The following is a 57,671-nucleotide window of genomic DNA, read 5'->3' on the forward strand; positions in this document are numbered from 1 at the left end:
CCACAGCTCTCATTGGTACACTTCAACCTGTTTATTGCGAACCACTTAGGTTCAGAATCACGATAACGCTGGATTCTTAGGACCTTATCCCTGTATTTCAGACCACTCTTACATTCCGGACAGATACATTCTTCTTCACTTTCAATAAAAAACACCCAATTTCTCATTGAAAGTTTTTGTATATTTTGATACGCTTACCATGGTTTTAAACCATGGATTCCGAAGGGATTGTCGCTTGCTAGGGGACCTCCTTTCGGAATCTTCCTTTCTACAGACTGATTGACAGTATATCAATCAATCCAGCGACAATCAAAGGTATCAACTAAAAGTCATTCAGAGAGGGTGCTAACACCAATCTGTCTGTCCGTGCCGAACCAAATATATCTTCATTACACATAAGTCCTTAAATACAGCCTTTTGAACGTTTCATCATATTATCGGTAGGATTCATACCAATCCCAAATGGCAAAAAACTCCTCGCTTCTGCCATGATATTCAGGATAAAAATACTTCGCCAGTCTGTCATAAGCCAGAGCGGCGGCATACAGACGATCAGCAATCATGTTGAAGGTCATGTCATTATGCTTATAAGGATTCTTTTCTAGTTCCTTTACATACTCTAATTCCTCTGAATATCCGTATCTATGATAACTTGTTCCGTACCTAAGATCTCTCATTACCATCTGCATTACCAGTGTGTCATTCAGGTTCATATTTGCCAGATGACTGCTGATCAGATGATCTTTACGGTACAATTTGCCCAGCGCCTGAATCTGAATAAACCAGAAGCGATTGATATTGTCTAAAGGCCAGTTTTCGTTCTCCTCTTCCGGTGTATAAGGCTCTAAAACAACGGGATTCCCTTCCTCATATTCAAACTCGAATCCGAAATCATACCGCATTCCGCTTTTAAAAATGATCCTGTACATTTTGTTGATCGGGATAAACATCCAGCCGAGAGCTGTATCTTTTGATACCCCAAATCGATCTATTCTTTTCATATAGTCCTCAGGCGTAACGAACCCATTTTGTGGAAGATGCACTTTCACTGACAGATCGATATCACTGTAAATGTCATGAAATCCTGCCTCAAATGCCTGTTTGCCGGCTGTGTCCAGCGTCTTTCGAGTAATGACAATATCCCTCACTGCAGCACTTTTTACTTCTGGGTGCTTAATTATTTCTACCAAATATTGCAGGAACGATTCTTCCATTTTATCTTTCGTCAGATTAATTAACATGCAATGCTTCCTCTACTTGTTTTCATTCATCAATCTGTCATAGTTGCCCACATACTCTGCATCTTGATCAAATAAATCTATTTCCTGTTTTGTTAATATTGCAGCTCATTTTTTCATGTGAAGCCTGATATGCACTTTTTGATATCCGATCTTTTTGTAAAACTCATTGCCCCCGCCTGTCAGGATTTCGGCGCCGAGTTCACGCATCACCTCATCGTGCCGTGACAATGCCGCTGCCGCAAGTCCTTTGTGCTGATGAGAAGGAACCGTGCACAGAGGTTCCATATATGCCAGACGGTTTTCCGGAACCCACCACATGCCTGAGAAACATACATATTCTTCGTTCTCATCGGCAATGATGACCGTGTAGTCATATGTTGCATGGGGCGAGGGTGATATTGTTGCACAAAGAACATTCTGATACAGTTCGTGCGGGCTTAAGCCTCCGTTTTTCGTCGGAATATCCCAGTCTTTGAATTCACCGAACTCTTCGCTGTTGAATCCATCCCAAAGGCACTTGGCGCTTTTTAAAGGGTCAGAATTCTTCGCATCCACAAAATGATATCCTTCCGGCAGTTTGTAATCCAATTTTCCCTCCCGAAGATCAAATATTCTGTCAGTCTCTTCGTACTCCACGCGGTAACCGCGCTTTTTTGCTTCTTCAATAAGAGCCGTCTGGCCGCTCGAGAAGATCAGTTCCCGAGTCTCCTCAAACTTCGGATATGCCGTCTCGGCATATTCGATCATCTCCGCCGCAAGAAATTCATATCCCGGTCTTAACACAAAATAGGTTGATGTTACAGGCTGTTCATAGAATACAAAAGCCACCGGAAGACTTCCGTCCATCCAGAACCGGTTTAATCTGAGGTAATCCTTATCAAGCCAGGAGCTTATGATCGCATACTCGAAAAACGGAGCAGCTTGCCCGTTGGTCTCCTCGTGATCGTAAACATCTGTCATGAGTTTCCATGCCAGATTTATGTCTGTTAATATTTGAAACTGCTTTGTTTTAAGATCCTTCATTATTATTTCCATCCTTCATCGGTCTTTTCCTGTTGCTGCTCTATCCACTGTACGAAAGCTGTCTTATCACTGCTGTTATATCCTGCCTTTTCATAGAAATGCAGAGTCTCCGGCTTCTTTGATCCGGTAAGGAGCATCATTTTATAGCAATTCTCCTGCTTCGCGATCTGCTTTGCGTAAGCCAGACACTCTCCTGCGTAACCTTTTCCTCTGTGATCAGCATGCGTTACTACATTCTCAATAAAAGCATACGGTCTTACGCTTCTTGTAAGATTCGGTATGATCACGCATACACAGGAGGATACAATCTGACCATCAATTTCATTCACGATCAGATGATGATTGGGATCTTCAAGAATCTGTTCCCATGTTTCCTCTAAGTGCTTATCATGCTCCGGAATACTGTCTTCATGTAAAAACAGATACAGTTCAAGCAATGAATCCAAATTCTCATTTACGACTTCTCGTAAATAATTCATGCCGATCCCTTCTCCGAATCTTTTATCCTGTAGTATTCAAGATAATATTATGAACAGGTCGCTGAGATACATTAACCAATCGTGCACAGCTTGCCACACAGAACATAGCCTATCTTCTCATAGCATGCATAAGTATCCATAAGTCGTTTTATCTTGATCCTCATTTCCTTCTGCTCTCCCTGTGAAAAAAGAAACCAAAATTGATCCGGACCTCCCTCCGTCCTATGTCATTATTTGTATAACAGCATGTGTCAAATCCGATCAATTCAAATCCCTGATGAAGGTAAAACCCGATGGCATTTGTATTGCATGACTGAGTTTCCAGAATGATAGCTCGACGATTCTGTTTTACGGCAATTTCTTTTGCCTTATCCATAAGTCTTTTGCCGAGCCCCTTTCCCTGCAGTTCATCACACACCCACAGTTCTGTTACCATCAGTCTGTTGGACCACTCCTCGGGACAAACCTCGATACAGGCCAGCAGCTCACCTGCATCGCTTACAACTCCGTAGCCTTCTGCTTTTTCCCAATGATCCTGATACAGAGAATCCGGAAAATCATATTCCTCAGGTGTATGTATTATTTGCTGTTCGGAGGGTTTCCGCATGATCTTAACCGTACATCCCTCCCTGTCAAGAGGGGCTATTTCAATATCATAGAAACTATCGCTCCTGGTAACAATCGGAATGGTGGTGCCTTTCCACTTGTCCTTCGGTAAAGCAACTATCTTAATATCGTTACTCATCTATCACTTTTCTGTCCTTTCTTCCATTCATCACGAGTAATCAAACAAGTATACTCTCCTGATATTTCCCCCGTTCGCGGGTATGTACGGATGCCTTTATCATCGATACACTTCATTCCGATCTTGCGCATCACTGCAAATGAGGCCGCATTATTGATGTCACACTGTGCATACACCTTATCTATTTCCAGATTTTCAAAAGCAAATCCAAGGACCGCGGCGGCAGCCTCTGAAGCATATCCTTTCTTTCTGTATTTCTTATTAATGATCCATCCGAGAGTAGCGTAAGATCTGTCTTCACTATGTCCAAGATCACAATCACAGCCCCCGATGATCTTTCCGTCCAATAGAATCACAAATTCATAATTTGTCTGTTCCTTCGAATTCCATTCCTCTGCATTCTTTTTGACAAAATCAGCGGTTTCTTCAAATGTGTCTTTTGGCAGCCAAAACATCATTGTAATATCTTTATCACCGGCATATTCATGTACCTCTTTTTCATCACCTATACGAATCGATCTGAGTATCAAACGTTTTGTTTTTATTTCCATTTCATTTCCCTTATTCTTGCCCTTACCGGGATTCCTTTTGTGCATCTTTGATCCTGTAATAGTCTTCTGCATCTATACCGATCTGTACATGTTCCTTTGCATTCCTTACCCGCTCAAGTAGCGTTGCGACCTCCACGGAACGCGTGCGAGGAAACAGGACAACAAGCTGTAGATGCCGCTCCATCGTTACAACAGCATCTTATTCGACGGGATATGTTTGTTCGATCCAGGCATGCCATGCGTCAAATGCGCTCTGAAAGTCTGTTCCGAAGGCCTCCTCAAAGCTTTTCTGTTCAAAGCAAAAGAGACTGACCTCTTCAAAGCCATAAGCGTCATCCAGTCAGGCCAGGAAAGATGCCGACATAAAAGCGCTTAATTCCGTATCTCCAGGTTCGTTGGTTTTATTTCGAGTAAAAACTGACTCCGACGTGACTGGCGCACTCTCGCAATAACTTCCCCAGTGGGTCAACCCTTTTTCAAAGCAGACTCTGGCACAGGCGTCATAGACAATTCGAAAATCCGTAGCGCTCATCTGCGCCGAATCAATACAAACTAATCGTAGTACTTGATTCCAAAATAATCCATGTAAGCCTTAAATCTGTCCTGACAAGTTAGAACCGTATCAGTAAGATAGCCTTTTTCATGGTTCCACTCCTTTAGCCCTCTATAATAATACTCCTTAATATCATCTTCTATTATAAATGGAGTTATACCATTTCTTAGACATTCCTTAAACATGATAAGTCTGCCAACACGTCCGTTGCCATCCTGAAATGGATGTATCCTCTCGAATCTACAATGAAAATCAATTATCTCTTCCAGCGTCTTTTCCTTGGTACTGTTATACGACTTTAGGAGTTTTTTTATTTCACTAGCAACATCAGCTGGATGCGCTGTAGCCATTCCACCTACTTCATTTTCCAATCTCTTATAATCACCAACAGCAAACCAAGTCTTACGGCTATCAGATGTTCCGGATTTAAGGACAAGATGAAGCTGTTTTATAAAAGCTTCACTAAGTGCATATCCAGCCTGTTCAATAACAAGATCTATGCATCTAAAGTGATTAACCGTCTCAACAATATCATCCACGTTCACAGTATCTTCTTCTACTCCTATAGTATTTGTTTCAAAGATATATCTTGTCTGATCGTGGGTAAGCCTACTTCCTTCGATGTGATTCGAGTTGTATGTAAGTTCAATCTGAACCTTATGATATATTCCACCAGGAATCCCTGCTTCTTTTTCCATCTTCAGACGTGGTAATATATCTGTTGGAATCTTGCCTTTACGAGTCTTTCGCTCAGGTTTCTCGGCATCATCAGGTATCATCCATACTCCCTTATCTATTACAGCACCGGGAACTCGTCCTGACTGGCAATAATTCCTGACACTTCGTTCTGATACCTTCCACTTTTTTGCCGCAGTTAAAACATCAATATATCCCATGTTTAAGCCCTTTCAAGAACTTTTTCAGTAACATTATTATATCACAATCGGCAATTTATTGTTGGTTTTTTAACTCAGTTATTGTTGTTTTATTTTGCCGATTGATAACCAGAATATACCCATACCAACAAAACCTGTGCTAGCATGGGTATCTATACTTATTATTAGGTGCAGACTTGATTGTAATAAGCGTCAGCAGATTAATTACCTGCCTGTCTGAGATTCCAAAGCATCAAGATGATAAAAATCTCAACTTTGTCTACAGTCTGACGGGGCAGCCATCAGCTGCCCCGCCATCAGGTTTACTGGTTTTCCCTCCAATTCGCATACAGTACAAGTTTTTTCCCTTTTTGGAGCAAAGAACTTACAACCTGCTTATCGGTGTATCTGTCTCCGGTACCATTAGGATTTGTACTCCAGAAATCGAATGTATAGCCCGATCTTTTGAATGTGTTGGCCGAAAGTTTTCCAACGGAGCCGGTCACATACTGGTTAGCCATTTTGCCGGTTCCGCCATTGGCATTAAATACAATAGTATATGCCATCCTGCTCTTAACTATCTTAAACGTAGCCGTTTTGGTACCGCCGTATTCACCGAGGCCGTGGAAAACTGCCTTTGCGGTTCCTACACGATTATTCTTTGAGTATGAGACGATCTCATAATCGTCCGTACCCAGAGTTACCCCGTTAAGGACTATCTTAATGTCTGCAGGAGACAGTATCACCGCCTCGTTGATAAACATCTGATCAGCTATCTTGATGCTTGACTTGGATATATCCTTACCCCTGGCGATAACCCTGTATTCAACCGATACGGAACCGAAGTACGAATTAATACCGTTTGCGGTCACTCTTATACAGGTGCCGTCCCGAACGATATCGGTCTTGTCGACCTGATCATCGGCCTGTACTTTCACTTCGGTTCTTACACCGTCTACGACCCGGGTAACCCAGGCTGCATTCACATACTCATATACTAGTGTCTTGTCATAGTCTGTACCGGCTTTAAGCTTCTTGCCGCCGTCCTTAAGTACAGGTGTTACCATGGCGGCTTTTGCCTTGTTTTTAACAATGACATCCCCGGCTGTTATTGATACATTACCGATATCCGCGGGTGTAATATCGAAGTTGACGGCTGCAAGACTCAGCTTAAAGTTCCCAAGTCCTGTGATCACGATAGAAGGTTTCTTAGCCCTTTCGTATTTGGGATCACCCGCAATATACAGTGACTTGTTGTTCTTATATGAAACCTTATAGTCTTTACCCTTCTCAAGCTCATTATCTTTGGTTCTGTAATAGACCTTAACCGCGGGTTTTGCACCGTTTTTGGAATAAGCAGCCTCTTCATCATACTCAATATAGAAGTTCGAAGCACCTGATCCCTCATCGGCATCATTGATAACAGCTTTGCTTAAGTCTCTCTTAACGATCTTAAATGTCTTCTTCGCGGTTCCGTAACATTTTCCAATGCCTTTGACAGTTACTGTTGCGGTACCGGCATTTTTGTTTTTGCTGTATGAGATCGTATAATCCGTGTTCTTGACAAGGATGGTCGGTGCTGCCTTTTTGCTCGCCTTGTAAGTAACGGTCATGTCTGCAGGGTCATCGTCATCAACCTCTCCGCCGGGCTTGATTTCCGTACCGTCATAGGTATATTTGGAAGGTATAGTTACCGTGGCCTTGGCTACATTGATGCCAGTGATCTTGAACGTAACGGTCTTCGTTCCGATATAGCTTCCCTTGCCCACAAGCGTGATCTTCTTTGTCCCGATGGAAACAAGATCCTCGTCCCAGATCACCTCATAATCCTCTGCCGCAACAGGTTTATTCTTCAGTGATACCGTAAATTCGGGTCTGATCTCCGCACCGGTGTACGTCTGGTCCTTGATCCTGCTGACAGACACACTGCTCATAAGAATCTCGTCGGAAGCTGCTATGGTATACTCGATCTCCCTCTCTCCGGTATAGTTCCCGGTACCCTTAACTGTTACAACATATGTACCCGGAGCCTTGATGCCCTTGTTCTTCTCGCCATTTTCATTTGTCCAGGACAGAGTATAGTCCGTATTCAGTTTCAGGGCTTTACCGTTTTTCTTAAGTACAGCCTTGGGAGTCTGGGCCTTCCTGTTATACTTCACGTAAACATCAGACACGGCAAATTCGCCCTCATTGATATCGCGTGGCAGGATTTCGAATGTCTGGGTGATCTTGTTTTGGAAGCTTCCCATACCGGTCACTATAACAGTGGCAGTACCCGCATTCTTGTTAGCCTTGTAAGTAACCGTATAATCCGTTCCCTTCCTGAGCAGGTCATTTCCGAAATAAACCTCCGGTTCCGGTTTGATCTGCGCCCCGGTGAACCCATAGGATTCTTCTATTCCCTCAACCCGGAAGTACTTATCTGCATAGACCGCCGTTACCTCCGTATCGCCCGTGACCGTGACCTCCACACCGGGCTCATAAGTCTGATCCCCGATCTGCCATGCTGTAAAATACTGTCCTTTCGGAGCCGTAAATCCGCAATCCGGAAGCAAGATCGTCGCCTCGCCGCTGAGCGATGCCGTCACATGATCGTCGTCCATGGTACCTGTGCCGTCACCGGGATTATAAGATATGGTATAGATCAGTTCTTCCAGGATGCTCAGCGTACCTTTAGTTACGGACTCACATGTATAATTTGCATTGGAAAGCCTGTCCTCATCACTGATCGAAATCTCATACTCTCCTACAGTTTCGCCCGCCTGCCTTGTAAAGTCAGTTTGTGCAATCTCAAATCCGGGAGTTGTCTCCCCATCAGCCAGTCCGGTATAGGTAACGGTAAACTCCGGATCCTCAGTGTTGACAAGTTTTCGTTTGTCATCGATACGCACTGAATACGGCTTGGGAGCAATGCCGGTGGCAGCTTTGCCTACAAGGATCGCCGTATCTGCATTTTGACCTGCGAGTTTAAACCATACGGCATAGTATCCGCCGTCCTTTGCGGCGGGAACGCTTTCGGAGAATTCCGCATTTTCGGGAAGAGTGATCTCTAACACTTCATCCTCGGACTCCGGTTCTTCCTCCTCGAGCTTCACAAAAGCATATTCCAGCGTGGCCGCAGAATCCACGACAGATCCCGGAATAATAAGATCCTGCAGTTGTCCGGTATAAACAAGGCCGTTCTTGTATTCCGGCATTGGTTCGATCCGTGATCCCCAAACCGGTATTACAACGGTATCATCCGTAACCGTGATCGGATCTCCCGCAGCCTTCGTTACTGCCTCCGCTTCGCCGATCCGAACGGACCACTTCTTAAATCTCAGATAAACATTAGGAGCCGCATGATCGCAGTCCGGAAGTTCATATTCCTCCCCGGTCTCCACATAATCAGCCGCAAACTCACTGCCGCCGGTTTGTGAAACAAAGGAAATCTTGCGGTTTCTGGGAATTACAGTCTCTTCCGCCGTGATCTCATGTTCACACGCTTCATCAGAGAACAGTTTTTCGCAGCGGATGCATTCCCAGTATTCGATATTGCCGTTATCCTCATTTGTCTGATCTGTTTTGAGATGATGGTTCAGCGCATGCGCATCATTGGCCGGTAAGGCTTCCGTGCGGGTATCAGTATAAGTCTGTCCTTCAAATACTGCCGTTGCAGTGTATGTCCTTACTCCCTCCGTGGTACAGTTCGGTACGGTCGTGATTTCACTGCTCACCTCTGCTTCAACCGTCTCGATCTCTCCTCCGGAATCACATACCAGAGCTAAAGCCGCATCGCTCAGATCATCACTCCAGTACCACTGCAATTCGACAAATTCGTGTGCTTCCTTCGCTGTATAGACTGCCGTGTAGGTCACATCTTCGGTCAGTGGAGGCAGTTCCGCTTCCGTATATGTGTTTTCCCCGTCACTCCATCCGGCGAAGAATCTGTGTCCTACCTCGTCAGAAAGATCTGCGGGTCTTGCTCCGTTATAGGAGGGAATCTTTCCCTCTGTTACATTCTCATCCGTCTCAACAGTCTCGCCGCCGACAACCCAATTGACCGTATACTTATTACGATTGATTATATGGTCGTCAATAAATGACTCTTCCCCGAACTCGACATAGGCAATATAAGCGCGCACATCGTCGTCCTCACCGTATATGATCACGGCATCTTTGGTCTCTTTATGATTACAGCGGCTGTTCGTACAGGTAAAAGTTGCAGTCGCACTGCTGTAATCATCTGCCCATTCCCATTCAGGTTCTTCACCATAAGTGTGCTCATCGGTGAAGTTGTAGGTCTTGGAATGTGCATTAAATACATCGGTGCTCGTCGCATGTTTAAGATTGAAAATGTATTTCAAACTTGATGAACTTCTATTATCAACTGTTCCCTCATAATCCAGATCCATCTCAATGGTATCATTGCCAGCACTTGTAGTAAAAGCGTTGATTCCTATAGTTTGCAATCTGGATGTATTACCGGTCAATCTGCTGACAGGTAAATGTTGAAAAGCGCAATCGCGAATTTTAATGATATTCTCATTTAAAACGATACTAAAAGGTGTATTTTGAGACGTTTCAAACATCTCCACGTGAGCGTCCCCTAACGCAACGACCTTTTTCCCGTTATACGTTTTTGGAAATACAAGTTCCGTAAGCTCATCGGTAGGACCGGTATAGTAAAGGATTCGGTAGGTATCCGCTTCCCCATTAGTATATCCGGCATCGTCGTATCTGAAATCGAAGTACGAAAGCTCCAGCGAATCAAGCTCGTCTCCTTTTGTACCGTCTTCGTTAACGGCATAATATTTCCCATCCTCTTCAAAATGTTCCACTGTTCCGAGGATATAGGCTCCGTTTTCGTCAATATACGGTTCAACACGTGAGTATAAGTTCCCCTCAGAAAAGATCACGGTAACGGTAACATTGCCCGCAGGCATTGAGAAGGAGCCATTTTCCACTGTTATGGTGTTGCCGTTTTCATCATTGACCTGGTACTGGTCAACCTTGTAGCCCTCATTCGCCGTCGCAGAGATATTTACCGGATCACCGTACTGCGCAGTATAAGCACTTAATTCCACCGTTCCGTTTTCGGGTTCACTGCAGGTGATCGTATAATCACTCTTCTGGAAATGGGCATATACAGTAACATCATTTTCCGGCATGACAAAGGTATAGTCAGGCGTAACTACCATTTCATAGGAATTCAGTCTCTTGACAGAAAGCGTGTCAAGTTCATAGCCCGGATCCGGCAGTATCTCTATACTGATCACATCACCGGCTCCGGCCCTGGTCATGCCACGGACAGTTCCGTGATCATCTCCGTGGTAAGTGACATAGTAATTATTCATCTTGAAGACCGCTGTCACAGTAACATCACAGCCGGGCATTGTAAACGTCAAGCCGGAATGTTCCAGTTCATTCCCTTCCGAATCCGTAATGGTGATGGAATCAAGCCTGCATCCCGGATTGATGGTCGAATTAAGGGAAACGATGTCATCCTTGCAAGCCGAGTCGGGGCCTGTCAGACTGCCGGGGCCTGTAACGTCATATGTGATATTGTAGTCAACGCCCTTAAATACAGCCGTAACGGTAACATCGCTGTTTGGCATCGTAAACTTCCCGGCTGTAACGGGCAACTCGTTACCCCCGTTATCCCTGACTATAAAGTGATCGAGTACATAGTGCTCATCAGGAACAGCATTCAGCTCCACAGTACCGGAGACTGAATTGGCACGAACGCCGTAGATCCGGCCATGTTCAGGCTGCTCATAAGTGATTGTTTTTGCATTATGTGGATAATGCGCAGGGCCGCTTATGCCTCCCCGATTATTATGGAGTCCCAGTGACTGCTCTCCCCAATAACCATTTGGAGGCCAATAGCCGGAATTTAATCTTTTGGTGCAAAGCCCCTGACCGTCCCTTATCTTCAATCTGGTCTTAATAACATCATCACTGTTCTCGGGGAAAAACATATCGTAACAACGGAAGAAATCGTCACTGTTCGTATAACCGACAACAGCATATCCGTCCATGAAAATATTCAGTTGGTAAGTAATCCTGAACTGTCCGCCCAGGACGTTGAATTCATCTTTGGCAACACAGTTGGCGATCTGGATGATTCCTCCGAGCGAGTTAAATCTGCCGGCAGTCAGAGTATCCATCGTGATCCTGCCGCCATGTAGATTTACAATCTCCGCACACATATGTCCGTACATATTCAGAGCGCCGGTCTTCCCGTTTTGCCAATATGTATTGAAGGCAAAACTGTCCGGATTCAGAGACGCGTAATCTATCGAGATACGGGAACACTTATTGGGTATTGTGAAACTGTATGATTGTGTAAAGCTAATAGTGGTCCCATCGGAAAGGATCAAATGAATGTCACCGGCAAGAAATACCGGATGATCATAGGTAATGTCACCTGTCGTATAATACCAGCCGTCAAAGAGTTCCGTTTCCGAGCCGTCAAGTGCTATGGCTTCCGTCGTATATTCCAGACCGTATTCATCAATATAGCTGACTTCATCTTTCCCCGGAGCCGGGCGGACACCGATCCACACACTTTCTCCGGGCATGGTAAATGACCAGGTACCGTTCCCGTTATCAGTCACACCCGCAGATGAGCCGTTCACCAGGAATTCGTATCCCGGGATATCAGATCCCAACGTAACAACAGTTCCTTCCGGAGCATAGCCCGTACCGTTACATTCCACCACGTTTCCATAACGCTTAAACATGCTGGTTGCATATGTAACATCGGGAACACCCGCAAAACCGATCTTCTCCGGATCATAAAAGATACGGTATGCTTTGACAGGACCTCCCTCACATCCGTCGCCGGGAGACTCTGTATAATAACAGCAGCCTTTGAACCCCCCGGGGATTGATTTGCTGTTAAATGGTCTGGAATCCGGATTGTCATCCAGCACATCATAAGGCGCAAAGAGACAATCTTCAAACCTCTGCTGTTCTCCGGAACCTCCGCCGACGAATCCGGCAATCTTTTTTCCGGAATCACAATAGATACTTCCGTCGAAAACACAGCCTGTAAAAGGGCTTTCCCATTTATATGTCGTATTGCTGTATCCGACGAAACCGCCGCAGCTGTCGTCATTTCCGTCAAAGTAAATATCCGTGCTTACGCGAACATTGTTGAACATCGTGAACATATTGTGATCACGCGCGACCAGTCCTGAGCAGTAACCGCCACCGGAACCATGAATGATCCTGCCGGTCACATGGAGATTCCGGATCTCTGCATGATCGGTATAGAGAAAAGGAGCAAGATACCCCTCTATACCGGGTGTATCGTAATATACATTCAGGGTATGTCCGCCACCGTCAAATCTGCCGCGAAACAGGTAATAACCCCAGCTGTCAAAGTTCCCGGAGATATTGTCACCGAAGAATCTGGTGACGAAAATGTCATTCATAAGCAGGAAGCTCTTTTCGTCGGTATTGATCCTCCGGCACATATCACAGAACATGTTCCAGTGATCTTCCGTATAGATAAGATAACGTCCATTTTCGTCAAAGCGCCAGATATCGGAGAGATTCTCCCCGCAGATACACTTATCTTCCGTTTCAGCCCAATGTCTTCCGGTGCCACATGCATGACATCTGTCACAGCTCCAATTATGATTCTCAGCATCACCTTTAGTGTACGTCTTATCCTCATGCTCGCAGGGAACCACCTGAACGTAACGGTTGCTTAATAATGCTGCATTCCTGGCAGCATCGGTCTGCTGACTGATAAAGGTCATATCTTCAAAAGACGGGCCGGTCTGGACCGCTATTGTATCGGTATACTCGAAGATACTATCATCCGTATTGTCATTCAGGAATTCTTCCTCACCATGGCCAAATGCTGCAGGTGCATCCGGTCCTCCCTCGGCCTTAAGCACTCCGCCCTCGATAGTAACGAAATCGATTCCGCTACAACCCGGTGCTCCGCCAATCGCAGCTGCTCCGCCACCACCTTTGGCATAAACCGTTCCGCCTGTCATATAGAAAGAACTCAATGATCTGAAGCCGCCGTAGCCGCCTCCGATACCGGGCCCCTGATACCCGCCGCTTGCATATACGTCGCCTCCATAGATTGAGACCGAGCCGTACCATCCGCCTGTACCGTTACCAAGAGCTGCAGCGCCATGGCTTCCGTAGGCTTTCACCACTCCGCCATAGATTCTGATCGTTCCTCCGTGTCCTCCAGCACCGGTACCGATCCCGGCACCGCCATAGCCAGAGCTGTTGTTTCGACCATATGCTGTAACCTCGCCGGCATAGCAATAAAAGCCGCGCAGAGATCCTCTGTTGCCGCCTCCTATTCCTGCTGCCTGTCTTCCGCCCCTGGCTGTTAACTTAACTCCGTGTACATTCAGTCTTCCGCCGGCACGCCCGTTATTTCCGCCAATACCTGCAACATCCTCCGCCAGATTCATTCCTGCCTCAAGCTCTCCGGTGCCTTCAGTCTGTCCGTAAACAGAGAGAATCTCTTCCTCATCGAGGTTTATTCCTGTACGGGCAAGCAAATACTCACCATCCTTGATGATCAGGTTTACATTGTTCCCGGTCACCTTAATGCGATTAAGCGTGCTGACACTCTGCGAAACCACCCACCATCCGTTCGTGATCTCAATGGTGTTTTCCGTTATCTCCTGATAGTCTGTGATCGTCTTCTCCGTTGCCACGCCTTTATTATCATATTCAAGGTATGTTACCGGGGGATTCTGCGTCTCTGCTTGAACTTTTGTTCCACCCAGTAGCAGCATTCCCAAAACAAGAAATGCTCCGGTAATCAATCGAGGCGCTGTCTTTTTGAGTCTTTTCATAGGTTCCCTCCTGTTTTGGATTTCCATTCATGATAAAAGGCGTGTCAATATGTATATCGTCATTTGTTCCGGATTTCATAACTCATGCAGATCAGGGAAGCATTATATGGAAGTTCATATATCCCATCCCTCGCTTCCCTCAATGCAGTGGACCACCGGGAGGTTCCGCCCCTCCTGGGTGCTCAGGTAGCCTTCCTGATGGGTATCCCTCGTATAGATGACTTTGCCGTCAAATATGCTGATCTTCTTCGCGACATTGCCAACGATCCCGGCTGAATTAGCCCCGTAACTACGGGGCAACAAAAAGCGCTTACCTTTGATTTTTCGATTTAGCACTCTGTTTACCCGCCATATTCAGATCACTCTCATACGCACCACCGCCTTTCCTGCTCCGGAGAAAAAGAAAAGAGCCACCAATGCTTTTTCGCATCAGTAGCTCTTACTGTTGGTTCCGTATGATATTATGATGGTTATTTCTTGCCCTGTTCCTTCTCTGCATCCTTGATTCTGTAGTAGTCTTCCATCTTCAGATTCAAGTGCACATATGAGTCAGGTTTTCGGTTGCTCAAGAGGCACACAGTCTCGATTTGCGAACCATTGTCCAAACTAATCTTCATATCTTTTGAAATGATTGGAAGTTTGAATTCAATGGACTTAAGCCACTGTCCGTTTGCTTGCTCTTCTTCGTAAATCTCAACCTTTTCAATGAACTGTGTCAGGAACTCTCTGCGTTCCGCCTCATTCATCGGCTCATACATTTTATCGAAAAAGATTAGCGCTTTGTAGATATTATCTCCACAAACCTTTTCAGCAAGTATCGATCTTTTCTTAGCTTTAGCTTCTACTAAAGCGTTTTCTGTCTCTTCGATTTTATCATAAGTCTTACTAAGGCGGTCCTCTAAATCTGCTTTCCTTCTCTTGTAATGCTTATCTTCATAATCCAAGTTGTCCAAATCTGAAAGTATGGCATCTTTGTTCAAGTAACTCTGGCGTAGCGTCTTTTCCTGAGCAGATATTTCCTGATCAAGCGCTGTTGTATCAACTTCCATATTGATTTTTTCACGCATCATCCCGGCAAACTTCTTATTACTCACAAGTTTTCGCAGGACTTCAACTACAGCTCCATCGAGCTTTATTTCAGATACCTGTTTTCTATAATCACATTTATGCCCTCTGGTCAGATTGCGGTGCTTACAGCCATAGTAAAAATAATCACTGTACTTCGTGCCATCTTCTCTATGCTTAATACTTTTATTCCCATACATGCCTGCACCACAGACAGGGCACCTTAATATACCTGATAAAAGATGAGTTTTCTCACCTTTAGAAGAATTTACTTTTTCATATTTTTTAGCCTGAGCTGCTACTTTTATCTGTGCCTGCTCCCATACTTCTTCTGATACTAAAGCCTCATGAAGCCCATCTACAAGCAGGTAATCATCCTTATAAACCTGACGATAATCATTTCTTGTTCCATGAACCTTTTCTGTTCTTCTCCTGCCATAAGCAATCTTTCCGCAATAAACAGGATTCTGTATAATACGTCGGATAAGCGAAGCATCAAAAAGCGGATTCTTTCCATTTTGCCGTGCAATCTTATGAATCCCATGGTTTTCCAAATATTTTGCGATTCCGTTTGACCCCATATCTGTATTTACATATTGGTCAAAGATTGTTCTGATAGCTACAGCTTCCTCTTCATTTATTTCAAGCTTTCCATCAACCAAGGCATATCCATAAGGAGCAAAGCCGCCATTCCACTTACCTTCTCTAGCCTTTTGCATACGGCCTTCCATAGTCTGTACACGTATGTTTTCACGCTCAATCTCAGCGACTGCCGACAGTACAGAAATCATAAGCCTTCCTGCTTCTTTTGATGAATCAATTCCATCCTCTACACAGATCAAATTCACGCCAAAATCCTGCATAATCTGAAGTGAATTGAGAACATCAGCCGCATTTCTGCCAAATCTGGAAAGCTTAAATACAAGAACAAAAGAGACATCATCTTTTCCTGATTTAATATCTTCCATCATGTTGTTAAAAGCAACACGCCCCTCAATAGATTTCCCAGACTTACCTGCATCTTCATATTCACCGACTACCTCATATTCATTAAACGCACAGAATGCTTTCATCCTTGACCTCTGTGCATCCAAGGAATATCCATCTATCTGCATTGATGTGGAAACACGGGTATATAGATATACTTTTGCTTTTTCTTTCCCCAATAATATCATCTCCTTTAAATACTTTTATCTGGAAGTTTTAACAAAGCATCAACAACCGGACGAATCATTTGTACCGATTCCACCTTGTTAATAGCACAGAGTTTTCGTCCTGCATCCTTACTGGATGCTCCACAATGGTATGCTTGCTCTGTTGATAATCCATAATCGAGTACAATAAGCCTATCATGACAATCAGGATTTGGCTTAATTCGAAGCGGTGGATATTGGTTTAGAAAATCATTAACCACTGAAGTTGTAAGAAAGCCTCGCTTGCCGTGTCCATTTTCTGTAAAAAGAATAACCTCAACCCCTGGATTTTTCTGCGATAATAACTGTAAAGACTTCGTATTCATATAATCATCAACAACATAAATTGATTTTACTGCCTGCTGATAGATATCTATGTATGCTGCATCCGCTTCAAACTTCTGACCTTTATAGATTATAAAATTCTTAAAATCCTTATCTGAAACAAAATTCTCATTCAAGGTATCAATGCTCTTCTGAATATCTTCAATTGCCTTATCCGTTTTCTTCTGATGATCAATTGCTCCTGCCATTTGCACTGAAAGCTCCGAAACTTTAGCAGTGACCATGCTCATTTCAGACTGGGTAACGAACTGCTGATTCTGTCGGATGTAATGACGCATTTCCTTAAAAGCACGCATAATGAAAATACTCTGTTGCTCTGCTAATTCTCCTCTAAGAACAGTAGCAAGCATATATATTCCCTGCTCAGTAAAAGCATACGGAAGTTTTCTTTTACCGCCCCAACTTGAAGTCGCATTTTGCGACTTCAAGTTCTCTTGGGATGAAGTCGCAAAATGCGACTTCACCAAATCAACTTCATCCATTGTTAATTGAAACATAAAATCCTCTGGGAATCTGTTTATATTTCGTTTAACCTGCTCATTTAATCTTTTAACCTCATATCCATATATTGAAGCCAAATCATAATCCAGCATCACCTGCTGTCCGCGAATCGTATATACACAGTTTCTAATAGACTCAACCGTGAGTAATTCTGTTGTATCTCCCATAAACACTATCTTCCTTTACTACCAATGATTGTTAGTATCTTGAAATCACAAAATGTTACTTCAAGATACGTCCGTCGAAAGTCGTAAATTGCAACCTAAAAAAATTCACATGTCCTCTAAGCTCTCTATCTTCTTCAGAGCCTCCATATAAGCCATAAGTCTCTTCTGCTGTTCCTCCTTAAGGTTATGATAATCCTCAATCATCTGAACATCCCCAGGGGTAAACTTGCTCTCAGGTCTGGTCTCTGCAATTTCTTCCTCGTCCTCAATTCCTTTTCCTGTTAGAAGCTGCTCAGGAGTAATCTGCAAGACATTACATATATCCATTATTTTGTCCACGGTTGGGTTTGTCTTTCTCTTCTTCCATTCACTTATGGTACTGGTCGAGATCCCAACTTGCTTTGCAAACTCCGCCTGTGTCATGTTCCGTTCTTTCAAAACTTTTATAATTCTTTCGCTAATTATCATGAGTGATACCTCACTTTAAAATTCACTTATATAATATTCACATCAGTGAATTCATGGTATCACATCTTATCCTGATCTTCAATCCATTATTTCGTTTTTGGGTGATGGTATCTCATGTACGCTTTGTAAGATTCGTATATATATCTTTTTTGAAGATAAACATCCGGATCCGGTAATGAGTCAAAATCAATCTCATCGGCATACTTCGCTATCATATTTCCGATAAAGTTTGCCAGTGAACTCCATTCATCTCTGTCTTTGATTACCACCTTATTCTTCACAGAAGCCCCACCTCCTCTTACATCATTTTTATGCCTTTCACAAATTGGCAAGCAGTGCATCGGTGTACACCTGATGCGATTTTGCTTGTTGGGGAGTATACCCCAATCCCCCTGATTGCCGATTTTCATCGGCAAGCTACGCCTGCAAAGCAGGCTGAAAACAAAATCAATAAATGTCCAAATATTTGTTGAAAGTCTTTTCTACCTTCTTCAAAACTCGTTCATGATTCTCCTTCATATCAGAAATAGTTTTGCTATCTACAGTGCCACATGAATTGGCAACTTTTGCAATCTGGTTGATATTGTTACTGTCAATTTTCATGAGCTTGATGATTTCTAATAACTCGCTGAAATCAATGTGAATGTAATACCCATCGACTGCCATCTTTCTGATATAGGCGCTCATGTTTTTGACTCCTATCTGGTTCATCCTGTCATGAATCATCTGTAATTGATCTTCCGGAATCTTGATATGAATTTGTTTGTCACATGGAACGTATCCCTGATTTAACAACATTTGCTTTTCACCTCCTCTCGTGATTTGTAGTCTTTGTTCATGAGCTAATTATCCAAGATTTAGAAACCAAACTCCGTATATCCAAGAGGTAGGAAAAATATTCTTAATAAAAAAATTTCCACGATTATGGAATTCACCTTTTATAGCAAATGTACTTTCTGCTATGATTGACATATGAAAGGAAAATAAGAAGCGTATTGGGGGAAATAGAACATTGAAGTGCAAGTTATCAATCCAGGAAAAGTTAAAAGACTTACGAATAGAAAAAGGTCTGTCACTGCAAGAACTGGCAGAACAGACCGGAATCTCCAGAGCATCTCTGGGAAATTATGAAACTGATGATTACAAAGAAATTACACACAAGGCTATTGTCACCCTTGCAAATTTTTATGGAGTAACATCTGATTATTTGTTAAGACTAACCGAGAACCGCGAGCAACACAGATTCCCAGTTGATGACTTAGGATTAGATGATGAAACTGTAGAGATATTAAAAAGCGGCAAGCTGAATGCTCGCCTAATTTGCGAAATGATAAAGCATCCTGAGTTCACCAATTTTCTCACAGACATGGAAATCTATGTTGATAATCTTGCCGGAATGCAATTTAGAAACATCAACAAACTGATTGAGCAGACAAGAGTCCGTCTCCAAACCAAGGGTGTCTCTGATGAAGATCACTACATGAAAACTTTAGAGACAGCTTCTATTTCAGAAGATAATTACTTTAACAACCTTCTTGGAAATGATATCGTAAAAATCGCAAAAGATTTAAGAGATTCACATGTTAAAGATTCAGAGACCGGTGATGTAACTACTCCTGTTGACGATATACTCGACTCATTTGAAGAGCTAAAGACTGCCGATAATGCAACGCAAGCTCAGATGATAATGTACAGCAAACTTTTCAAAATAAACTTTACCAAGATGGATCCCTATGAGTTTAAAACCTTTACCGATATCCTTCAGAGATATTCAGATCTTTGTAAACCTGTAAAAGGAAATGGACGTGGTAAAAAGAAAAAATAATACAATCCAAGAGATTATCTAGGATTGTATTATTATAAAAAGTAATGGAAAAGACATGTGTAGAACTCATTCTACAATCAGGTTTTTATCGCCATACCATAACATCTGAAATATCATGCCTTGGTCGTTCACATGGCTTTTCATCAGCATAACCAACAGAAACAGCTCCCACTAACTGTCCTTCTTCGCCTATGTATTCAATTAAATCATTATAGGCAAAACATGTATTTGCAATCCATAATGTTCCAAGTCCAATCTCTGTTGCTTTCAATAACATGTTTTCAATAGATGCTCCTAATGACAAGGTGTCACATATTTCTGCTATCCTTTCATCTGGTTCTATATCTTCGAATGGAGATTTACCGTTTGTATTTATAACAATTATCAAAACTGGTGCTTCTCGCATAATCCTCAACGTGTTATACGCATCTGCAAGTCCTCCAGCCGACTTGGGAAGTAAAGCATGTGCTTCGGATTCTTCATCAAGTCCATGCTCCATTACATCCAAAAGTTGCTTTTTTGCTTTATCAGAGTATATAAGATATTTCCATGGCTGCCTATTCTTTGCCGAAGGTGCTTTGATTGCAGCTTCAATGAGTTTTGTTATCTGTTCTTTAGATATTTCCTGTGCCTTATATTTTCTAATGCTTCGCCTTTCAATAATACTATCCATCATGCCTCCATCATCTAGTTATTTTGTATTTTAGCCTTATATATGAGTCTTCCAGTTTTTCACAATCTATAAGTTTCATAACACCGAGCTTATTTAACTCATCAACCGACGTTATTGATTCCCCATCAATCAATGTTGAGATATCCTTTCCTCCCACAAGAACTGGTGCAACAACGATATCAACATAATCAAACAACTTATTTCGTAAAAAAATCCCATTCATGGTTCCACCACTTTGAATAGTAATTCTTTCACAGCCATATTGATTCTTCAATTCTTCAAGAGCCTTTTCAAGTATGAATTCCTCTTGAAAAATAATTCCCAGATTTTCAGCCTCAACCTTAAATGCCGGATGATTCTTATTAGTGGTTATCAAAACGAATTGCTTAGACAGCTCACAAAAATACTTTATTCCATGTTCTGTCAAATGTGAGTTATCAATAAGAACAAAGGATACTGGTGTTTTTGATGGCATCGGTTTATCATTAACACCAAGCTTTGCTTGAACCCTTCCTGTGTTTAGCGACCATAAATCAGTTGTCTGTTCTATCTCATAGTATTGATGAAGCCCTTCTTTTAGTCCATCTATTCCAGGAAAATTCTGGTCTACATCCAGTTCATCCGATGCCCCAGTGCTAATTTTGCCATCAACTGACATCAGCATAAATAATGTTGTAATTGGTCTGTTCATTCTACTAATTCCCCTTTCTCTTAAATTTTTCTTAACGGAATCCAGATATAGGTTTCCTTATCTTTGGGGTTATCAGTAGATGAACCATATACTTCAATATTATATTTCCCTGCCAGCTCATATCCTTTTAAAGATGGTAACCATTCAGACCAAATTCTTGTATTAAGATTCTGCAAATCGTTCGTTGATTGTCCTTTGCAAACAAATTGCGCCCAAATACTTTCAGGAATCTGATAAGTTTCGCATTCTTCAGGAATGTCATTCCCAGGTTCATATAAATCAGCAATCCAATAGTCTGAATCTTTTCCACCAACATCAACGCAAATTCCAAATGTTCCTTTAACTGGACAATTCGCTCCCATTTCTTTATATTCATCCCAGAACTTTGGTATATCCTGATAACTTGTATCAGAATTGAAACGTCTTCTAATGCCAAAAATAGTAAAAGAGCTCTTCTCAACAATTCGATAATCTAACATAGTTCCACCTTCCATCGTAATCTTGATATGGAGTGGGGCAAAAGATTTTAGAGATGCACCTGCTTCCCGTGCCTGAGATGGAGTAATTCCATGAAATTTTTGGAAAGTCTTTGCAAAACTATCCGGTGAATCATAACAATATCTGTTAGCTATATCGATTACTTTCACATCTTCTCTGCTAAGATCCTGCGCAGCTAAAGTCATCCTTCGTGCACGAATATATTCACCGACAGTCATTCCGCACAAAGCGCCAAATATGCGCTGATAATAGGATGGTGAAAGAACAGCAATACTTGCAATATCTTCAATATCCAATTCCCTCGTCAGATTCTTTTCAATGAAATCGATTGATTCCTGAATTCCTTCAATCTTTCCTTGCATCTTTTTCACTCCCTTCGCTCACTGTAATGCAAGTATATCATTCCATGAAAATAAATCCCGACATTTTGTGCTTTCTTTGACCGGTATCTTTTTCATCAAATCAATATCTTATCTTTTACTTAATCATCTGAAAATGCCTCATAGCATCTTCTATAGCCTTTACCTTTTCTTCCGGACATCCCGGCTGTCTGCTATTCTCAGATTTTGGCTTATTATAGTTTTCACGCTCTATAATCCCATGCTTCTGTTTCACCTGAGCAATATTCAGATTCGTTACATGAAATCCGTAGTGTTCCTGAACCCATTCTTCAATTTCTTTATACGTAGCCTTCGCCTCAGCACTTGTAAGTTCCAGTTCATCCATATCAAGCTTAACATTGACATGATGCTTTGCTTCATGAAGTTTGGACAATAAACATACCGTCTCAACATGTACTGTTCCGGGGAACTGATTGACAGCACAGGCTCTGTCCACCTTGTAGCCTGCATCCAGGAAGATATCCAGGTCTCTGGCCAGACTGGTAGGCTTGCAGGATACATAGACCATGTGTTTTACACCGTAGGAGAGGATCTTCTTTAGTGCCTTGGGATGTATACCATCCCTGGGCGGATCCAGGATGATCACATCCGGTTTCTCTTCTATTTCGTCCAGCACTTTTAGTACATCTCCAGCTATAAACTCGCAGTTATCAATCTTGTTGCGTTTGGCATTGACCTTTGCTGCTTCCACAGCCTCTTCTACAATCTCTACGCCTATGACCTTGTCAGCGACAGGTGACATGAGCTGACTGATAGTGCCGGTGCCGCAGTATAGATCATAGAGGATATGTGCCTTTAAATTTATCGCAGCATCAGTTGCCTCATCTGTCTGGCCGTTATCTGTTAAGGATGCGCCTTCCTTTTCATTTTGCATACCTATCCTGATGTAATCCCTTACCGTATCATATATGATCTCCGCACTCAAGGAATTAGTCTGGAAGAAAGAGAAAGGACTTATAGTAAATTTAAGTCCCATGAGTTCTTCTTCAAAGAACTGACTACCATACAGCACTTCAGTACCCTGATCTATTACGGCATCAGACAATGAATCATTAGTCGTATGAAGGATACCGCTGATGCTTCCTTTAAGCTCAAGCTTTAACAGCATATCTTTGAAGGGCGTAAGATCATGCTCTTCCTGAGATGTGGTGATAAGGTCCACCAATATCTGACCAGTCCGTCTGGCTTTTCTCACCAGCAGGTGTCTCAGGTATCCTTTCTGCTGCATGGTATGATAGAAAGTAATGCGCTCTTTGCTGTCACCAGATGCCACGACTTCAGACATAGGCATATACATAGGGGCAAAATAATCAAGGGTCGCCTCCAGGATAGTCCTGTAGTCCTCATCAACTATGCAGCACTCAGGTACAGATACAATATCGTGCATGCTGCCTCTCTTATGCATGCCCAGTGCCAGAGGCCCATCCTTGTACTCATCTCCAAAAGAGAATTCCATTTTATTTCTATACTCAAATCTCTCGGGGCTCTTCTTGATACCATCCCAAATGACATCATCACCCTGTCTCTTAAAGACATCCCTGAGCAGATCTCTGACCTGCGCCTCTTTGAGCTCCTGCTCAGCATCATAGGACAAAGTCAGATAATGACAGCTCCCGCATATGCCATAATATGGGCAGGGGCTCTTCTCCTCTCCCGGAGCTTTCTCTATGACTTCCAGCAGTCTTCCTTCTGCTCTGTCTCCTCTGGCTTTGGTGACAACAGCCCTTACCTTCTGGCCGGGCAATGTATTTTTGACTGTCACCCTGGCACCGGGGCAGCCCTCGCCGTCTATGCTAATATCTTTTACAATTCCTTTATTAGGAAAAAGACGCTTATCAACTGTTCCTTCTATTATCTGTTTCTTCTTCACAACTACACTCTCCTATACATAAAAGGCGGAAGTCGCACGCCCCAGGGCATACAGCTCCCGCCATTAATATCTCTTTTGACTCGACTAAGTCATATGACGATCATTCTTTGTCTTCCTTGGAAGACTTACGAACGATCCTGTCATCGTCATCATCAAAATCGTAATCATCATCCCAATCATCATCAAAATCATCATCATACACAGGTGTAAGATAACGATATACCATGAATGCGATGCAGGCAACGGCTGAGATAGCACCGATGATAGCCAGTACCCACAGCACAGCCTTTAAACCCTTGTCTTCCTTTTCAGGTTTTTTGTTCAGTAGTTCGTTGAGCTTACCAAGTTCTAATACTTCATCCAGCTTTGATTTCATCTCCATAAGAACCCCTTTCACTGTAGTATCTGACAATCGCTGATATAAAACGCCGGCGTCTTATCCAGTTTGCCTTCTTAAATATCATTTTACCACAAGTCTGGATTAGAGACCATGTTTCTGATAGTAGGGATTATTATATTTTTTGTAATTTTGCAAAGGCAGCGAACATGATCTTCTGGCCCACTTCATCAAAATCCACAGTGACCTTATAATCCCTGGCTCCGTCTTCAATGTTAAGGACCGTACCCACGCCGTATTTCACATGTTTGACTCTGTCGCCAATAATATAATCGGGCTTTGACGCTTGAGGCATGCCCTTGGACAGAGATGACATGCTCTTGGATGCAGTCTTGTGACTGGCACTTGCTCTTGCGATATACGGCAGATCGGGAGCTTTTCTGGATGAGATGGCACTCCTGCCCGTCCTGGCCTTTGGCCTTCCTGTACCTGCAGGTCCGTATATACTGCTGCCCGGCACATGATCTATCTTCTCCGAAGATCTCTCATTGGCATTGGTCTTGTATGCACCAGGTCTGCCATAGCTGTCTCTTCTGACCCTGTTGTCATAGGAAGAGCTGCTAAGGCCAGAGCTTACAGCGCCTGCACGGGGCCTGGAATCTCTTGATGTCCTGCCTTCTCCTATTACCGGTCTGTCTTCATCATAGTCATAGAAGAAGTCGTCGTCGTCATCCACTGTATCCCCATCCTCAAAGAGGAATGAAGCCTTGCCGCTAAAGGTCCCGTCTATAAGCTCCTCGGGGATCTCTTCAACAAAGCGGCTCACATCCAGACTTTCAAAGGAGCCTCTCACCATACGCCTGTGAGCACAGCTAAGTGTCAGATGCTTCTTGGCTCTTGTGATACCCACATAAGCCAGACGCCTCTCTTCTTCCATAGCCATGGGATCAGATTCTGCAGATCCTATAGTCATAAAACCGGGGAAAGTACCATCTTCCATTCCGGCTATATACACATCTTCAAACTCCAGTCCCTTGGCAGAATGCAGTGTCATCAGCACAACTCTCTCATCGTCCTCATTTACACTGTCAACATCTGCGACAAGAGCTACCTCCTCCAGGAATCCGGAGAGACTTGGGTCCTCAGCCTGCTTTTCATAGCTGATGACCTTGCCCATAAGTTCGCTTACGTTGGCTCTTCTGTCATTGTCGCCGCTACCGTCTTCCTCTTCGGCATCAAGAGCCCTGAGGTATTCATCATAGCCTGTGGTATCTATAATCTCCGTCAACAGTTCTTCTATGGACATGGTCTTCATCTTGGTCCTGAAGGCCATGATCATGAGATCAAATTCATGGAGCTTCTCAGCAGCCTTGCCCCCAAGAAACTCTCCTGCCAGTGACAATGCGTCAAAGAATCCTATTCCATTACTGTCAGCATAGTCCTGTATCTTGTTGATACTGGCCGCTCCTATACCTCTCTTGGGAACATTGATGATCCTCCTGACAGCAAGGTCATCTCTTCCGTTATCTATGGTTTTGAGATAGGCAAGGAGGTCCTTGATCTCACGTCTGGCATAGAAGTTGGTTCCTCCCACCAGGTTGTAGGGGATACCATACATTACCATACGCTCTTCCAAAAGTCTGGACTGGGCATTGGTCCTGTAGAGTACCGCTGTTTCATTATAGCTGAGCTTACCCTCGCGCTTTTTGGTGAAGATATCATTGGCTATATAATCTGCCTCTTCAGGAGCCTGATCAAACTCCATAAAGTGTATCTTCTCGCCCTCTCCCTCATCTGTCCACAGAGCCTTTTCTTTACGTCCCCTGTTATTCCTGATCACGTTATTTGCGGCATCAAGGATGGTCTGAGTAGAGCGGTAATTCTGCTCCAGCTTGATAACTGTAGCATCCGGATAATTCTTTTCAAAATCCAGGATATTTCTGATATTGGCACCCCTGAACCTGTAGATGGACTGATCATCGTCACCTACCACACAGAGATTTCTGTATTTTCCGGCCAGAAGAGCTATAAGCTCAAACTGGGCGGTATTGGTATCCTGATACTCATCCACCATGATATAGCGGAAACGCTCTCTGTAGGATTCCAGTACCTCTTCATCCTTCCTAAAGAGCATTACAGTATTCATGATCAGATCATCAAAATCCATGGCATTGTTCTTTTTAAGAGCTGCCTGATACTCTATGTATGCCTTGGATATCCTGCTCTTAATATAATCATTACCGGCTGCAAGTGAGTATTCTTCGGGGCTTACCAGGTTATCCTTGCAGGTCGAGATCTTGCTCTGGATCTGTCTGAGCTTCAGATCTCTGGTCTCCAGTTCAAATCGCTTGCATATATCCTTGAGCAACGCCTTGGAATCATCACTGTCATAGATAGTGAAATTATTTCCATAGCCTATCCTGTCTGCATAGCGCCTTAGTATCCTGACACAGCTTGAATGGAAGGTGCTGACCCAGATACTCTCTGAGCCAAAGCCCACTATCTTGTCTACCCTTTCTCTCATCTCGCCTGCAGCTTTATTGGTAAAGGTGATAGCCATGATATTCCATGGATTCACACCGCATTCATCTATCAGATATGCTGTTCTATGGGTCAATACCCTGGTCTTGCCGGATCCGGCGCCTGCCAGGATCAGGACCGGTCCCTCGGTCTGCAGAACGGCCCTCTTCTGCTCACTGTTTAATGTATCGTATATACTCATATATTTCCTTTTATTTCATCTATTACTTTTTCTATTATCAGTTTCTTGATATAAACATCCAGAGATAGCATTGCCAGGAAGGAGAAAACCTCCATCTCGTTTTTGACAGGCTCCTTAGCATCCTTAAACTTCTCTGATGCCATCCTGTATTTGCGAAGGATATCCTCCTTGAGTGGTCCAAACTCAGCACTGCCCATTTCAAAAATATCCGTATATATTTCCGACAGGGTCATCCCCTCGGTATCGCTTACATGAAAACGCTCCTTAAGAGGCTCAAGGAGAGTCTGCACATCATTGATGGTCAGAAGAGATTTGAAATAATAAATAAAGATCAGCAGTATCACATGGTCCTTGCTGTATTTCTTTCTAATAGGAGGAGGCAGCAGATCGTTCTTGGCATAGTTATTGATCATGGTCTTGGTCAATATCTTGTCCTGACCGGGATTCCTGCTGGTACCTGACAAATGCTTGTCCATGAAAGTGGTCAGCTGATCCATATACAGCTCTATATTGGGTATATCTTCTATCTTTACGGAACTCAGATCTCCTATCTCATCCATTATCCTTTCGATCAGTTCCTTGTTATCTACCATCATCACTTAGGCCTTTCGCTCTTTGACTTTTACTGCCTTGTTCCTCATTTCAACTGCATTATCCCTGACTGCTTCGGTCATATCACCTGATCCCAGCATCCTGCCCAGCTCTGTGATACTCTCTTCCTGAGTCAGCTTCCTGATGCGACTGATAGTCCTGCCGCCGTCCAGTCCCTTCTCGATCAGGAAATGATCATCATACATGGCAGCGATCTGCGGGAGATGAGTGATACAGATTATCTGGTGACTTCCTGCGAGCTGTCCCAGCTTCTCAGATACCTTCCAGGCGGTAATGCCGCTGATACCGGTATCTATCTCATCAAATATAACAGATGCAATATCATCATGATCTGCCATTACAGTCTTGAGAGCCAGCATTACTCGTGAAAGCTCGCCGCCACTGGCAATGTCACCCAGGGGACGCAGTGCTTCTCCCGGATTGGTGGATATCATATACTCTGCTTCATCGTATCCACCATTTCCTATGCGCTTCTCATCGGGTCTGATCTGTATCTCAAACCTTACATCCAAAAAGTTCAGATCTGTCAGAGCCTTTATCAGCTTATCAGCCAGCTCTTTTGCGCAGTTCTTTCTGATAGCAGATATTTTCATGCACAGCTCCAGTGCCTTGGCATATGCGCTATCCATCTCATCCTTGATAGCTGCCCGCTCTTCCTCCAGATTAGATAGTATATCCAGCTCCTTTTGCTTCTCGTCTGCATAAGAGAGGATATCTTCTATGCTGCGTCCATACTTGTCCTTGAGGCGATTGATCAAATTGAGCCTCTCCTCGACCTCTTCGTACTCTCTGTCATCAAATTCCATATCAGAGAGATAATCGGACATGCTCCTTCTAAAATCAGACAGCAGGCTGTCAAGCTCCATGAGCTGGTCATAGAGACCCTTGGCATCATCATCAATTCCGCTTACAGACGACAGGTCAGAGAGCGCCTTAGCTATCAGGTCAGCAGCTCCTGCATTATCAGCAAAAAGAGACTGCTCAGCGCCGTCAAGAGCCTCAGTGATCTTCATACTGCCGGACATCTTCCTGTATCTGTTCTCCAGCTCCTCGTCTTCGCCTTCTCTTAGATCTGCACCGGTGATCTCTTCAAGCTCATAGGATGCAAGGTCTGCCTCCCTCTTTCTGGCAGCCTCGTCCATATCTGTGGCCTCATAGCGCTTCTTTAGCATCTCATAGCCGCTCCAGACATCTCCCAGCTCCTTTTTGAGGCTTCCAAGACTCTCACCACAGTATTTATCCAGGATTTCCAGCTGTTTGGTCCGTGAGAGAAGGGACTGATGTTCATTTTGTCCATGGATATTGATCAGCAGCTCTCCCAGGCTCCTAAGCTGGGCCAGAGTAACACTCTCGCCTCCCACCTTGCAAATATTCCTGCCGGGAAGTATCTTACGCGACAAAAGGACCGTCCCGTCTTCTGAGACAGGCAGGTCCATATCCTTGATCCTGGAAAGTGTCACCGGATCGTCTACAAAGAATGTAAGCTCTATCAGGGCATACTCTGCCCCTGATCTGATCATATCTTTGTCAGCCCGGCCTCCCAATGCCAGATTCACCGAACCGATGATCACTGACTTACCCGCACCGGTCTCACCGGTGAGGATATTCAGCCCTTCCCCAAATTCTATTTCCTGTTCACTTATAAGTGCCAGGTCCTTTACATGCAGTGTGTATAACATTCCCTTTTTTTCAGTCCGCGGTCATCTCCATGATCTGACTTATAACGCGAACCGCTCCCTCCTTTGATCTGATTGCTGCAAAAATAGTATCGTCTCCGGCTATACATCCCAGTACATCCGGAATATGCAAGGCATCCACCGCTGCAGCCACAGCCATAGCCATGCCTGATACAGTCTTGATGACAAGAAGGTTATCTGCGCATTCCATTGACACATAACCACTTCTGAGTACCTGTATATATTTGCTTTGAAGCTGTTCATCAGCCGTATCAGTAACGCAATATTTCTGTCTTCCGCTGTTGCCCTGTATCTTGGTCAGACGCAGATCCCTGATATCCCTTGATACAGTCGCCTGGGTAACGTCGTAGCCTTCGCTGCGAAGGAGATCCGCCAGCTGCTCCTGGGTCTCAACTTCCTGTTTGCCTATGATCTCTATTATCTTAGCATGTCTGTTCTTTTTCACTGTGCGCCTCCGATTTGGATTATTAGTTCAGCTTCTGATTAAGGATTTCCAAAAAGCTGACCCTGTTCATTCTGATCATTTGTACGGACATCCGGGACCTGTAAATCTCCAGCCTGTCACCGGTTTCCATGGAAGCACCAAGACGGCCGTCTATGCTGGCCTCTGCTTCCTGCCTGGAGCTGGCTTTGCCGCTTCCAAGCTCTATCATGACCTTGTCTGAACCTGACAGGACTATGGATCTGTTACTGAGTGTATGGGGACATATAGGTGTCAGCAGGATAATGGAACTGCCCGGTTCCACAATAGGACCGCCTGCAGACATATTATAGCCGGTAGAGCCTGTGGGAGTGGATATGATGACACCGTCTCCTGAATAAGTAGTCAGGAATTTGTCATTAACATACACATTCAGACTGATAGTCTGCATGATACCCTTGCGGGTAATGACTATATCATTTAAGGCATCAAAATGCCTCTCCTCACCGTATAGCGGTTTTCCTGAGAGCATCATCCTCTCTTCTACGCTGTAATCACCTGCCAGGAGCTTGTCCAGGGCATCGGTGATCTTATCTCTGCCTATCTCTGCAAGGTATCCAAGAGTACCCAGATTGATGCCCAGGATAGGAATCCCCCTATCCTTGACATTGGCTGCCGCCTGGAGCACAGTACCATCCCCTCCAAGGACTATGCAGCAGTCTACATTATCCGGCATATCAGTTATGTAATACATATTATCTGACTTGCTTCCGCTGCAGGGCAGAGGATCTTTAAAGGATGCTACAATTGCCTCCTTACCTCGCTCCCTCAGGTAATTGCAGACCATCCCTGTTACTTCCAGATCTTTATCTTTGCTTTGATTGGTAAAAATCAGAAATCTATTCATAACCCTTCCTACAGTCACGTTAAGTCTCTTATTCTCCAAACTCCTCGTGAGCTGCTCCTATGGTATCTGATATAAGTTTAGTCATATCGGCACGTGTAGAAATGCCTTCTTTATTGTCTCTAAGCTTCCTTAGCATCAAAAGAGCCTGTGCTTCATCAGGAAGTGATGCAAAAGCTCCTTCTTTTTTCTCCAGATAGAGAAGATATTCGATATTGCCCTCGGGTCCTCTTATGGGAGAATAGCTAAGCCCCAGGATATCAAAGCCCGCTATGGGAGTGAAATCCACGATCATGGATACTACTTCCTCATGGACCTTCCTGTCTCTGACTACTCCCTTCTTGCCAACCTTATCTCTACCGGCTTCAAACTGAGGTTTGATCAGGACTACCATCCTGCCGTGATCTCTAAGCAGTCTGCAGGCAGGGATCAGTATCTTGGTAAGAGAGATAAAGGATACATCACAGGACGCAAAATCTATATCCTCTGTGATGTCTTCTTTGGTAAGATATCTGAAATTGGTCTTCTCCATGCAGACTACCCGCTCATCACTTCTGAGCTTCCAGTCCAGCTGGCCATGGCCCACATCTACTGAATAGACCTTGGCAGCTCCGTTCTGGAGCATACAGTCTGTAAAGCCTCCGGTGGAGGCACCTATATCAAGACAGGTATAGCCATCGAACGACAGCTCAAAGACCCTTACTGCCTTATCCAGCTTCAAGCCTCCCCTGCTGACAAAAGGCAATGTCTCCCCTTTGATCTCAATATTCTCGATCTTGTCTTCCGCAAAAGAGCTTCCGGGCTTATCTTCCCTCTGCCCATTTATAAACACATTACCGGCCATTATCAATGCTCTGGCCTTTTCTCTGGAATTTGCCAGTCCTCTCTGAGTAAGGAGGACGTCCAGTCTGATCTTAGCCACGTTCTCCCTCCATCATATAGCACTCAATGATGCGATCCGCCATGGAATCGGGATCCAGTCCCAGCATAGCATTTAGTTCATCCGGACTACCATGGGTAACAAACTCATCAGGAATGCCAAGGTTCAGTATCCTGCCCTTATAGCCAGCACCGTCCAGACATGATCTTACCCTCTCTCCAAAACCGCCGGAGAGTACGTTTTCTTCCATAGTCACGATGACACTGTGGGAAGCTGATGCCCTGATAAGGTATTCCTCGTCCAAGGGCTTTACAAACCTGGCGTTGATAAGAGAGCAGTTGATACCCTTTTGCTTGATGATATTCCTAACTGCAACAGCACTCTTTACCATGCTACCTATTGCAACTATCAGTACATCCTCTTCTTCAAATATAGGTTCCGCCTTGCCTGCCTCAACAGGAGCTCTCCAGTCTACAAGTCCTGCATAGGCCTCGCCTCTGGGATACCTGATGGCCACAGGGCAGTCCTGTTCCACAGCAAATTTCAGCATATCTGAGAGCTCCCACTTGTTCTTGGGAGCCATGATCATCATACCGGGCATTGAAGAGAGATAGGACAGGTCAAATATACCCTGATGGGTCTCGCCGTCTGCACCTACCAGGCCCGCTCTGTCTATGGCAAATACCACAGGAAGCTTCTGAAGACATACATCCTCGATGATCTGGTCGTAAGCTCTCTGCAAAAATGTGGAATAAACTGCAAATACAGGTCTCATGCCTCCTGCAGCAAGTCCCGCAGCAAAGGTAACGGCATGTTCTTCTGATATTCCCACATCAAAGAACCTGTCAGGATACATATTCCTAAATCTCTTAAGTCCTGTTCCGTCTGCCATGGCAGCGGTAATAGCACAGACTTTAGGATTCCGCTCACCCATTTTGCACATGACTGTAGAGAAGATATCCTGATAAGCTGCAGTCTTTCTGTGATGAGCAGGGATACCCGTCTCAATCTCGTAGGGCTCTGCTCCGTGGAATCTGGAAGGATGCTTTTCCGCAGGCTCATATCCCTTACCCTTCTTGGTAATGACATGTATCATGACAGCCTTCTTGACCTTCCTGGCCTCTCTGAGCTCGTGCTCAAGGAGCTTCTCATTATGGCCGTCCACAGGTCCCAGATATGTGATTCCCAGATTCTCAAAGAGCATTCCGGGTACAAAGAACTGCTTAAAATTATTCTTCACATGACGAATAGTCTCGATCACACGGGTCTGGCCTTCAAGCTTGTTATAAACATCAGCCTTAAGATTCAGATATCCGTCTGCTGTACGTATCATGCCCAGATACTTGGACATGCCGCCTATAGACTCCGAAATAGACATGTTATTGTCATTCAGGATAATGATAAAATTGGTCTCAAGCTTGGCAGCATTATTAAGGGCTTCATATGCCATACCGCCGGTCAGAGCACCGTCACCGATGACAGATACAACAGTATAGTCCTCGCCTGAAAGGTCTCTTGCCTTAACCATTCCCAGACCAGCAGATATAGAATTTGAGCTGTGTCCTGTATCAAAACAGTCTGTATCTGATTCTGATTTCTTGGGAAAACCCGAAAGACCGCCAAACTTCCTGAGCCTGTCAAAGCCCTCTTTTCTGCCTGTCAGGATCTTGTGTGTATAGCACTGATGTCCCACATCCCAAATGATCTTGTCTTTTGGCAGATCCAGTACCCTGTGCATTGCAAGGGTCAGTTCAACGGTTCCCAGATTGGACGCAAGATGACCACCCGTCACACTCAGCTTGTTAATGAGAAAATCTCTGATCTCCTGAGCCAGGGCGGGTATATCTTTTTGATTTATTTTTTTGACATCACCGGTCTTATTGATCTTATCAAGTAACAATGGCATTTTTATCCTTTATATGACGAAACGGATAAGATATGTCCGTCTCTATCAGTATTCTCTATGAATGAGCCATGTGATCAGTTCGCTCATAAAGTCATCATCTGACTGAGTCTGCTGACCAAGTTCATCAAGCAGGTCCATGGCCTCTTCTGACAGTCTCTCTACCTCTTCCCTTGCTGCATCCAGTCCATGGATGGTAACATAGGTGGTCTTGCCGTTTCTGGCATCGGAGCCTACGGTCTTACCCAGCTTTCCAGAATCTCCTTCAATGTCAAGGATATCGTCCTGGATCTGGAAGGCCAGACCAAGATTACTGCCTATCTGCTCCATCTTGTGTACTTCAGCTGCTCCTGCACCTGCAAGTATGGCTCCGATCATAAGAGCAGATTCGATCATGGCTCCTGTCTTGTTCTCATGAATAAAGATAATATCCTCAGCAGTTACATCGGTCCTGTTCTCGGCCTCTATATCTGCGCATTGGCCTCCTACCATGCCATAGATCCCGGCCTTCTCAGCCAGTATCTGCATAGCAGCAATGTATCTGCTGGATATGCTTCCATCATATTCGGGAAGCTCAGTCATTTCAGGAAAAGCATTCAGAACAGTCTCATATGCAAGATTGAGCAGACCATCACCTGCAATGGTTGCCATTCCTGCGCCGTAAACGGCATGAGTAGTTTTATGACCTCTGCGCTCTGTATCATTGTCCAGAGCAGGCAGATCGTCGTGAACCAGAGAATAGGTATGGATCATCTCTATGGCAGCCATAAACGGCCCGATGACCATCTCATTCCTTCCCCCAAAGAAGCTGTAGGCCTCTCTCATGAGCAGAGGACGAAGCCTCTTACCTCCTACTGACACGCTGTAGTTCATAGCCTCTATCACCTTCTTCTGAAGGCCTTCCTCCTTGGGAAGATAATTGGTTATGATACGATTTGCGTCTTCTGTTTTCTCACTCTTTCTAATGTCAAAACTACTGTCGTCGCCTGCTGGCATCTCATTCCTCCGTTTCAATCTCTGTTTGTGATCTTTCTTTACTCGATATCATCAAGTTCGGTGAGATCACCGTTTTCTTCTATAACCAGTGCCTCTTTCTCTACTCTGTCGATCTGTTCACCGGCAGCCTTCAGAAGTTCCATGCCTTCTTTGTACTTGCGGAAAGAGTCCTCCAGGGAAATATCTTCCTCCTGGAGTGCACTTATAGTCTCTTCTACTTTTTCAAAAATATCTTCAATCGAGATATTCTCTTCTTTCTTCTTTCTTCCGGCCATATATCCTCTTTCTTGCTGGAGATAGCTATTATAACGCCTTATAACTACAGGTCCTCATCTGCAGCAGGAACTATAGAGCTGATCCCTGCCTTGATACTGCCATCGGTCACATGGATAGTGATCTGGTCTCCAACATTGACTTCCTTGATAGACCTGACATTCCTGCCATTAACGTCTTCCACATAGGAGAAGCCGCTCTTTAACCTGTCAAGCGGCGACAAGCCCTTCATCTGCTCTATAAGGACGTCCAGTCTCCTGCCTGTGACCAGGAGTTTTTGTTTCCAGAGCATAGTGAGGCGATTCTCCAGATCCACGCTTCTCATCCTTCTGTCCCTGATCCTGCCGGATGGTGATAATGCCATGAGCATCCTGGTCAGCTCTCTGAGCTCGTGCCTTGAGGAGGTGATCTTACGCTCCAGGCTTCCCATAAGGATGTTCATATAATCCTCCATATCTGCCATCAGCCTGTCATATTCATAAACGCAAAGCTCTGCAGCTGCTGATGGAGTAGGCGCTCTAAGATCGGCCACATAATCTGCTATGGTTGTATCAGTTTCATGGCCCACAGCAGATACTACGGGAACAGGACAATCAAAGATGGCATGAGCCACAATCTCTTCATTAAAAGCCCAAAGGTCCTCAATGGAGCCTCCGCCCCTTCCTGCAATGATCACATCCACTCCCATGTCCGCCAGAGTCCTTATACCCATGGCCACTGACTCCGCAGCTCCATCTCCCTGTACAAGCGCAGGGTACAGGATAATCTGCACATAAGGATTACGCCTCCTTGTGATATTTATGATATCCCGTATAGCTGCGCCGGTAGGAGCTGTGACAACTCCCAAAGTCCTGATATATTTGGGGATGGGACGCTTGTACTCCTGTTCAAACATCCCGGATTCCTTAAGCTCTTTTTTAAGAGCTTCAAACTTCTCATAGAGCGCTCCTGCGCCGTCCTGCCTGATAGTCCTGGCATAGAGCTGATAAGACCCGCCTTTGACATATACATCAACAGATCCTGTCACAACAACCTGCATGCCCTCCTTCAGCACAAAGGAAAGTCCGCCTCTATTGCCTTTGAACATCACACAGTTGATCACTCCCTCATGATCCTTGAGAGTGAAATAGATATGACCTGAACTGTGATATTTGCAGCCACTGATCTCTCCTTTTACACCAATCCGTTGAAGGAGAAAATCCTGCTGCATCATATCCTTGATATATTGATTTACCTGTCCTACGGTATATAGATTCTTAGACAAATTTCGCCAGAACTCCGTTTACAAAGGCCGGAGAACCATCCTGGCCGTACTTCTTGGCCAGCTCCACAGCCTCGTTGATAGCTACGCTACTGGGAATATCATCATCAAAGCATATCTCAAAAACTGCCAGTCTGATGATAGTAAGCTCCACCTTGCCCATACGCTCGGTGTCCCAGCCCTTGGTCTTCTCGTTGATCATCTTGTCGATCTTGGCAAGCTTCTCAGCAACCTTCTCATATCTGCCCATAACAAGGTCAGCTTCAGCTTCGCTGAGTCTCACCTTATCGGAGGTCATAAAGAGATCGTCGGATTCAGGCAGATCTCTGCTAAAGAGATCCTCCTGCTCGGGCATCTCAGACATATCATTAAACTCTACACGGAACAGCAGCTTGAAAACCTGCTCTCTTACTACACTTCTCTTCATACTTATCCTTCTACACAATTACAATCATTACATACAAGCTCTGATCATGTTATGAAACAATCCTTAAATCCATGACAGAATCAGTCGTGATCAATTGGATACTGTAATACCTGAGATGCTGACATCAACATCTGTTACATTCAGACCTGTCATGCTCTCAATAGTAGACTTAACACGGGTCTGAACCTTTTGGCTGGTAGCCTGAATATTAAAACCATATCCCATGATCAGTGCCAGCTCAGCCTTTATCTCTCTGCCCTGTATATGAACACGTACAGACTTGGCCAGCTTCCTGTATCCCGCTTTTAATATGCTGTCAGAACTAATGCCGCCCTGAAGGGAAGAAACGCCGGGTGTCTCAAGAGCTGCCAGAGCTGCGATCACAGCCAGTACATCATTGGCAATCTTGACTGTTCCTATATCAGGATTCTCTTTCACTTCAAAGCTGCTGTTCTTCTCATTCTTAGCCATAGTTATCCCCATTCCGGAGGCACTGCCTCCTATATAAGATTCACAATCTCATAACACATAGATTAAATGCCTTTATTATGAAATCCACACATAAGGATCAATAATTCAGACCTTCATACATTATACATTATTGATGAATATAATTCCATCATGCATCAATTCTTCTTAAATTCAGATAATATCAGGCCTTTGTTCCTCTTGAGGGTCATATCCACGCTCCATTCATTGATGAACAGCAGTAGTGGTCTGCCACTCATATCCTTGATCTTCTTCATGTCAGAGGTGCCTTCAATCTTGGTCATATCTGTATCTGAATCTACCCATCTGATATATTCATAAGGGAGATTATCAAGCATAATATCCACAGAATATTCATTTTTCAAACGGAATTTGAGAACATCAAACTGCAGTACACCTACTACTCCCACGATGATCTCTTCAAGTCCGGAATTGAATTCCTGGAAGATCTGTATAGCACCTTCCTGCGCAATCTGCTCAATACCCTTTACGAACTGCTTTCTCTTCATGGTATCCACCTGACGTACCCTTGCAAAGTGCTCGGGTGCAAAAGTAGGGATACCCTCGTATTTCACATTATCCTTGGGCATGCATACAGTGTCACCTATGGAGAATACACCGGGATCAAAGACACCGATGATATCTCCGGCATAAGCCTCTGAGAGGATCTTTCTCTCATCAGCCATAAGCTGCTGAGGCTGAGAAAGCCTGAAGGTCCTGCCTGACTGGATATGCTTGATCTCCTTGTCAGCTTCGTACTTGCCGGAGCATATTCTCATAAATGCGATCCTGTCTCTGTGCTTGGAATTCATATTAGCCTGGATCTTAAATACAAAAGCTGAGAAATCATGCTCTACAGGATCGATCACTTCACCGCCTGATACTCGTCCCGTGGGCAGTGTGGCCATCTGAAGAAAATGATGCAGGAATATCTCTATACCAAAATTCTGCAGCGCTGAACCGAAAAATACTGGAGTCAGCTCACCTGCACGTACCTTTTCAAGGTCAAATTCCGCTCCGGCTCCGTCCAAAAGCTCAATCTCATTTTCCAGCTCTACTAAAGCTTCATCTCCAATCTGAGCTTCAATGGCTTTGACATCATCAATGCTGATGTATTTCTCCTCGCCTTCCTTGGTACCCTTTTCAGTTCCGGAGAAGGTTACAAGATCTTTTTCTTTTCTCTCATAGATTCCCTTAAAGTTCTTGCCTGAGCCAACAGGCCAGTTAACAGGGCATGTCTCGATACCTAGGTTATTCTCTATATCCTCCATAAGTTCAAAGGTATCCTTGGCATCTCTGTCTAGCTTGTTGATAAATGTAAAGATCGGAATATGCCTCATCCTGCAGACCTTAAAGAGCTTTCTTGTCTGAGCCTCAACACCCTTACTGGCATCTATGACCATGACAGCTGAATCAGCAGCCATAAGTGTTCTGTATGTATCCTCTGAGAAATCCTGGTGACCGGGGGTATCAAGTATGTTTATACAATGGTCCTCAAAGTTAAACTGTAAAGCAGAAGATGTAACAGAGATACCTCTTTGCTTCTCTATCTCCATCCAGTCAGAAACGGCATGCTTGGATGTAGCCTTACCCTTGACGCTGCCTGCCTGATTGATGACTCCGCCGTAGAGCAGGAACTTCTCGGTAAGTGTGGTCTTACCTGCATCAGGGTGAGATATGATGGCAAAAGTACGTCTCTTTGAAATCTCCTGTGCTGTATTCTTGTCTTTCATAACCGTAAACCTTTCAATACTAAAACCTTTAGATCAAAGGCATGGTAAAATCCATCACCCGGCCAATAATCCATTTTGCATAGAAAAGCCGGTATGTGTTTCATACCGGCTATTTGATAACATCATTAGAAGACCATATCCTTATTGGAAAATGGTCTTCTCATTAAATTGTCAGTTCTGAGCTACATCCTTCATAGAGAAGCTGATCCTGCCCATACGGTCCTTGCCGAGGCATACTACTGTTACTTCGTCGCCCAGTGTGAGGATGTCTTCAACATGATCGATCCTCTCCTTGGATATCTTGGAAATGTGTACCATCCCTTCCTTACCGGGAGCGAACTCTACAAATGCACCAAATTCCTTGATGGATACAACCTTGCCCTTGAAGATCTGGCCTTTCTCGAACTCAGTGATGATGATCTTGATCATCTCCTGAGCCTTCTCAAGCATATCCTTATCTTCGCCGCAGATTGAAACCTGTCCATCATCTGTAATATCGATCTTAACGCCTGTACGAGCGATGATCTCGTTGATTGTCTTACCACGCTGTCCTACAACATCACCGATCTTATCAACAGGGATCTCCATAGATACGATCTTGGGAGCGTACTTGGATACTTCCTTACGAGGCTCAGCGATAGCATCGTGCATAACGCCGTCCATGATGAACTCACGAGCCTGTCTGCAGCGTGCGATAGCGCCCTCTACGATCTCTCTTGTAAGACCATGGATCTTGATATCCATCTGGATAGCTGTGATACCCTTCTTTGTGCCTGTAACCTTAAAGTCCATATCTCCAAAGAAGTCTTCAAGACCCTGAATATCTGTGAGAAGTACGAAATCCTCATCCTTGTCGCCTGTTACCAGACCGCAGCTGATACCTGCAACGGGTGCCTTAAGAGGAACACCTGCAGCCATCAGAGCCATACATGATGCACATGTAGAAGCCATGGATGTAGATCCGTTAGACTCAAATGTCTCAGATACAGCACGGATAGCATAAGGGAACTCTTCTACAGAAGGCATAACTGCAAGGAGTGCTCTCTCTGCCAGTGCGCCGTGACCGATCTCTCGTCTTCCGGGACCTCTGGATACCTTGGTCTCACCTACAGAGTATGCAGGGAAATTGTACTGGTGGATATATCTCTTGCTGGTAACATTAGGATCAAGGTTCTCGATCTTCTGAGCCTCTGAAAGAGGAGCCAATGTTACGATATCGCAGATCTGTGTCTGACCTCTTGTAAACATAGCAGAGCCATGTACTCTGGGAATCAGATCGATCTCAGCTGCAAGAGGTCTGATCTCTGTTATCTCACGTCCATCAGGTCTCTTGTGATCCTTGAGGATCATCTTACGAACAGTCTTCTTCTCGTACTGATATACAGCATCAGCAACGAAAGCCTTCCATTCTTCATTCTCTGCAAATCTGGGATCTGCAAGGACTCTCTCCGTAACATCGTCCATGTTCTTATCCCTGGTCTGCTTATCATCTGTAAATACCAGTGTCTCCATTTCTTCAGGAGCTACGATAGTCTTTATAGCTTCGAAGATCTCTTCCGGAACTGCAGCGGATACATAAGGCTGCTTTTCCTTGCCTATATCAGCAACAATGGAATTGATGAAAGCTACTACCTGCTTATTGACAGCATCAGCCTGGTAGATGTAATTTATCATGTCTGCCTCAGGAATTTCCTTTGCTCCTGCCTCGATCATGATAACCTTCTCTGCAGTAGAAGCAACTGTCAGCTTCATATCGCCGTTATCCCACTGCTCCTGCGAAGGGTTAACGATAACCTGTCCATCTACAAGACCCAGCTGTGTAGCTGCGCAAGGGCCATCCCAGGGGATATCAGAGATAGCTACAGCGATAGAAGAACCGATCATAGCCAGCAGCTCAGGTCTGCACTGAGGATCTACTGCCATCACCATGTTCTCAACTGTAACATCATTTCTCATATCCTTAGGGAAGAGAGGACGCATAGGACGATCGATCATACGATCTGTAAGGATAGCGTTCTCGGAGGGCTTAGCTTCACGCTTGTTAAATCCGCCCGGGAACTTACCTACAGCATAAAATTTCTCGCTGAACTCAATGTTAAGAGGGAAAAAATCAACACCGTCACGAGGTGCCTTAGCTTCTGTAGCTGTGCACAGAAGTGTTGTGTCTCCGTACTGGATGAATGCACATCCGTTAGCCTGCTTACCGACTTTTCCGATCTCAACCTTAAGAGTACGGCCGGCCAGTTCCATTGTGTAAGTCTTTACCATTTTTACCTGTCTTTCTCCTGCTCATCCGCAATCCCCGTTTTCCAGAGGCGCGTGTGCAGGTTTTCTTCACCTGTGTTCTTATTGTTATTATATGATGCATGTCCCATAAGGAGCGTGACCTCTGCATGGAACAATCTTCCAAAATAATAATTCTCCTAAACAGTAATAAGCGGGGGCACCATAGCACAGTTCCCCCGCCAGATTTGAAACAGATTACTTTCTAAGACCAAGCTCGCCGATCAGCTTACGGTATCTCTCGATATCCTTCTTCTTAAGGTAACCAAGAAGGTTACGTCTCTGACCTACCATCTTAAGAAGACCTCTTCTTGAGTGGTGATCCTTGGGATTCTTGTCAAGGTGAGCATTCAGCTCAGCAATTCTCTCTGTAAGAACTGCTACCTGTACTTCCGGTGAACCTGTGTCGCCGGGCTTTACAGCATACTTGTTGATGATCTCAGTTTTCTTCTCTTTTGTAATCATTTTCTTCTCCTTTTGTGCAAGACGCCATTACATAGCCCGGGTCGGAGGGCCGCGAACAATGTAAAGGTCATTTCGTTAACATGCCTTATCATGACATAGTCAAAGACAAGACAGCAGATTTAATGTAACACATATAACGTTTCTTGTAAAGAGCTTTATCTCTAGCTTAAGAGATCGTGACAGATTAACAGGCTTACTTTTAGCCGATGCCCTCCAGTCTGTCCCTGTTGTGATGGAATATCCTGCCGCTTTCTATATCCAGGCTCATTCGCTCCTTGAGCTCTGCTATGTCCTTAAAACGCATCTCAGGTCTTCTAAAGCTCATTATGGAAATGTAAGCTTCCTTGTCATAGAGATCACCCGAGAAGTCATATAGATAGGTCTCCGAGACTATGCTCTTTTCATCTGTAACAGTAGGCTTGACGCCGATATTGGTCATACCCCTTAGTACTCTCTCACCTATCCTGACCCTGCTGTAATATACACCATTTGGCGGCAGGAGTTTGCCTGCAGGTGGTATAACATTGATAGTAGGTATGCCAATGGTCCTGCCAAGAGCTCTTCCGTGAGTGACCCTGCCGCTTATAGTATAATAGGCTCCCAGATACTGAGCAGCTTCTTCCATCCTGCCCTCTGTGATAGCCTCCCTGATCAGGCTGGAGCTGATCTCTATACCGTTCTCTTCCACTTTGTCTATAAAATCCGTCTCAATAGAGAGCTCAGGACATAGCTTTTCAAGAAGTCTGTAATCACCTTTGCCGCCCTGGCCAAAGGATATATCCCTGCCTGCGACTATAAAAGCTGCCCCTATATTGTCTTTGAGATATTTCCTGACAAAGAGCTCAGGTTCTGTGGCTGCAGTATCCTCATTTAGCGGAAATTCTATAAGGACATCTATGCCATATTCCTCAAACCAGCACCTCTTCTCCTCTTTGGTGGAAAGAGAGGCTATCTCCCTCCCGGCAAAGAAAGATGCTGGAGAAGGATCAAAGGTAAATACTACAGTCTTCATCCCTCTTCTTTTCTGACAGAGCAGATCCTCCAAAAGCTTTCTGTGGCCTTTATGTATACCATCAAATTTGCCTATCGCAACAGCGCAAGGGCCCTCTATATGAAAATCGCTGCTATTCTCAATAATGATCATCCGTCATATAATCCTTTTGAAATTCTATTTTGAATTATAGAGAAACTTATCTACTCTGAAATTACCGGTCTTGGAGTTATATCTGTAGATGCCCACAAAATCCCCAAGATCATCATATACCCTGACTCTGCTGCCATCCTCATACATATCAGCCTTGTCAGTATGATCACCTGCATTAAGTGGTTCTTCATCTGCAATATCTCTTATCTTAAAGGGATTACCGTTTAAGAGTCCCTTCCTGGCGCCTTCTCTGATATGTACCACATCCAGATCCCTGAAGAAGTCCTCAATAGGAAGGATAGCCGTATCCAGCTCCCCCGCATCTCTAAGCTCTTCTACCCTGGAGAGAGGAATTGCAGTATCCAGATGAAAGCTTCCCACAGCAGTCCTGGTCAGATGTGCCATAGCAGCGCCGCAGCCCAGTCTCTCGCCTATATCATTGCATAATGTCCTGATATAGGTTCCCTTACTGCATCTGACTTCCATGGTAAACTCATGGTCAGACTCCAATTTGGACATATCCAGAATAGTAATGGAATCGATATTGACAAGCCTTGCCTTACGTTCTACTTCCACGCCTTCTCTTGCCAGCTCGTAGAGCTTCCTGCCCCCCACCTTGAGAGCAGAGTACATAGGAGGCATCTGTTCATAAGGGCCTACAAAAGCCGCTGCCGCAGCCATTACCTCCTCTGCAGAGGGAATCGCGCCCTCCCATTTTGAAAGGATATTACCTGACATATCCTGGGTATCTGTTGTAAGTCCCAGTCTGCATACTGCTATATATTCCTTGGTATGGTCTGTGAGCTCCTCTACAAGAGAGGTCCCAGATCCAAGGCAGCACACCAGCACACCCACCGCATCGGGATCCAGAGTGCCTGTATGGCCAATCTTTCTCATTTTCAGGATACCCCTGAGCTTTGCGACAACATCATTGGATGTAAAGCCGGGTTCCTTATATATATTTATCAGTCCGTTATAATTATTGTTCATGAGAATCCTTGTTATCTATTATCTGTGTCATAAACATGCAAATTCCAAACACCAATCCCTGCCATTATCAGAGCCGGCGCTGTAAAAAAGCCGCAGGATCAATCCTGGCGGCTTTTAATAATCTGGTCTGTTATCTTGGCTATTATCTCTTCACTTGTACCTTCCAAAGTGATCCCTGCGGCTCTGGAATGTCCGCCGCCGCCGAATTCCTGGGCTACATGGGCAACGTTGACCTTACCGCCGCTCCTAAGGGATACCTTGAACTTATTATCATCCAGCTGGTGAAGATATATTGCAGCCTCCACACCTGTAGTAAGCTGAAGCTGACTAACTATGCCTTCCACATCACCCGATGAAGCATTGTATTCATTAAGGACTCCAAAATCAGTGACTGAGATCACGATCCTGCCCTCATCTACAAGCCATGAATCAAGCAGCGCTTTGCCCAGTATCTTGTTCTGAACGTAAGTCTTCTCGTAGAATACATGATCTATAAGCTCATCAAACTTAAAGCCATAGGCTATAAGCTTGGCTCCTATCTCCATAGTTGCAGGTGATGTGTTGGAATACTTGAATACACCGGTATCGGAAATAATGCCTGTATAGAGAGCCATGGCTATATCCTTATCGATCCTCTCCTCATCCATAAGGCCGTATACCAGCTCACAGGTACTGGAAGCTTCGGGGAATATATAATTCCAGCTTCCATCACCCTTATTGGACAAATGATGATCGATATTGATCCTGACCGGAGATGCATCAAACAAGGCCTCTGCATGGGAAGTCCTGTCTTTCCCTGTATCCAGCACTATGAATGCATCATAGGCGGCCAGATCAGTCTTAAAATCAGACCTGATCAGGTCACTTCCTTTGATGAAATCATAGATATCCGGGATCTCTTCAAGGAAAACGTCTACTCTGGCATCCGGATAGGATTTGATCAGATACTGGTACATAGCCAGACATGATCCTATACAGTCACCATCAGGACGTACATGACCTGTAATTCCTATACTATGGGCATTTCCAATAACGTCATCAATCTTCATCAGCATCCTCAATAACTTCTTCAGTCTCACCGCGCTCTCTTCGAGCTTCGTCATCCTTAGCAGTTACTTCGTCAATCTTTCGGGTCATATCTATGGCGTATTCAATGGAATCATCCATTATAAAGCGAAGTTCAGGAGTATTCCTAAGATTGATCTCCCTTGCCAGGGTACTGCGTATATAGCCGCTGGCACTCTGGAGACCCTTCATAGTCTCCTCCCTGTCTTCATCATTGCCCAGTACGCTGACCCAGACCTTACATGTCTTCAGGTCCGGAGCAACTTCAACATCCATAACGGATGTCATAGGGCTGATCCTGGGGTCCTTGGAGAATCTTATAGCTTCTGCAATGACCCTCATGACTTCGCCGTTTACTCTGCTACTTTTTATACTGTTTTTTCTCATTATTGTCTCGGTACCTCAATCATAACATATGCTTCAATGTTATCGCCAACATTCATCTGATCGAAGCCGTCAAATACCAGACCACACTCGTAGCCTTCTCTGACTTCCTTAACATCATCCTTAAATCTCTTGAGAGACTTCAGATCGCCTTCAAATACAAGATCTTCGCCTCTTCTGATACGTACCTTGCAGCCCTTCTGGATAGTACCGTCCAGGATGAAGGAACCGGCAATGTTACCAATAGCGGATGCCTTGAATATCTGACGAACCTCAGCATGTCCCGTGATCTTCTCTTCATATACAGGAGCAAGCATACCCTTAAGAGCGGCTTCAACATCATCAATAGCCTGGTAGATAACCTTGTACAGCTTGATCTCTACGCCTTCATGCTCAGCCATAGACTTGGCCATAGCATCGGGACGAACATCGAAGCCGATAATGATGGCATTGGATGCAGAAGCAAGAGATACATCAGACTCTGTGATGGCACCAACACCGCCATGGATGATCTTAACGATAACTTCGTCATTGGACAACTTGGTAAGTGAAGTCTTCAATGCTTCTACAGAACCCTGTACATCTGCCTTGATAATAATATCCAGCTCTTTGAGCTTACCTTCTTCAATCTTGCTATAGAGATCATCCAGAGACATCTTGGCCTTGGTCTCTTCAATAAGCTCTTTCTTGTGCTGCTGCTGATAGATGCCTGCATACTGCTTGGCTTCCTTATCGGAATCATGAGCAATAAATACTTCGCCCGCATTAGGTACATCGCTAAGACCAAGGATCTCTACAGGATGTGAAGGTCCAGCTTCTTTGACTCTTCTGCCCTTGTCATCAGACATCGCGCGAACACGTCCTGAGCTTGCGCCCGCAGAGATGAAATCTCCTACATGGAGAGTACCCTTCTGTACCAGGATATTGGCTACAGGTCCTCTTCCCTTATCAAGCTTAGCCTCCAGCACGATACCTCTGGCATTACGGTTGGCATTGGCCTTGAGCTCCAGGATATCAGCTGTCAGGATGATAGTCTCAAGGAGAGTGTCAATTCCCTCTCCTGTCTTGGCAGATACAGGAACAAACTCTGTAGATCCACCCCAATCAGTAGAGATTAGGCCATACTCTGTAAGCTCCTGCTTTACTCTGTCAACATTTGCACCGGGCTTATCAATCTTGTTGACAGCTACTATCATTTCAATATTAGCTGCCTTGGCATGATTGATAGCTTCCACTGTCTGAGGCATTACACCGTCATCAGCAGCTACAACCAGCACTGCGATATCTGTAGAGTTTGCACCTCTCATACGCATTGCAGTGAAGGCTTCATGTCCGGGTGTATCCAGGAAGGTGATCGGACGATCCTGAACAGATACCATATAAGCACCGATCCTCTGAGTGATACCACCTGCCTCTTTCTCTGTCACAGAGGAATCACGGATCTTATCCAGAAGTGATGTCTTACCATGGTCAACGTGACCCATTACGCAGACAACAGGAGGTCTGGATGTAAGTGTCTCTTCCTTGTCATCATCTTCCTTAAGAAGCTCTTCGATAACATCAATCTGTTCTTCCTTCTCACAGATGATCTCATAATCGATAGCTATATTCTCTGCCTCTTCATAGCTAAGGTCAGTATTAAGTGTTACGATCTGTCCTGCCAAGAAGAGCTTCTTGATGATAGCAGAAGGCTGCATCTTCATCTTCTCTGCCAGTTCCTTGATAGTAAGGTGATCGGGAATAGTGATGGTCTTGATCTGCTCTTCAATCACTTCTTCCTTCTTCACTTCAGGCTTTCTGAATCTTCCTGCCTTCTGATTACGTGTAAGATTCTCTTCTGCTTCGTAATCCTTCTTGGACTTCTTGTCCTTATCAATTCTCTTATCTGAATGTCTGTTGGTCTTTTCAGTGGGAGCGGGAGCTGCTGCAAATGCAGGTGTATTCCTACTCTGAGCAGGTCCTCTTCCCTGACCCTGACCAAAGCTGCGCCCCTGAGAAGGACCTCTTCTGTCTCCTCTGTCATTCCTGTCGCCATTACCATTTCTGTCGTTTCTGTCATTCCTGAAACCACCCTGGCGAGAGTCGTTTCTATCATTTCTGAAACCACCCTGGCGGGGATCATTACGGTCATTTCTAAAGCCGCCCTGACGAGAGTCATTCCTGTCTCCTGAGCGCTGGCCCTGTCTCTGATCCTGTGAAGGACGAGGTTTCCTCTCTGTATTTGCAGCTGCGGCTATATTTCTGTTATCCTGCTCAGCCTGCGGCTTCTTCTCAGGTCTGGTCTCAGGAGTCTTAGGAGCTGCTGCCATAGCGGGCTTTTCAGTAACCTCAGGCTTTACGCTCTCATTTGTAACTACTGCTGTCTTTTCAGGAGCTGCAGCTGCCTTTTCCTTTACTTCTTCTGCCTTCTTAACAGGCGTAGTCACAGGAGTGGTCTTTCTGATATTAGACTCATACTCCAGCTGTGAAGGTGCTGTAAGAGGCTTGATGGGACGATAAGCGTTCTGGCTACTGGTAAAGGAATTGTTCCTTCCTGCACCTGGACGCTGGTTTCTTCCAGGCTGATTATGAGCCGGCCTGTTGTCGTTTCTGGGCTGTCTTCTGTCGCTGGAAACTGCGTTCTGTTTGTAACCGCCCTGATTGCTGACGATTATGATCTTTTTCTTCTTCTTTACCGGTGCGTTTTCGCTTGTAACTGTATCCTTCGTTTCTGACTCCTTTGAAGCCGCTGATGGCTTCTCCTTCTTTTCCTTGTCGGCCTTGGCATCCTTTGCCTCAGCGGCATCTGCAGATGCTTTCTCGACCTTTACTGCTTTATCCTTATTGTCTGCTTCAGATGAAGCGGACTTTGCTGCTGCAAAATGCTTCCTTGCCTTCTGGGCATCTTCTTCTTCCACAGAACTTGTAGAACGCTTTGCAGCTTCGACTCCCATCTCCTGCAGGTAGCTTACTACTTCCTTATTTTCCAATCCAAGCTCCTTTGCAAGTTCGGATATCTTAATTTTCGCCATTCGTCTCTCCTCCGTCCTGTTTCAGAATCTGTAGCTTATCTTTAAGTCCCTTGGCCATTCCGGCATCTGTGATAGCCAGTGATGACCTCTCGGATTTACCGATAGCCCGCCCCAGCGATACCTTGTCTCCAAAATACAGCAAAGGCACTTTATATGTCTTACATTTGTTCTCAAATTCTTTTCTGGTATTGCCTGAAGCATCCTCACTGATAATGACCAGTCTGGCTCTCCCTGAAGTAACTTTCTCAAGCACTCCTGTTTCTCCCGAAATGAGCTTACCCGCTTTCATGCACAGCCCCAGAAAAGAGTACACCTTATCTTTGTCTGTCATCTTTCCTTCAGCTCCTTTTCAAGGCTGGCGATAAGATCGTCAGATGGACTCATCTTAAATGCTCTCTGAAAGCCGTGATTCTTGGTTGCCTTTTGGAGGCAGGCCGGATCGGGGCAGATATAAGCTCCTCTACCACTGGCTTTGCCGGTTATATCAGCTTCTATAGTGCCTTCAGGAGTGCGGATGATGCGCAAGAGTTCTTTCTTGGGCTTCATCTCGCCGCAACCTATGCACTGTCTCATAGGAATCTTTTTTATCATTCAATCTCCGGATTATGTCTATTCTCAGGTCAAGAAATGATCAGATCACTCTTCACCATTTTCTTCTCCTGCAGCGATGTCCTCAGACTCAAACTCGCCTTCCTCTGTATACTCGTCCTCTTCGTAACCTTCCTCTTCATCATCCAGATAATCCTCATAACGGAATCCGGGTGCATCCTTGGCCTGAGTCTCAGACTTGATATCGATCTTGTAGCCTGTGAGTCTGGCAGCAAGGCGGGCATTCTGACCCTCCTTACCAATAGCAAGTGACAGCTGATAATCGGGAACTACGACCTTGGCAGTCTTCTCATCGGGATCAGCAAATACTGCTACGATCTTGGCAGGTGAAAGAGCATTCTGGATCAGGTTACCGGGATTCTCATCCCAACCGATAACATCGATCTTCTCACCGCGAAGCTCATCTACTATCAGGTTAACGCGGCTTCCGTTAAGACCCACGCATGCGCCAACAGCATCAACATTGGGATTGGTGCTGGAAACAGCGATCTTGGTCCTGCTGCCTGCTTCTCTTGCGATAGCCTTGACCTCAACTGTACCATCCTTGATCTCGGTAACTTCCTGCTCAAAAAGGCGCTTAACGAGATCGGGGTGAGTACGGGAAACCAGGATTCTGGGACCCTTGTTACCATTTCTGACCTCTAGGATATATACCTTGATACGATCGTTGGGACGATAGATCTCGCCCTTGACCTGCTCATTTTCATTAAGGATAGCATCAGCTCTTCCAAGGTTAATGGAAATGTTGCGGCCCATATAACGTTGTACAACACCTGTCACGATATCATGCTCTTTTTCAAAATACTCATTGTAGATAGCGCCGCGCTCTTCTTCTCTGATCTTCTGAAGAATAACGTTCTTGGCATTCTGTGTAGCTATACGACCAAAGTTCTTGGAATCAAGGGGCACCTTTACAAGATCGCCTACCTGAGGATTCTTTACGATCTTGGCTGCATCCTCAGGAGAGATGTCTTCCATGGGATCCATTACGTCATCAGCTGTCTCAACAACTGTCTTTTCCGCATAAACCTTGAATTCGCAGGTTTCCTTGTCCAACTCAATCATTATATTGTCTGCCTTGCCGAAATTGTTTTTGCAGGCAGTCACAAGAGAATCCTCAATAGCCTTGAACATACTCTCTTTGCTGATGTTCTTCTCTTTCTCCAATGCATCAAGTGCTTCCATAAGTTCCTTGCTCATCTTAAATTCCTTTCCCGTGGCGGACTCTGCCGCACATCTCATATTAGATCAAAAATCCAGTGCCAAACGAATTACAGAAATATCTTTCCTGACAAAGACCTTGTCCTCATCCTGAATGGTAACTGTTACAGTTTCTTTATCATAAGCTTTGAGCACACCTGCAAATTCCTTGCAGCCATCTATAGGCTTAAAGGTCCTCAGCTCAACGTCCATTCCCAGACTCCCCTGAAAATGTCTGTCCTTCTTGAGCTGTCTGCCCAGTCCCGGACTGCTGACTTCCAATGTGTACGCGTCTTCAATGAAATCATTCTCATCAAGTGCGTCTGACAAGGCCCTGCTGACATCAACGCATTTGTTGATATCCACACCTCCCTCTCGGTCGATATAAGCTCTAAGATACCACTCACCGGCTTCCTTGACATATTCCACATCATAGATGGATACGCCCTGATCCAGCGCTATTGGGGTAAGGAGCTCTTCAGTCCTTGTTTCAATGCTTTCTTTTCTGGTCATACCTTTCCTTCCGTTATACGCAGGCGGATGGCTTCACAAAAAGAAGTCATCACACAAAGAAAGTGGACTCGAAAGCCCACTTAACACTAAATCTAGTTGAAGAGTAACATCAAAAAGGCTTAATGTCAAGGTTTTTCCGCGTTTTTTACGAATAAACGTAGCAAAATAGTTATTATGACGTTATGATATCATCTATATATTCTGACAATGATCTATAGTCCCTTGCAGCATGATACGTTTCTGCATCATGCGCAGAAAAAGAGCTGCATATACATGCAGCTCTTCGAAAGTAGCTCGTATCGGAATCGAACCGGTGATTCTGCCGTGAGAGGGCAGCGTCTTAGCCTCTTGACCAACGAGCCATATTCTGTTGTCAGCGCTTTTGTTTTGCTTTCGTATCGCGTCGACTTGATTAAGATATCATACAGGAAATATTAATGCAAGCACTTTTTTGCAAAAAAACTTTAGTTTTTATATCAAAATTCCCAAAGCCTTGATTTTACTGACTTTGGGAATCAAGCTTTTTTCATTTTCTCATGGCAATAGTCTCATGCAAGGAAACGATCTTGTCTGCACAGCATACAAGAAATGCCTCTTTGGACTTTGGAGGATGCATAATGGTCAGCGGCCACATATGACTTCTGATGATCTGTGCTTCCTTATCGGTGAGATCAAAATCACGCCTTGCATTCTCCATGGCGGTCCTGGGATGGGTAAAGCCGTGAAGGCTCTGATACCTCTGAAAAAGCCTAAGGGGCAGGGATCTGTCAGGATCGCAGCTGGTGGAATAATCACTATGCCAGTCATAGAGGAAGTAATCATGAAGAAAGGCCGCTCTTATAAGCTCCTTGTGACTCACCTTCAGACGAAGAGCTTCACCCAGCATGTAAGACATCCTGGCCACCCTGACGCAATGATCATAGGTGGTGATATTGCCATGCTGAATATAGTTTTTCATCTCTATGGCTTTTGCATCCGTGGAAACCGGCGCCAGCATTTTTTTGAATCTTTTTTCTTTATAGCTTCTCATTTATTCCCGTATTTCTTTCAAAATTAATTATTTTCTCTTTTGTATATACATCGTTTTTTAGACACACGTTGCTTTTGGCACACAATTCCCTTCTACACACTTCACAAAAAGTGGCCGCTTTACATGCCTCTACCGCAAACACGCTACGCTTCTACCGTTCATTATCGTTTGCAATATCGTAGATGTCAAGGCTGTGACTTTCGACCTCAAATCAGCGCGAAAATGAAGCCGCAGTTCACGTCTATGTGCTCAAATCAGACAAGCTGCTTACTCCTTACAAGTGGCAGAATGCACAGCAGCTGCAGAAAATCATTTTACAAAGTGAGCATTTACTTCAAATGGCCAATATTCTTGAAAACTTTTCTCAAGAATATTGTTTTTACTTATTCTTCATACGCAGCCTTCAACGCGCCCACGAGAAAGCTGTCCGAACGGGCTGAAAGCCCGGAGTTCTTTCGAGTGCGGCGCATTGAAAAGAAGGCTGCGGAAGAATTAGTAAAAGGCCATTTGAAGTAGAGCGAACGTGTAAAACATTTTCTGCAGCTGCGTATCTCCCACCGAAAGAGCGCAGGCTGATTATTTCATGAAGTCGAACAAGGAGATCTGATTGGACTCCGGCAGGTCGCCCAAAAGTCCCAACTCAGCCATGGCATCCACAACCTTCTGAGGGCACTTTGTCCTGTCCTTGAAATCATCCTTGGAGAGGAAGGGTCCCTGTGCTGCAGCTTCTACAACTGCATCCGCAGCCTTTTCACCCATGCCGTCAAAAGATTTTAAGGATGGCATGATCTTGTCTCCTACAACCTGGAACAGCCTGGATTTAGCCCTGAATATATCAATAGGCTCAAATTCAATGCCTCTCTCGTACATCTCCTCAACAAGACGCATATCATAATATTCCGCCTCTTCAACCGGAGTCATCTTGTCCTTACGCTTTAATTCCTCCATACGTCCGTGGAGGTGATTCTCACCCTGGCACATATCCAGATAGGAGAATGCCTTGGCTCTGATGGAAAACCATGCAGCATAGAAGGCCTGAGGACAATACACCTTAAAGTAGGCTATACGCCACGCCATCATAACGTATGCGGCAGCGTGAGCCTTAGGGAACATGTATTTGATCAGCTCGCAGGAGCCTATATACCAATCAGGTACTCCATGAGCCTTCATGTCCTCTTTGTACTTGGGCCATCCACTCTCCTTACCCTTGGCTACCTTACCCTTACGGACTGATTCCATGATCTTAAAGGAATCGGAAGGATCCAGGCCCTTCTGGATCAGATATACCATGATATCGTCACGGCAGCAGATAGCTGTATCGATAGTGGCTGTACCATTGGAGATCAGCACCTGGGCATTGCCCTGCCATACGTCAGTTCCATGGGAGAGACCCGATATCCTGACCAGATGGGAGAATGATGTGGGCTTGGCCTCCACGACCATGTTCATAGCAAAGTCAGTTCCGAACTCAGGTATTCCCAGGCATCCAAGTGGTGTACCGCCTATCTGCTCGGGAGTGATATTAAGGGAGCCTGTATCTTCAAAGAGCTCCATTACCAGCGGATCGTCAAAAGGTACCTGTCCCGGATCCACGCCTGTACAATCCATGAGGAATCTGATCATGGTAGGATCGTCGTGTCCGAGAATATCAAGCTTTAAGAGGTTGTGGTCAATGGAATGGTAGTCATAATGGGTTGTTATGGTAGCTGTGGTCATATCGTTTGCAGGATGCTGCACAGGGGTAAAGGTATTGATATCCTCTCCCACAGGAAGTACCACGATACCGCCCGGGTGCTGTCCGGTACCTCTCCTGATGCCGGTACAGCCTGCAACTATACGGTTGATCTCGGCCATCCTCTTGGGCGCACCGATCTCATCGTAATATTTTCTCACATAACCAAAAGCTGTTTTATCAGCAAGAGCAGCAATGGTACCTGCTCTGAAGGTCTGACCGTATCCAAAGATAACCTCTGTATATTTGTGAGCCTTACTCTGATATTCACCTGAGAAATTAAGGTCGATATCAGGCTCCTTGTCGCCCTTAAATCCAAGGAAGGTCTCGAAAGGTATGTCGAAACCATCCTTCATAAGCTTGTGTCCGCACTTGGGACAGAACTTATCAGGCATGTCAACACCCGCCTTACCGCCGTATGCCTTGACCTCTTCAGAGTCAAAATCACTGTAGTGACACTTGGGACATACATAGTGAGGCGCCAGTGCATTAACCTCTGTTATACCTGATGTAAAGGCAACAAAGGACGAACCTACAGATCCTCTAGAGCCTACCAGGTAGCCATCTTCGTTGGACTTCCATACCAGCTTCTGGGCTATGATATACATAACCGAGTAGCCGTTCTTGATAATGGAATTCAATTCCTTCTTAAGTCTGGCATCTACTATTTCAGGAAGCTCCTCACCGTAGATCTCATGGGCTCTGTCATAGCAGATTTTCTCCAGTGTCTTATCAGAATTCTCGATGACAGGAGGACACTTGTCAGGTCTTACAGGAGACACGCTGTCGCACATCTCCATGATCCTTCTGGTATTGGTGACGCAGACTTCCTGTGCCTTATCGGATCCCAGATAGTCAAACTCTTCCAGCATCTCATCAGTAGTCCTGACATATAAGGGAGCCGGTTCCTCATCGTCAAAGCCTCGTCCTGCCTGGATAATGGTCCTGTATATCTGATCCTCGGGATTAAGGAAATGCGCATCACAGGTAGCTACAACAGGCTTGTGAAACTGTTCGCCCAGCTTGACAATACGTTTATTGATCTCTCTGATATCATCATCAGAGGAGATATTGTCATACTTTGGTGAATCCACCATAAAGTGGTTATTGCCCACAGGCTGGATCTCAAGGTAATCGTAGAAATCCACCAGTCTGGCAATCTCTTCCTCAGGTCTGTCCTCAACCACAGCGCTGTAGAGTTCGCCTGCGCAGCAAGCCGATCCTATGATCAGGCCTTCCCTGTATTCATTGAGAAGGGACTTGGGTATCAGTGGGAAACGTCTGAAATACTCAAGATGAGACTTGCTCACCAGGCTGTAAAGGTTGACCCTTCCTACGGTATTTTTGGCCAGGATGATCACATGATGAGGACGAAGGTGTCTGACCATATCAGGAGTAGATACACCAAATTTCCTGATGCCATCCATATCTGATATGCCTTCTTTGTCCAGCATTGTCAGGAACTTCAGGAAAATACCCGCTGTACATTCAGCATCATCCACCGCTCTGTGATGATGATCCAGGATTATACCCAGAGTCTTGGCAGTAGCATCAAGAGTGTGCTTGGCCTGAAGAGGGAAAAAGACTCTTGAAAGCCACATGGTATCTACAGTTGTATAATCCGCAGGTATGCCCAGCTCTCTGCAGTTCTCATTGATAAAGCTGATATCAAAAGAAACGTTGTGGCCTACCAGGACACAGCCCTTACAAAATTCCACAAATCTGGGGATGATCACATCTCTTGTAGGAGCCCCCATGACCATCTCATCACTGATACTGGTCAGCTTCTCTATCCTGAAAGGAATAGGCACTTCGGGATTGATAAACTCGGAAAAGCGATCTGTGATCTCTCCGTTTTTGACTTTGACTGCACCTATCTCTATTATCTTGTTCTTAAGAGGCGAAAAGCCTGTAGTCTCAATATCAAATACTACAAACTCTGTATCCTTTATAGCCTGCCCCTTGCTGTTCTTTACTATTTCAAAAAGGTCATCTACCAGATAGCCTTCTACGCCCATGATCAGCTTAAAGAAATTCTGCCTGTCAGGAACAGGCTCTTCTGCCGCCTTGGCCTCCTTGCAGGCTCCGTCATAAAGATCTTCCCATACGTGATTGGCAATTGTGAGTCCTTGAACCACGCCATGGTCAGTTATAGCTATACCGGGCATCCCCCATTTGTACGCCTGTTTTACTATATCGCCGACCTCGGATACACCGTCCATATCACTCATCTTGGTATGACAGTGAAGCTCCACCCTCTTAAGAGCAGCAGCATCCTTTCTCTTGACGGTAAAGTCCGCACCCTTCTTGATACCTGCAATAGAGCCAATGGTGAGCTCATGATCAAACTTATCGGTCATGGTCACACCCTTGACTTTTACAAAGGCGCCTTTTTTCACTTTAGATGACAGATCAGCAAGATCTTCATTTTTGACAAATATCTTACAAGTGATAGAATCTGTAAAATCAGTAATGTCAAACATTACAATGGTCTTTTCACCGTTACGCAGAGGCTTCTCGTCATAACGGATTATCTTGCCGTGTATGGTGATCTCGCCCATTTCATCTTCTATCTCAGAAAGATTCATGGGTTCATCATCAAAATCCCTGCCGTAAAATACATCCGGATTATCTGACTTCTTGAAATTACCAAAGGAGCCACTCTTCTTCCAGCTACCAAATTTACGGCTTCCGGGCTGATTCTGTCCCTTGTCTGCTGCGGGCTTTGAAGGAGCCTTGCTGCTCTCAGCTTGCCCGGGAGCAGCTGCTCCGGCACTATCCGCCCTGGCATCAGACGCATCAGCAGTAGACCCTGCTGCTTTCGCCGCAGCCTTAGCCTCCTGTACAGCTTCAAGCTTTGCTGTGAGCTTCTCTGATTCAGCCTTGTAATCAAAAGTATCAGCAGCCTTTTTTTCTTTCTTTGCCCTGAATACAGTAGAAATATCTGCGTCCAGTCCGCATCTCTCATTGATGATCTTACTAAAGATCCTCTCAATCTCAGGACCTTCCTTTTTACTCACTACGGTATCGTCCAGAAGGATCTCCACCTTCCTGTCATCAGGGTAACGGAAATCAGCCCCACGAACGATGGTATAATCAATGGGATTATACGCTCTAAGTTCCTGGAGAATGGACTCAGAATACATATTGATCAGATTTTCAGGTGTATATTGTGCAGAGAGATTAAATCTCTCATATAGCTTAACAGTAACAGGAACCCCGCTAAAAAGCTGGGTCCTGATCTCTTTCTCTACCTTCCAGATTTCAGACTTCTCTATCAGGCAATCGGAGGATATATATACTCTGATAAAATCCTGCTTCTTTGTAGCAGAGATCTTTTCAACCCTTGTCTCCTCCATGAGCTCTTTGGTATGTCCCGACAGCTTCAGCTTGGGAAATACCTCCATAAATGTTTTGGCCATTAGACTACCCCAATTTTATTTTCCCCAATTATCAAGCTCTTCCTTAAGCGCATCAAGAAGCTGATCTTCAGGTATCTTGCGAATGATCTCGCCCTTCTTGATGATCAGGCCCTCTCCGTCTCCGCCTGCTACTCCAAGATCTGCCTCTCTGGCTTCGCCGGGGCCGTTAACTGCGCAGCCCATAACAGCCAGCCTTATATCCAGAGGATAATTCTGAGCAAGGGTCTCTACCTTATTAGCAAGTCCAATAAGATCGATCCTGGTCCTGCCGCAGGTAGGACAGGATACTACGTCTATACCACCCTTTCTAAGGTCCAATGCCCTGAGGATCAGCTTGGCAGCCTTGATCTCTTCAACAGGATTACCTGACAGAGATACACGGATAGTATCACCTATTCCCTGACCTAATATTAGTCCCAAACCTACAGCAGACTTTACACTGCCGGAATATACTGTGCCGGCTTCTGTAATGCCCACATGAAGAGGATAATCAGTCTCTTTGGCCAAAAGTTCATGAGCCTTGACAGCCAGCATGACATTTGAAGACTTGATACTGATGACCATCCTGTCGTAACCAAACTCTTCGATCATATGAGTCTTGTCAAGAGCACTCTCAACAAGGCCCTCCGGAGTCACGCCGCCGTATTTGGCCACCAGTTCCCTCTCAAGTGATCCGGAATTTACGCCTACCCTGATAGGCACATTTCTCTCTCTGGCAGCATCCACCACAGCCTTTATCCTGTCCTTGCCGCCGATATTGCCGGGATTGATCCTGATCTTGTCAGCACCGTTTGCTATAGCAGCGATAGCCATCTTGTAATCAAAATGGATATCTGCAACCAAGGGGATATGTATCCTCTTCTTAATCTCTCCTATGGCTCTGGCAGCTTCGTCAGTAGGACATGTGCATCTGATGATATCACAGCCTGCTGCCTCCAGCTCCAAAATCTGAGCTACTGTAGCATCCACATCCTCAGTACGAGTATTTGTCATAGACTGTATCAATATAGGATTACCTCCGCCTATAACGCGGTCGCCTATCTGTATTACCTTACTATTATCTCTGTATGTCATGATCTACCAACCTTTCTGATCACAATCTGTCTGCATCATATGCAGCTTTTCCGTAAATAATGTCCTTATCAGGATATGTCATTTCAGACAGATCAAAAAAACTTCATGATA

At 44.8% G+C, this 57,671-nt stretch carries 48 protein-coding genes and 1 tRNA gene (1 of these 49 running past the window's edge); 2 read left to right on the forward strand and 47 right to left on the reverse strand.

The window, feature by feature from the left end; all coding sequences use genetic code 11:
• The 8 genes from G636_RS21265 to G636_RS0107865 all read right to left on the reverse strand — a co-directional run.
• A partial coding sequence (locus G636_RS21265; RefSeq protein WP_442855990.1) for a DUF6431 domain-containing protein occupies positions 1-167 on the reverse strand: 167 nt, incomplete at its 3' end.
• Positions 168-434: 267 nt separating this feature from the next.
• Positions 435-1,241, reverse strand: a complete 807-nt coding sequence (locus G636_RS19505) for a hypothetical protein (RefSeq protein WP_051226728.1) — start codon at positions 1,239-1,241, stop codon at positions 435-437.
• Between the two features lie 105 nt (positions 1,242-1,346).
• Positions 1,347-2,264: a GNAT family N-acetyltransferase gene (locus G636_RS0107835; protein ID WP_026507589.1), complete on the reverse strand. Its 918-nt coding sequence runs from the start codon at positions 2,262-2,264 to the stop codon at positions 1,347-1,349.
• A 2-nt stretch (positions 2,265-2,266) separates the two neighbouring features.
• Positions 2,267-2,743, reverse strand: a complete 477-nt coding sequence (locus G636_RS17815; protein ID WP_051226730.1) for a GNAT family N-acetyltransferase — start codon at positions 2,741-2,743, stop codon at positions 2,267-2,269.
• Positions 2,744-2,903: 160 nt separating this feature from the next.
• Positions 2,904-3,488, reverse strand: coding sequence for a GNAT family N-acetyltransferase (locus tag G636_RS0107850; RefSeq protein ID WP_026507590.1), 585 nt, complete (start codon positions 3,486-3,488; stop codon positions 2,904-2,906).
• Positions 3,485-4,039, reverse strand: a complete 555-nt coding sequence (locus G636_RS0107855; RefSeq protein WP_026507591.1) for a GNAT family N-acetyltransferase — start codon at positions 4,037-4,039, stop codon at positions 3,485-3,487. The genes G636_RS0107850 and G636_RS0107855 overlap by 4 nt, the downstream gene beginning before the upstream one ends.
• Positions 4,040-4,591: 552 nt before the next feature.
• On the reverse strand, positions 4,592-5,488 hold the full coding sequence (locus G636_RS0107860) for a Fic family protein (protein ID WP_026507592.1): 897 nt from the start codon (positions 5,486-5,488) through the stop codon (positions 4,592-4,594).
• 302 nt (positions 5,489-5,790) lie between these two features.
• Positions 5,791-14,286: an InlB B-repeat-containing protein gene (locus G636_RS0107865; RefSeq protein WP_026507593.1), complete on the reverse strand. Its 8,496-nt coding sequence runs from the start codon at positions 14,284-14,286 to the stop codon at positions 5,791-5,793.
• Positions 14,287-14,370: 84 nt separating this feature from the next.
• Between G636_RS0107865 and G636_RS21270 the strand changes: the two genes are divergently transcribed.
• Positions 14,371-14,562: a hypothetical protein gene (locus tag G636_RS21270; RefSeq protein WP_026507594.1), complete on the forward strand. Its 192-nt coding sequence runs from the start codon at positions 14,371-14,373 to the stop codon at positions 14,560-14,562.
• A 194-nt stretch (positions 14,563-14,756) separates the two neighbouring features.
• Here G636_RS21270 and G636_RS17820 read toward each other — a convergent pair whose 3' ends face one another.
• The 5 genes from G636_RS17820 to G636_RS0107895 form a co-directional block, all read right to left on the reverse strand.
• Positions 14,757-16,517 (reverse strand): recombinase family protein, encoded by a 1,761-nt coding sequence (locus tag G636_RS17820; protein ID WP_081668324.1) that lies wholly within the window; start codon positions 16,515-16,517, stop codon positions 14,757-14,759.
• A gap of 14 nt (positions 16,518-16,531) precedes the next feature.
• Complete coding sequence (locus G636_RS0107880; RefSeq protein WP_026507595.1) at positions 16,532-17,557, reverse strand: ORF6N domain-containing protein; 1,026 nt, start codon at positions 17,555-17,557, stop codon at positions 16,532-16,534.
• A 105-nt stretch (positions 17,558-17,662) separates the two neighbouring features.
• Positions 17,663-18,025, reverse strand: coding sequence for a helix-turn-helix domain-containing protein (locus G636_RS0107885; protein ID WP_026507596.1), 363 nt, complete (start codon positions 18,023-18,025; stop codon positions 17,663-17,665).
• A gap of 86 nt (positions 18,026-18,111) precedes the next feature.
• Positions 18,112-18,306, reverse strand: coding sequence for a hypothetical protein (locus G636_RS20285; RefSeq protein WP_155832352.1), 195 nt, complete (start codon positions 18,304-18,306; stop codon positions 18,112-18,114).
• A gap of 166 nt (positions 18,307-18,472) precedes the next feature.
• Positions 18,473-18,823: a plasmid mobilization protein gene (locus G636_RS0107895; RefSeq protein ID WP_026507597.1), complete on the reverse strand. Its 351-nt coding sequence runs from the start codon at positions 18,821-18,823 to the stop codon at positions 18,473-18,475.
• A 214-nt stretch (positions 18,824-19,037) separates the two neighbouring features.
• Here G636_RS0107895 and G636_RS17830 point away from each other — a divergent pair, with 214 nt between their 5' ends.
• Positions 19,038-19,850 carry a helix-turn-helix domain-containing protein gene (locus G636_RS17830; protein ID WP_035779216.1) on the forward strand — a complete coding sequence of 271 codons (813 nt, stop codon included), beginning with the start codon at positions 19,038-19,040 and terminating at the stop codon, positions 19,848-19,850.
• A gap of 85 nt (positions 19,851-19,935) precedes the next feature.
• Here the strand turns inward: G636_RS17830 and G636_RS0107905 are convergent, their stop codons facing one another.
• The 34 genes from G636_RS0107905 to G636_RS0108075 all read right to left on the reverse strand — a co-directional run.
• A complete protein-coding gene (locus tag G636_RS0107905) occupies positions 19,936-20,523 on the reverse strand; it encodes a nitroreductase family protein (protein ID WP_242826938.1) in 588 nt (195 codons plus the stop codon).
• Positions 20,524-20,533: 10 nt separating this feature from the next.
• Positions 20,534-21,214 carry a dihydrofolate reductase family protein gene (locus G636_RS0107910; RefSeq protein ID WP_026507599.1) on the reverse strand — a complete coding sequence of 227 codons (681 nt, stop codon included), beginning with the start codon at positions 21,212-21,214 and terminating at the stop codon, positions 20,534-20,536.
• A 20-nt stretch (positions 21,215-21,234) separates the two neighbouring features.
• Entirely contained in the window at positions 21,235-22,074 is an 840-nt protein-coding gene (locus tag G636_RS0107915; protein WP_026507600.1) for an AraC family transcriptional regulator, read from the reverse strand.
• A 115-nt stretch (positions 22,075-22,189) separates the two neighbouring features.
• On the reverse strand, positions 22,190-23,983 hold the full coding sequence (locus G636_RS0107920; RefSeq protein ID WP_026507601.1) for a class I SAM-dependent RNA methyltransferase: 1,794 nt from the start codon (positions 23,981-23,983) through the stop codon (positions 22,190-22,192).
• 100 nt (positions 23,984-24,083) lie between these two features.
• Positions 24,084-24,365, reverse strand: coding sequence for a hypothetical protein (locus tag G636_RS0107925; RefSeq protein WP_026507602.1), 282 nt, complete (start codon positions 24,363-24,365; stop codon positions 24,084-24,086).
• A gap of 130 nt (positions 24,366-24,495) precedes the next feature.
• Entirely contained in the window at positions 24,496-27,042 is a 2,547-nt protein-coding gene (locus G636_RS0107930; protein WP_026507603.1) for an ATP-dependent helicase, read from the reverse strand.
• Positions 27,039-27,638: a DUF1836 domain-containing protein gene (locus tag G636_RS0107935; RefSeq protein WP_026507604.1), complete on the reverse strand. Its 600-nt coding sequence runs from the start codon at positions 27,636-27,638 to the stop codon at positions 27,039-27,041. The genes G636_RS0107930 and G636_RS0107935 overlap by 4 nt, the downstream gene beginning before the upstream one ends.
• A gap of 3 nt (positions 27,639-27,641) precedes the next feature.
• A complete protein-coding gene (gene recN, locus G636_RS0107940; RefSeq protein ID WP_026507605.1) occupies positions 27,642-29,333 on the reverse strand; it encodes a DNA repair protein RecN in 1,692 nt (563 codons plus the stop codon).
• A 10-nt stretch (positions 29,334-29,343) separates the two neighbouring features.
• On the reverse strand, positions 29,344-29,796 hold the full coding sequence (gene argR, locus G636_RS0107945; RefSeq protein ID WP_026507606.1) for an arginine repressor: 453 nt from the start codon (positions 29,794-29,796) through the stop codon (positions 29,344-29,346).
• A 22-nt stretch (positions 29,797-29,818) separates the two neighbouring features.
• On the reverse strand, positions 29,819-30,679 hold the full coding sequence (locus G636_RS0107950) for an NAD(+)/NADH kinase (protein ID WP_026507607.1): 861 nt from the start codon (positions 30,677-30,679) through the stop codon (positions 29,819-29,821).
• A 28-nt stretch (positions 30,680-30,707) separates the two neighbouring features.
• Positions 30,708-31,598 carry a TlyA family RNA methyltransferase gene (locus G636_RS0107955; protein ID WP_026507608.1) on the reverse strand — a complete coding sequence of 297 codons (891 nt, stop codon included), beginning with the start codon at positions 31,596-31,598 and terminating at the stop codon, positions 30,708-30,710.
• On the reverse strand, positions 31,591-33,456 hold the full coding sequence (gene dxs, locus G636_RS0107960; protein WP_026507609.1) for a 1-deoxy-D-xylulose-5-phosphate synthase: 1,866 nt from the start codon (positions 33,454-33,456) through the stop codon (positions 31,591-31,593). The genes G636_RS0107955 and dxs overlap by 8 nt, the downstream gene beginning before the upstream one ends.
• Positions 33,457-33,507: 51 nt before the next feature.
• Complete coding sequence (locus tag G636_RS0107965) at positions 33,508-34,455, reverse strand: polyprenyl synthetase family protein (protein WP_035779217.1); 948 nt, start codon at positions 34,453-34,455, stop codon at positions 33,508-33,510.
• A 38-nt stretch (positions 34,456-34,493) separates the two neighbouring features.
• Complete coding sequence (xseB, locus tag G636_RS0107970) at positions 34,494-34,730, reverse strand: exodeoxyribonuclease VII small subunit (RefSeq protein WP_026507611.1); 237 nt, start codon at positions 34,728-34,730, stop codon at positions 34,494-34,496.
• A gap of 44 nt (positions 34,731-34,774) precedes the next feature.
• Positions 34,775-35,992, reverse strand: a complete 1,218-nt coding sequence (xseA, locus tag G636_RS0107975; protein ID WP_026507612.1) for an exodeoxyribonuclease VII large subunit — start codon at positions 35,990-35,992, stop codon at positions 34,775-34,777.
• Entirely contained in the window at positions 35,985-36,416 is a 432-nt protein-coding gene (gene nusB / locus G636_RS0107980; protein WP_026507613.1) for a transcription antitermination factor NusB, read from the reverse strand. Before nusB ends, xseA begins: the two co-directional genes overlap by 8 nt.
• Positions 36,417-36,506: 90 nt before the next feature.
• Entirely contained in the window at positions 36,507-36,887 is a 381-nt protein-coding gene (locus tag G636_RS0107985; protein ID WP_026507614.1) for an Asp23/Gls24 family envelope stress response protein, read from the reverse strand.
• 155 nt (positions 36,888-37,042) lie between these two features.
• Positions 37,043-38,638 (reverse strand): peptide chain release factor 3, encoded by a 1,596-nt coding sequence (locus G636_RS0107990; protein ID WP_026507615.1) that lies wholly within the window; start codon positions 38,636-38,638, stop codon positions 37,043-37,045.
• Between the two features lie 171 nt (positions 38,639-38,809).
• A complete protein-coding gene (locus G636_RS0107995; RefSeq protein WP_026507616.1) occupies positions 38,810-40,906 on the reverse strand; it encodes a polyribonucleotide nucleotidyltransferase in 2,097 nt (698 codons plus the stop codon).
• Between the two features lie 213 nt (positions 40,907-41,119).
• The gene (rpsO, locus tag G636_RS0108005) at positions 41,120-41,386 is read right to left on the reverse strand and encodes a 30S ribosomal protein S15 (RefSeq protein ID WP_026507617.1); all 267 of its coding nucleotides are present in this window, start codon (positions 41,384-41,386) and stop codon (positions 41,120-41,122) included.
• Between the two features lie 199 nt (positions 41,387-41,585).
• Positions 41,586-42,530 carry a riboflavin biosynthesis protein RibF gene (gene ribF, locus G636_RS0108010; protein ID WP_026507618.1) on the reverse strand — a complete coding sequence of 315 codons (945 nt, stop codon included), beginning with the start codon at positions 42,528-42,530 and terminating at the stop codon, positions 41,586-41,588.
• A gap of 24 nt (positions 42,531-42,554) precedes the next feature.
• On the reverse strand, positions 42,555-43,520 hold the full coding sequence (gene truB / locus G636_RS0108015; RefSeq protein WP_035779218.1) for a tRNA pseudouridine(55) synthase TruB: 966 nt from the start codon (positions 43,518-43,520) through the stop codon (positions 42,555-42,557).
• Between the two features lie 98 nt (positions 43,521-43,618).
• Positions 43,619-44,569, reverse strand: a complete 951-nt coding sequence (locus G636_RS0108020; RefSeq protein WP_026507620.1) for a DHH family phosphoesterase — start codon at positions 44,567-44,569, stop codon at positions 43,619-43,621.
• On the reverse strand, positions 44,559-44,972 hold the full coding sequence (gene rbfA / locus G636_RS0108025) for a 30S ribosome-binding factor RbfA (RefSeq protein ID WP_026507621.1): 414 nt from the start codon (positions 44,970-44,972) through the stop codon (positions 44,559-44,561). Before rbfA ends, G636_RS0108020 begins: the two co-directional genes overlap by 11 nt.
• On the reverse strand, positions 44,972-47,980 hold the full coding sequence (gene infB / locus G636_RS0108030) for a translation initiation factor IF-2 (protein ID WP_081668326.1): 3,009 nt from the start codon (positions 47,978-47,980) through the stop codon (positions 44,972-44,974). The genes rbfA and infB overlap by 1 nt, the downstream gene beginning before the upstream one ends.
• The gene (locus G636_RS0108035) at positions 47,967-48,311 is read right to left on the reverse strand and encodes a L7Ae/L30e/S12e/Gadd45 family ribosomal protein (protein WP_026507623.1); all 345 of its coding nucleotides are present in this window, start codon (positions 48,309-48,311) and stop codon (positions 47,967-47,969) included. Before G636_RS0108035 ends, infB begins: the two co-directional genes overlap by 14 nt.
• The gene (gene rnpM, locus G636_RS0108040; protein ID WP_026507624.1) at positions 48,308-48,571 is read right to left on the reverse strand and encodes an RNase P modulator RnpM; all 264 of its coding nucleotides are present in this window, start codon (positions 48,569-48,571) and stop codon (positions 48,308-48,310) included. The genes G636_RS0108035 and rnpM overlap by 4 nt, the downstream gene beginning before the upstream one ends.
• 45 nt (positions 48,572-48,616) lie before the next feature.
• The gene (gene nusA, locus G636_RS17835) at positions 48,617-49,789 is read right to left on the reverse strand and encodes a transcription termination factor NusA (protein ID WP_035779220.1); all 1,173 of its coding nucleotides are present in this window, start codon (positions 49,787-49,789) and stop codon (positions 48,617-48,619) included.
• 48 nt (positions 49,790-49,837) lie between these two features.
• Complete coding sequence (rimP, locus tag G636_RS0108050) at positions 49,838-50,302, reverse strand: ribosome maturation factor RimP (protein ID WP_026507625.1); 465 nt, start codon at positions 50,300-50,302, stop codon at positions 49,838-49,840.
• A gap of 290 nt (positions 50,303-50,592) precedes the next feature.
• Positions 50,593-50,664 (reverse strand) — tRNA-Glu (locus G636_RS0108055).
• 164 nt (positions 50,665-50,828) lie between these two features.
• The gene (locus G636_RS0108060) at positions 50,829-51,260 is read right to left on the reverse strand and encodes an HD domain-containing protein (protein WP_196803058.1); all 432 of its coding nucleotides are present in this window, start codon (positions 51,258-51,260) and stop codon (positions 50,829-50,831) included.
• Positions 51,261-51,908: 648 nt separating this feature from the next.
• Positions 51,909-56,486 (reverse strand): PolC-type DNA polymerase III, encoded by a 4,578-nt coding sequence (locus G636_RS0108065; protein ID WP_026507627.1) that lies wholly within the window; start codon positions 56,484-56,486, stop codon positions 51,909-51,911.
• Positions 56,487-56,501: 15 nt separating this feature from the next.
• The gene (ispG, locus tag G636_RS0108070) at positions 56,502-57,560 is read right to left on the reverse strand and encodes a flavodoxin-dependent (E)-4-hydroxy-3-methylbut-2-enyl-diphosphate synthase (RefSeq protein ID WP_026507628.1); all 1,059 of its coding nucleotides are present in this window, start codon (positions 57,558-57,560) and stop codon (positions 56,502-56,504) included.
• 92 nt (positions 57,561-57,652) lie between these two features.
• Positions 57,653-57,671, reverse strand: partial view of a M50 family metallopeptidase gene (locus tag G636_RS0108075; protein WP_051226737.1) — the end only. Its footprint extends 1,055 nt past the window's final position; 19 of the gene's 1,074 nt are visible here — the last part of the coding sequence; the start codon falls outside the window, past its right edge; its stop codon occupies positions 57,653-57,655.

The organism is Butyrivibrio sp. MC2013, assembly GCF_000424585.1.
In the GTDB taxonomy this organism is placed as follows: domain Bacteria; phylum Bacillota; class Clostridia; order Lachnospirales; family Lachnospiraceae; genus Butyrivibrio.

Excerpts from the sequence above, each read along its gene's own strand:
- G636_RS19505 (WP_051226728.1), bottom strand. The coding sequence starts at position 1,241 with ATGTTAATTAATCTGACGAAAGATAAAATGGAAGAATCGTTCCTGCAA.
- G636_RS0107835 (WP_026507589.1), bottom strand. The coding sequence starts at position 2,264 with ATGAAGGATCTTAAAACAAAGCAGTTTCAAATATTAACAGACATAAAT.
- G636_RS17815 (WP_051226730.1), bottom strand. The coding sequence starts at position 2,743 with ATGAATTATTTACGAGAAGTCGTAAATGAGAATTTGGATTCATTGCTT.
- G636_RS0107850 (WP_026507590.1), bottom strand. The coding sequence starts at position 3,488 with ATGAGTAACGATATTAAGATAGTTGCTTTACCGAAGGACAAGTGGAAA.
- G636_RS0107855 (WP_026507591.1), bottom strand. The coding sequence starts at position 4,039 with ATGGAAATAAAAACAAAACGTTTGATACTCAGATCGATTCGTATAGGT.
- G636_RS0107860 (WP_026507592.1), bottom strand. The coding sequence starts at position 5,488 with ATGGGATATATTGATGTTTTAACTGCGGCAAAAAAGTGGAAGGTATCA.
- G636_RS0107865 (WP_026507593.1), bottom strand. The coding sequence starts at position 14,286 with ATGAAAAGACTCAAAAAGACAGCGCCTCGATTGATTACCGGAGCATTT.
- G636_RS21270 (WP_026507594.1), top strand. The coding sequence starts at position 14,371 with ATGCAGATCAGGGAAGCATTATATGGAAGTTCATATATCCCATCCCTC.
- G636_RS0107880 (WP_026507595.1), bottom strand. The coding sequence starts at position 17,557 with ATGGGAGATACAACAGAATTACTCACGGTTGAGTCTATTAGAAACTGT.
- G636_RS0107885 (WP_026507596.1), bottom strand. The coding sequence starts at position 18,025 with ATGATAATTAGCGAAAGAATTATAAAAGTTTTGAAAGAACGGAACATG.
- G636_RS0107895 (WP_026507597.1), bottom strand. The coding sequence starts at position 18,823 with ATGTTGTTAAATCAGGGATACGTTCCATGTGACAAACAAATTCATATC.
- G636_RS0107905 (WP_242826938.1), bottom strand. The coding sequence starts at position 20,523 with ATGGATAGTATTATTGAAAGGCGAAGCATTAGAAAATATAAGGCACAG.
- G636_RS0107910 (WP_026507599.1), bottom strand. The coding sequence starts at position 21,214 with ATGAACAGACCAATTACAACATTATTTATGCTGATGTCAGTTGATGGC.
- G636_RS0107915 (WP_026507600.1), bottom strand. The coding sequence starts at position 22,074 with ATGCAAGGAAAGATTGAAGGAATTCAGGAATCAATCGATTTCATTGAA.
- G636_RS0107925 (WP_026507602.1), bottom strand. The coding sequence starts at position 24,365 with ATGGAGATGAAATCAAAGCTGGATGAAGTATTAGAACTTGGTAAGCTC.
- G636_RS0107930 (WP_026507603.1), bottom strand. The coding sequence starts at position 27,042 with ATGAGTATATACGATACATTAAACAGTGAGCAGAAGAGGGCCGTTCTG.
- G636_RS0107935 (WP_026507604.1), bottom strand. The coding sequence starts at position 27,638 with ATGATGGTAGATAACAAGGAACTGATCGAAAGGATAATGGATGAGATA.
- recN (WP_026507605.1), bottom strand. The coding sequence starts at position 29,333 with ATGTTATACACACTGCATGTAAAGGACCTGGCACTTATAAGTGAACAG.
- G636_RS0107950 (WP_026507607.1), bottom strand. The coding sequence starts at position 30,679 with ATGAATAGATTTCTGATTTTTACCAATCAAAGCAAAGATAAAGATCTG.
- G636_RS0107965 (WP_035779217.1), bottom strand. The coding sequence starts at position 34,455 with ATGCCAGCAGGCGACGACAGTAGTTTTGACATTAGAAAGAGTGAGAAA.
- xseB (WP_026507611.1), bottom strand. The coding sequence starts at position 34,730 with ATGGCCGGAAGAAAGAAGAAAGAAGAGAATATCTCGATTGAAGATATT.
- nusB (WP_026507613.1), bottom strand. The coding sequence starts at position 36,416 with ATGAAGAGAAGTGTAGTAAGAGAGCAGGTTTTCAAGCTGCTGTTCCGT.
- G636_RS0107985 (WP_026507614.1), bottom strand. The coding sequence starts at position 36,887 with ATGGCTAAGAATGAGAAGAACAGCAGCTTTGAAGTGAAAGAGAATCCT.
- G636_RS0107990 (WP_026507615.1), bottom strand. The coding sequence starts at position 38,638 with ATGAAAGACAAGAATACAGCACAGGAGATTTCAAAGAGACGTACTTTT.
- G636_RS0107995 (WP_026507616.1), bottom strand. The coding sequence starts at position 40,906 with ATGGTAAAGACTTACACAATGGAACTGGCCGGCCGTACTCTTAAGGTT.
- rpsO (WP_026507617.1), bottom strand. The coding sequence starts at position 41,386 with ATGATTACAAAAGAGAAGAAAACTGAGATCATCAACAAGTATGCTGTA.
- ribF (WP_026507618.1), bottom strand. The coding sequence starts at position 42,530 with ATGATCATTATTGAGAATAGCAGCGATTTTCATATAGAGGGCCCTTGC.
- truB (WP_035779218.1), bottom strand. The coding sequence starts at position 43,520 with ATGAACAATAATTATAACGGACTGATAAATATATATAAGGAACCCGGC.
- G636_RS0108020 (WP_026507620.1), bottom strand. The coding sequence starts at position 44,569 with ATGAAGATTGATGACGTTATTGGAAATGCCCATAGTATAGGAATTACA.
- rbfA (WP_026507621.1), bottom strand. The coding sequence starts at position 44,972 with ATGAGAAAAAACAGTATAAAAAGTAGCAGAGTAAACGGCGAAGTCATG.
- infB (WP_081668326.1), bottom strand. The coding sequence starts at position 47,980 with ATGGCGAAAATTAAGATATCCGAACTTGCAAAGGAGCTTGGATTGGAA.
- G636_RS0108035 (WP_026507623.1), bottom strand. The coding sequence starts at position 48,311 with ATGACAGACAAAGATAAGGTGTACTCTTTTCTGGGGCTGTGCATGAAA.
- rnpM (WP_026507624.1), bottom strand. The coding sequence starts at position 48,571 with ATGATAAAAAAGATTCCTATGAGACAGTGCATAGGTTGCGGCGAGATG.
- nusA (WP_035779220.1), bottom strand. The coding sequence starts at position 49,789 with ATGAGCAAGGAACTTATGGAAGCACTTGATGCATTGGAGAAAGAGAAG.
- rimP (WP_026507625.1), bottom strand. The coding sequence starts at position 50,302 with ATGACCAGAAAAGAAAGCATTGAAACAAGGACTGAAGAGCTCCTTACC.
- G636_RS0108060 (WP_196803058.1), bottom strand. The coding sequence starts at position 51,260 with ATGAAAAACTATATTCAGCATGGCAATATCACCACCTATGATCATTGC.
- G636_RS0108065 (WP_026507627.1), bottom strand. The coding sequence starts at position 56,486 with ATGGCCAAAACATTTATGGAGGTATTTCCCAAGCTGAAGCTGTCGGGA.
- ispG (WP_026507628.1), bottom strand. The coding sequence starts at position 57,560 with ATGACATACAGAGATAATAGTAAGGTAATACAGATAGGCGACCGCGTT.